The sequence below is a fragment of the Methanobrevibacter sp. genome, assembly GCF_030539665.1.
Lineage (GTDB): Archaea > Methanobacteriota > Methanobacteria > Methanobacteriales > Methanobacteriaceae > Methanocatella.
Window position 1 is genome coordinate 1 of the sequence record NZ_JAUNXR010000002.1, and the last position, 57,671, is coordinate 57,671.

A 57,671-nucleotide genomic window follows, 5' to 3' on the forward strand; every position below is an offset into this window, starting at 1 on the left:
CCAATAGCAGTAGCATCTGCCAGGATCAAACAGAATTGAATAGCAGAATAATACTTAAAATATTGAAGTACGCTAAAAAAATATAGACAGGTAATACACAAAATTTGAAAATCAAATTTCACCACATCTACAAAACCAACATCATACCTAAAAAAATTAGGTACTCATTCAAGAATATAATATAACAAAAGAAGTTGCAGTTAAACAACTATTTTTGAAATAAATATGATTTAATAAATTATTGCTACATGTGGAAAAGCAACCATCATTGCAAATTGTAATAAATACATTGTACTTAGGTCATCGCCAAAAAACACATAGCACATCTAATAGAGAGAGATATAATGTTAACAAATTCAATTAAAAAATATTGCAAAAATGATTAAAAAAATTAAAAATGAACGAGATTAACATATTTAAATTAAATAAAAATTTAAAATTAATATTATCATGAATAGAGAACATATATTCAAATAAAATAACGTTTTTGAAAATAATATTAACTGGCCGAACAACCGAAATTACAGTAATAAAAAAAATAGTTTTTGTATTAATAGTAAAAAATGGGATTAAATCAAATAGAATTATGAAACCGAAGAAACAGTAATATATAAAATTTTCTATTAAATTCAAATGCAAATTCCTTTATATATGCCTAATATAATATATTAATGGTGATAAAAAATGAAATTCGGTATTGAATTCGTACCAAATCAACCAATTAGTGAAATCGTAGAATTAGTAAAATTAGCAGAAGATGTAGGATTTGAATACGCTTGGATCACTGACCACTACAACAATAAAAACGTATACGAAACCTTAGCATTAATCGCTGAAGGAACTGAAACCATCAAAATGGGTCCTGGAGTAACCAACCCATACGTAAGAGCTCCTGCTATCTCAGCATCAGCTATTGCAACCATTGATGAACTCTCAGAAGGTAGAGCAACTTTCGGTATTGGTCCTGGTGACAAAGCTACTTTTGACGCATTAGGAATTCCATGGGAAAAACCTGTAACTACCATCAAAAACGCTATCGCAGAAATTAACACCTTAGTCGAAGGTGGAAAAACTGAAGGCGGAGCATCCTTAGGTGGAGTAAAAGCAGTACAAGAACACATCCCAATTTACATGGGTGCACAAGGTCCTAAAATGTTAGAAACCGCTGGAGAAATCGCAGACGGTGTATTAATCAACGCATCCAACCCTAAAGATTACGAAGCAGCATTACCTTTAATCAAAAAAGGAATCGACAACGCTGGAAAAGACATCGCAGACTTCGATGTAGGTGCATACACTGCAACTTCTATCGGAACTGACTCCGAAGCTGCTAAAAACTCAGCAAGAATCGTAGTTGCATTCATCGCAGCAGGTTCCCCACCTCCAGTAATAGAAAGACACGGATTACCTGAAGGAATCAACGAAAAAATCGGTGGTATGTTAGCTAAAGGTGACTTTGGTGGAGCTATCGGTGCTGTAACTGATGACTTACTCGAAGCATTCTCCGTATGTGGTACCCCTGATGAATTTGCTCCAAAAATTGAAGCATTAGCTGAAATGGGAGTAACCCAATACATCGTAGGTTCCCCTGTAGGAAAAGACGTAAAAGAATCCATTGGATTATTCGAAGACGTAATTGCAAGTTTCTAAGCAATTTACTTCTTTCTTTTTTTTCTTTTTTTAAAATAAATTTTACAATAATATTATACAACACTATTTTTAAACAAAATTTTTAATTATACTAACTGCTCAATATATTATTAATGGAAATTGAAAATTTAACAAAAGATATAAGACAAAGATCATTTGATAGGAAAAAAGATAAAACACCCGATCAAGTGGCTGCCAGTTGGTATAATGATGACCTTACATATGACGGTGTAAAAAAAACCTTATTTTTGATATTGCCAACACCTGGCTGTTCCTGGGCTCTTGGAGATGCCGGAGGATGTACAATGTGCAGTTATGTTTCAGACTGTACATTAGAAGCTATTGATAGTAATGACATCATTAGAATATTTAATGAGCATCTGGAGAGATTCCCTTTAGATGAGGAAGATGAAATAGCAGTGAAATTATTCGCTTCAGGTAGTTTCTTAAATCCCCACGAACTTCCAAAAGATGCCCGTGATGAAATTCTAAAAACCTTGGTTGAAATGGGCAATGTTAAAGAAATCATTGTTGAATCACGTCCGGAATATGTCAACGAAACATTTCTAGATGAAATAGCTGACATTATTGGAGATACATTATTTGAAGTCAGCATTGGTCTTGAAACCTCTAATGACGAAACCCGTCTGAATAAAATCAACAAGGGTTTTACAGCCAAAGATTTTGAAGAAGCGGTTAATTTGATTCATAAATTAAGAGATGAAAAGAATTATAATTTTAAAGCAAAGGCATATGTTTTTGTTAAGCCTATCTTTTTAAGCGAGAAGGAGGCAATTGATGAAGCAATAGCTACTGCAGAATATTGCGATGGCATTGATGTTGACAGATTGTCCTTTTGTCCTGCAACCATACATGGCGGGACGTTGATTGAAAGATTATGGAGACAAGGAGCATATCAACCGCCTTGGATTTGGAGTGCTGTTGAAATAATAAATACCGTTCGTGAAAATATGGATATTCCTGCACTTTTAGACACTTCAGGTTTTGGTTCTAGAAGAGGGCCTTATAATTGTAAAAAATGCAATAAGGAATTGAAACATTTGATTATTGATTCTAATCTAAATCAATCAATTATTGAATATGACTGTGAATGTAAGGATTCATGGTTGGCTGATGTGAACAATTCCAATATGAATTTTTCAAAAACCTTTAATAAACATATTCCACTATATTAATAATACAAAAAAGATGGGAGGGAAAATATAATGAGAAATAGATTTATAGGTTTGCTTGCGATTATCTTAGGACTTATCATTATTGCATTTCCAATGCTTGGAATAATAAGTACAAGTGCCTTATTTGGATTGTCTACACTTTTAATATCAATTATAGTGATAATGATTGGTGTTTCAATAATGGATTATAACAAATTCGGAGCGATTCTTGATTATTTCCTTGGAATCGTCATGCTGATTATTAGTTTAATAATTATATTCAATCCACATTATTTTGCATTCCTTGCAGCGATTATGCTGTATTTGGCTGGAATCTTTATAATGATTATAGGACTTGTAACACTTATCAACAACCGCCATGCAAGATACGGTTTTTACATTGGTGTTGCAGGAATCGTATTGGGAATTATTTACATTATAATTGGAACATATGTTTCAGATCCGTATGTTCTTGGAATTTTGATTGGAATCTGGTTATTGATAACCGGTATATTAAAACTTATAGATGGTTAACACCATCAACTTTTTTTAGGTGATTAAATGATTGCTATAAGTGCTGATTTTGATCCTGTCCATATAGGCCATGAAAAATTGATAAAAGAAGGTCGCAAAATAGCTGATGAAAAGGATACTGAATTGGCTGTTTACTTGAATAAGGGCTATAGTGCAAATCATGCTCCTTTTTTTCTTGATTATGAATCACGTCGGGAAATCGTTTTAGAATTGGGTGCTGACAAGGTAATTCCTTTTGAAGGTTTGCATCACCGCCTTATTTTGTCTTATAGCGTTACTATAAGACTTTCCAAAATGATTGACGATGGGGTCACTGATTACATTACTGCAGCGAATATTCCTCTTGAGGAAATAGCTAAAAAAGCCGACAAATTTGTTAAACAGGGGAATTTTGTTGGAATGCCAAAAAATTATCCCAACAGAAATGAAATTCGATGGTATGCCATAAATGAATTTTTAGGTTCCAAACTCGATTTCCATGTTATAAAAGAAGTTTCCAAGGGAGGGAAAGTCTCCGGACGTGCAATAAGACAATCAATCCTTGAGAATGACTTGAGATTAACAGGGAAAGTGCGTTCAGTAATTCCAAAGATCACCGCAGAGGTCTTGGAACGTGAAATTGCTCTGGGAAAGGTTCCTGGCCAGAGAAATTATGGTGAGATTTATAAAACATTGAACACTTCATCAAGGGGAAATCTTTCTAAAATTGCCTACCTTACAAGCAATGCGATTAATGAAATTATTAAAAAAAGGGTTTATAGAGATAGTGAAACTATTTGGGCTGCTTTTAGAAAGGCGAATTATGGTCCTGTAATGACTCGCCTAGCAATTAGCGCCATTGAGGAGGGGGTTACTAAAAAGGAAGTTATGGATTTGATGAAAGGCTATGAGGAAAAAGGCGTTATTCCCCCTAACCAGAATGTGGAGCATGTTATAAATCGTGCATGGTACGTTGCAAACAGTGATTTGGATTCCAGTAAGGCCAATGAGAAATTTAGATCAGGAAATATAAAAGTGGATGCTCCTTTGACCATTTATGCTGGCCTGAATCTTACAAAATTTGAAGCCAAAATAATGAAATCCGGTGAAAATGCAGATGTCTATGTTGATAAGAATGGAAAGGTGTCTGTCCAGATGAAGATTGACGGTAAAAAAATTAAGACAAATCTTAGATTGCCTTCAAACGAAGTGACATACATTAGATATATTCTTGATTCAAACTTCATTCCCCTTAAAGGAACCACTGAAAAAGTAAATAATAGCTATAAAATTAAATTAGAGATTGGATAATTTTTTAAGAGTTGCTTCACTCATCTCCATTGAGTGTCCTTTGAAATAATCCAATATTTCCAACATTTCTTCTTCTTTTCTTTTTGGATTGTTTTTTGTGTTTTTAATTCTGGATATTGCTAATTTTTTAAAGTTTTCACCTTCGCTAAGTGATATGGTATCCAAAAGCTCTTCTTCAAGATTTAATTTCTCTGCAATTTCCATGGTTTCTATTAAAGCTGCAGATACTGATTTTGTATAAATGCTTCTGAGCAATTTGAGTTTTGAAGCATCCCCAATATTGTCCGAGATTATTTCGATTGGCAGATAATTGCTTAGGAATTCTAACTGCCTTGACTTTTCTCCGGACAAGTATATTCTGAAGTCGTTGTTGATTCCCCCAATGATTGATGAGTCTACAAAATTATTTGTAACCTTTTTGATTTCCCCTACTGTTTTTGGTGAAATGTTGTTCAAATCCAAATATATGCCGTCACATAATCTCCCGTATTTTTCAGCTGTTTTAAGGGCGTTGCTTGGGGAATTTGCAGATATTAATATATCTGAGTTTATGGCCACTTGTTCAAAGTTGTCCAAAACTTCAGCATCGGATTTGTCTATATTGAAGATGGTGTTTCTAGACCTTCCCTCCTTTGAGGTCAATAATGTTTCATTCTTAAGAATCTCCGCCAATTTTCTGTTAACTTCGCCAAAACCAATAAACCCTATTTTCATAAAATAACTCCATTAGCCGTTAAAAACATGTATGCTGCTCCAACAATAAACAGAATGCCGCTTATTTTTCTTATATGCTCAGAGCCTTCAATAAAATTTTCAAGATTGATCTTAGATATTATAAAACTTAAAATCAATAATGACACTCCAAAACCTAAGCCATATAGAATAATATTGAAACTTATGTATAAAAAATTTGCAGTTGTAATAAGTACTGACACCAAAGAGATCAGGTATCCTCCATAACATGGAGCCCATGCAATGGAAGTTAGAATTCCTAAAGCAAAGGAGCCTAAAATACCGTCCGATGACATGTTCTTAAAACTTAAGTTGAAAGATTTGTTGAAAACGAATAGGAACCCCACGATTAACAGAACAATAGCTGCAAAAATTCTCAGATAAAACACATAGCTGTAAAACATTACAGTGAATAGTCCTGCTATAAATATTAAAGTTGTAAACACTGAAAACAATCCAATTACAAATGCGATTATTTCCTTATTGCCTTTGTTTTTAAGGGTAAATCCGAATAATATTGGTAGAACTGGAATTATGCATGGAGAAATTATTGATATGAAACCTGTTAAAAAAGAAATATAAGGAATAAAATCCATTGTTATTCCTCATCAAATATATTCAAGAAGTTCTGCTGGGCCGTAATAACCATTAAGTCTAGCTTTTTCTGTACCATTGCTATCTAAAAGAACTATAACTGGAGTTGCGACAGCATGATAAGCATTTGCCACATCAGGTTGTTTGTCAATATCGACAACTGCAGTTACATAATATTTGTTAATCTTTTCGATTACCTTTTCATCACTCAATGTATCTGACTTTAGCTTATCGCACCATGTACAGGTATCACTAGTGAAAAGTACAAAAACATCCTTATTTTGTGCATCTGCAATTTCTTCAGCTTCAGTTATATTATTAGTGGAATTAATGTTAGTTGATTCCATCTCAAGATTTTCACTACCCATTACCAATAAAAGAGCAGTTCCTACTATAGCTATAACAATTATAATAAGAGCTACTTTAATTCCTTTTTTCATAGTTAAATAATTAGTTTACTAGTATATAAATTATTTTAATGATTTTTGAGCAATACCATATCCTGCAAATCCACACCCATATCCTTGGATATTGCATGACACTTTGAGCATAATAAAAAGTACAATTCCTTATCCGAGGTGTCAATTTCAGTCAAACCCTCATAATTGCCCATTCCCTTGGAGATTATGAATTTGTGATCATTGAAAATCTTCCTGAAATCATCAGAAATTTCACTATCAACATATCCTACAGTTCCTGCACCAATTTCCACAATATCCCCATATTTGTCAAGCCCAACAGCCAATGCATCCTCCATGCAGGCATCATTTAAAATTGGTTCTGATTTGACGGCAATTGTAATGTCTAAACCATATGACTTGAGTTTTTCAAGAAGCAACTTGTCAAAAACAATTTCTCCTGTGTTGTCCACCAAATATAACAACTTATCATGTTTTTTAGCTGACTGTTCCAGACTTTCAACATGATTGATTTTCAACTGTTTTTGAAGGGCATTATTAATAAGCTCATCGATGTCCGTGTTTAATGTGAAGGCTCCAAAATCCAATATATTTCCTATGATAGCTATCTTAACATAATTTTCCAATGAGTCCTCTTCTTCAATTATCGTTTTGACCTGTGGCAGATATTTCAATGCTATCTTATTTCCTAAAACTTTTTCTTTTTTGTATGGGTCCTTGCATCCGGTTCTTTCTTTTATTATTTTATGAATTGTGGAACCTGTTTTATTGGAGTTTGTATTTGTTGAGAAATTACCTGCTAAAAAATTGAAAATTTCGTTGAAAATTTCTATTTTAAGTTCACTGTTATCAGTAGCCAAATCAAGAGCTTCTCCGGCCTGCCTTAAAAAGCATGGTCCGCATTCATGACTAATCTTCAATTTTTTATCCTCCGTAGATTATTTGGATTAATTGAATTTCATCATCATTCTTGATCTCTGTTTCTTCTATAACCAATTCGCCGTTTTGTTTGCATACTAATGATTGGCTGGATAATTCCAAATCATTTAATAAATCTTTAATTGTGTAATTTTCTGAAGACAATTCCCTTGACTCGTCGATGTCTTTATATTTTAAATTGAATTTCATTAAATAACCTCTAATTCCTTTAAAAATGTGCATTTTCTGCATAGTTCATTAGCTGAAGGTTCACCGCATACGCTGCACCTTCTTAGCTTGAATTCTTTTTTGAATTCATCCCCAATAGCTTCCTTTACCTTGTCGTATCCCCTTAAGGTAGAGTATTTTATTGTTGGGTGATTTTCAGACAGCTGATTGATTAGGTCTGAAACTTCTTTTCTAAAAGACTGTTGTGCGTATGGGCAACCTGCAAAATGAACTTCCAAATCCTTTGCAACAGCATATAAACCTATTTCACGTTCTGGAACTTCACGTAAAGGTTTGATTTTAACTGTGAATTCTTTTGCCTTTGATTCTGTTTTTGGTCCAAATTTGGAAATGTTGTCAGTGTTTCCTTCCAAATAGTTCATCATTATTCCCTGAACTTCATCATCTAAATTATGGCCCATAGCTATTTTTGTTGCCCCCATTTCACGTGCGGTCTTATTTATGATGTCTCTTCTGAAAACACCGCAATAGGTACATGACCCTCTATGATTGTCTCTTTCCATTATTTCGTCAAGAGTTATTCCATATTCGTCTTTAATGGCTACAACCTTATGTTCAATTCCTAACCTTTCAGCATGCCTAATAGCTATGTCAATACCGTCCTGACGATAGTTATCGATTCCCTCATCAACAGTTACTGCACATAGGTCGATAATATGCCTTCTCCTATAATCATCCAATATCTCTAAAAGAGTAACACTATCCTTTCCACCTGAAAGGGCCACTAAAACTTTATCTCCCTTTTCTAAAAGCTTTTCTTTTTTAATGGTTTTGCTAACCTTTTTTTCGACAGATTTGATGAAACAGTCCTTACATAAAAATTGTCCGGATTCTTCTTTTTTAATAATTACATGAGGATTACCGCATTTGGTACAATTCAATATTAATTCCTCCTTCATAACGATTCTACAAATTGAGCTAACTGATTTAATGTATTAACTTCATATACATGTGCACCTACATCTTCATAAAGAGAGACGCAGCTATCTACAACATCCCATTTATATCTATCTTCAGGATTCAATATAATAACTTTCTTTGATAGTTGAACCATTTCCTCTACAAATTGAACGCTGGCTTGCTTTCCATCCACTTTTGGTCCTGCCCAATCCCTACAATCGGTTAGCATTATCACATATGATTTGTTGTTTAGATCAGCCACTTTTATAAAATCTTCAAATGCAGTATACATGTTTGAGGTTCCGTGAACCATCATGTTCCTTATTCTCAAATCCTTTACTTTAACAAATGCATTTAACATTTGGTCTTCAGACAATGCTTCAGTGGTTTCTATTACCTTATTGTCAAATTCAAATGTTCTTGAATTTTTAAAAGCTGATTTGCAGGAGTACATAAGCATGAAAAACCAACTACTAATCCATTCGCATGATCCACTAATATCATTTAGAAAGAGATGTTGATTTTTACGATTTCTTGGTTTTGCCTTAATCAGATTGACAGGAGTTCCACCATACCTCATATTGGAGCGTATCGTCCTCCTCATATCTATTTTATTGGAATTGGCTTTTAGGTTTCTTCTGGAACGTTTATTAGCTATTTTTCTACCTAATCTTTGACAGATTTCAAGCATACGAGGATCAAAACGATTCAATTTAGTTAAATCAGTATTCATCAATTCCCCTTCACGTTCCAATTGATCAATTTCTTCAAGCAATGGCTTGCCTGCCAATTCCTTAAGCATCTTATTATTTAACTTTTCTTTTTTGAATGCTTTAGATCTATTGTCTGTCTTTTTAATAACATACTTATTTGATTTGGGGCCATCACCGGAGTACGCTTTTCCCCTATCCTCAATTACCTTTGACTCTTCAGAACCAAACTGCTTTTTGAAAATGCCGTCAAATATCCTATTGAATTTTGCCAAGTCATATTTATCCTTAATATAAATGGCCCTTAAAGCTGTTTTTAAAGTATTCTTACCAATATCTGGATTTTTATAGATATCTGCAGCATCTTTTGTGCTTCTAACACTAACAGGTATTCCTGCCTCTCTTAATTGATTGGACAATTCAATTATTTTGTCAACCATAATAATCATTTATTGAAAAATTCCTTAAGAACTCTTTTCTTATCGCTTTCTGTTTTGATAACAACACCAATACTATCTTCCAAAGCCTGTTCCATGCTTTCCTCTTTCAGATTCATTGCAGATTTAACCCAGTCAACAGTTCCCCTAACAGAAGGTTTTTTCATTAGATTAAGATTACGAATGTTTTGAACTAGATTAACAATCCTATTAACCTCTTCAGGATTTGCATTTGGCACTTTTGAAAGAACAATATCCATTTCACGGGAAGGTGTTGGATATGGGATATATAAGAACAAACATCTGTCCTTAGTTTCATCAAGAAGAGACCTCTGAGAATTAGATGTTAGAATAACAATCAAGTCGTTTTCCAAGTCAAAAGTTCCCAAGTCATTAACGGTTATTTGTTTTTCTCCTAAAGCCTGCAACAGAAAACTTTCAACTTCCTCATCAGCCTTATCTATTTCATCAATCAGCAATACTGATGGTTTATCGTTTAGAAATGCTTCAAGCAAAGGCCTTTTGATGAAATATTGGTCCTGGAATATTTCACCTTCACCCTCATGGTTTATACGGGCAGCTTCTAGATGCAGCAATTGCTTTTGGTAATTCCATTCACCAACAATCTGTTCAAATGTTATTCCTTCATAACATTGTATTCTAAAGAAATCCCTATCAAATGCCTTTGCAACAACTTTTGCAAGTTCTGTTTTTCCTACCCCCGGTGGGCCTTCAATTAACATTGGCTTACCTAAAATTAAAGATAAATATAATGTGGTTGAAATTTCATTATTTGAAACATAATTATTATCTATTAATATTTTATCAATGTCAGTAATTCTTAAACTTTCACTAGTCAATTAAAAACCTCCCAATGTTATTAATTGATATAACTACTAATATAAAATTAACTTTAAAGTTTAAATATTATATAATATTAACTAATTTATACTATTAAAGGAGGAATTGAGATGGAAAATAAAAAAATAATAGTATGCATACTGGCAGTGATTGCCGTGATTATAGTTGCGTATGTCGGATACATGTTCATGCAAAATGACAACAGCGACGACATCAGCACAACTGGAAAAAACATTTCAACAATAAATGAATCAGACCCTAATGGGACAAATAATGAAATAAGCACCAACTATGTCGACTATCAAAGTTATGAAAATGATTATGGAGGAAGTCAGGCATCCTCAAGCGGTTCAACAAGTTCCCCATAATCCCTTTTTTCTTTTTTTATTTTAAAACAGGTCAAAATCCTGAACATAATCCTTTCTTGTATTCATAGCTATTTCCGCTTTTTCGAGTTCTGCACCCAAATATGCGGCATGTTCAAGTTTTGTAACTAGATCCTTTTTAATAATTTCATCATAGATTTCTTTGGCTGTTTTTCCTTCAAATACCAAATCAGGAGCGTTTTTCTTGAAGTGAACTACGATAATCTTGCTATTTTCTACAGATGTGCCGTAATCGATCACTATCTTAAAGCTTCCTGCAACATCTCTGGAAAACTTAATGGGTTCCCCAGGAGTTATTAGCTCCAAATCTTCAATATCCGGAAGAGGTGTTTGTAATTTCTTATGCTTGTCCTTAAATTCAACCAGATTTATCCCCAAATCTTTTGGAATCGATCCCCTGTTCTTTGCCAAAAACATCATTTTACTGGCTACTGCCAATTCATGGACACTTCCTCTTGTTTTTCCACTTTCTTCAGGAGTGAACAATACGCTAACGCCCAATTCCATGCCTATTCCTGCAAGCAATACATTTACCCCTCCTGAATCTGCATCCATCAATTCTGTTACATTTCCGACACCGAAAAACATAGGGGCAGGATTTATCTTATGGAAATCATCACATGCAATTATGGATTCAACTATGCTGGAACTATTTACAGGATCCAAAATCATGTCTGCAATATATGTTAACCCTTCTGTCTTTTCAATTAACTCCTCCATCAATTCAACCCTTTCCTGAGGTGTTTTTGGGGTAATTCCTTTAGAAAAATTTGTTGGAAGCAATACTGCTGGAACATCATATTCCTTAAGGGTGTCAATAACTTTGCTGTAGTTTCCTAAATCAAGGCTCAGTACCAAGTCGATTCCATGTTCACAAGCTACCTTTATTTCTTTTGAATTTAATGTATCGATACTTAATGGTCTATCTCCTACAATTGGCCTTAGAGTTTCTATCAAATCAGGAATCCTGTCTGAATAATCCTCTCCTGCAGCCATTCCTATATCAATCATGTCGGCACCGGAATCTACGAAAAACTGGCATTTTTTTATTAGTTCTTCCTTGGATAAAAATGGAGCATTTGCAATTTCTGCAAGTACCCTCATTGGGAAATCCTCCCCTACAGGCAAATTTTTAACAAGAATGTTGTTTGGTTTTTTAAGAAGCTCTTCCCTCAATTTTTCATCGTTTTCAAAATCGTCTATGAATTTCAATGCTTCCTTTCTTTTTTCTTCTTCAATTAATTTATCTGCAGGTTTAGATGTAGATAGCTCAATTGATTCCAGTAAGTTTAAAACCATTGCCAAATCTGCACCATCAGTTGACCCTTTAAATGTAGGGATTTGCAATGCTTCTGTAATTTCGTCAGTGTCTTTTTTAATTAAACCAGGTACTAAAATTAGATCAATATTGTCCAACTCATTTTCAAAATTATTCCTTACTTCCTTTATGATTTGATTTGGAGTTAAAAATGCAGCTACTTGAGTATCTGCAACATGCACAATTACATCCTCATCAACATCGGACACTACATCACTAATCAAAGGATAAGCCAAATTCCCAGTTATAATTAAAACCTTCATTAAAAACACCTGTAAAAATAATATATAGAATATTTTACTTCTAATATATATTTATATTTATATTGTACTATTTTGCAAAATGAACAGAGTAATAGAACCAATCAAGAAATAGCCAAAATTCTGTCAATTAAATTAAAATTTTAATAAAAAAAATTAAAATAAAAATATCAAAACAGGCAATTTCCATAAAAATTGTACAAATAACAAAGATTTATATATTTTGTAATTTATAATGATTATACATGATAAACTATGGAGGAAACTAAATGATTGAGATTCGTTTTCACGGGCGTGGTGGACAAGGATCAGTAACAGCTGCTGAAATTTTGGCTAAAGCAGCATTTAAAGACGGAAAATATGTCCAAGCATTCCCATTTTTTGGAGTTGAACGTAGAGGAGCTCCAGTTATGGCTTTTACAAGAATTGACGATAAGCCAATTGATATAAGATATCAAATCTACAACCCTGACTATGTATTAGTTCTTGACGATGGATTAATGAGTGTAGTAGACGTTTTTTCAGGAGCAAAAGAAAATACCGAAGTAATTATTAATATTGCAACCGAATTTGAAAAAGAAATGAATGTGGCAATACACACAATTGATGCAACAGGAATTGCATTGGATAATTTAGGCCGTAATATTGTTAACACAATTATTTTAGGTTATTTTGCTAAAAAAACTCAAGTAGTAAGTATTGATTCACTAATTGAAGTGATAAAAGAAACATTCCCTGGAAAAGTTGGAGAATTAAATGCAAAAGCTACCAAAATAGCTTATGATATGGGATAAAATAATAAAGGTGGATTATAATGGCAGTATCTATCGGATGTGTAATAAAAACACCAGGAAGTAGTAGAAACAATAAAACAGGAAGTTGGAGAACATTCAAACCAATTCTTGATAAAGAAAAATGTATTAATTGTAATAATTGCGTAATATTTTGTCCTGATTCATCAGTAAACTTTGAACATGACATTGATTATGATTACTGCAAAGGCTGTGGAATTTGTGCAAATGAATGTCCAGTAGTTGCAATTGAAATGGTAAAAGAATAATAAAGAGGGAAAAATATGAAAAGAGAAGTTATGACAGCTAACAAAGCAGTAGCCGAAGCTGTTAAATTAGCTAAACCACAAGTAATTCCTGTTTATCCAATTACTCCACAAACAACTATTTCAGAATATTTAGCACAATTTGTCGCAGATGAAGAAATTGATGCAAAATACGTAAAAGTTGAATCAGAGCACAGTGCAATAAGTGCAGCTGTTGGAGCAAGTGGTGCAGGTGTAAGAGTATTTACAGCTACATCCTCACAAGGATTAATGTTAATGCATGAAATTTTATTTGCTGCTGCAGGTATGAGAACACCTATCGTATTAGCAGATGCAAACAGAGCAATTTCAGCACCATTGAACATTTGGAACGACCAGCAAGATTCAATCTCACAGAGAGATGCAGGCTGGTTGCAAATATATGTTGAAAATGCACAGGAAGCATTGGATACAACATTGATGGCATTTAAAATTTCTGAAAATCCAAAAGTATTGTTGCCTTCAATGGTATGTTTAGATGGATTTATTTTAACCCATACAGTAGAACCAGTTGAAATTCCAGAACAAGAAAAAGTAGATCAGTTCTTACCTCCATATAAACCTGAACATTCCTACTTAGACCCAAATGAACCAATGTCAGTTGGAACTTTAGCAGACCCTGATTATTATCTTGAAGCAAGATATGCGATGTCAGTAGCTATGAAAGAATCACTTCCAATAATCGAAGAAACCTGCAAAGAATTTGCAGAAATATTTGGAAGAGAATATGGATTGATTGACCCATACAAATGTGAAGATGCTGAAATCATATTTGTTGCTATGGGATCCATGTGTAGTACTATCAGAGTAATGGTTGATGAATTAAGAGAAAAAGGTGAAAAAGTAGGTTTACTTAAAATAAGAGCTTACAGACCATTCCCTGTAGAAGCTATTGATGAAGCAGTTAAAAACTGTGATAAACTAGCAGTACTCGATAAAAACATCAGCTTTGGAATTGGTGGAGCATTATTTGCTGACGTTAAAGCAAAAATACACAAGGACGCTTATGGATTTATCGTAGGATTAGGTGGAAGAGATATCACACCTGAAGCTATTATGGAAGTTTATGAAAAAACCAAAAACCCTGAAAGAGAGGTTACTTGGATAGGACTTAAGGAGGAATAAAAATGGAGATACCTAAAGAAGAATTATTAGCACCAGGTCACAGAGGTTGTGCTGGTTGTGGAGCTTCTATCGGAGTAAGATTAGCTCTAAAAGCATTAGGTAAAAATACTGTTGCAATTTCAGCAACCGGTTGTCTTGAAGTAATGACAACTCCTTATCCAGAAACTGCATGGGAAATCCCATGGATTCATGTTGCTTTTGAAAACGCAGGTGCTGTTGCATCAGGTGTAGAAAGCGCATTGAGAATACAAGGAAAAGATGATGTAAATGTTGTTGCATTCGGAGGAGACGGAGGAACTGTAGATATCGGTTTACAATCCCTTTCAGGTGCAATGGAAAGAGGACATAATTTTACATACATCTGTTACGATAACGAAGCTTATATGAACACCGGTATTCAAAGAAGTGGAGCAACCCCTTACGGAGCTACCACAACAACTTCACCAAAAGGAAAAGACAGTTTCGGTGAAGACAAACCTAAGAAAAACATGCCAATGATTATGGCTGCTCATGGAATACCATATGTAGCTACTGCTTCAATTGCATACCCTGAAGACTTTATGAAAAAAGTTAAAAAAGCAGCGGAAATTGATGGACCTGCATATATACATTTAAACCAGCCATGTACCACAGGTTGGGGTTATGATTCATCAAAAACCATTGAAATGGGTAGATTGGCTGTTGAAACTGGATCATGGATATTATATGAAATCGAAAATGGTGAATTTAATATCACATACAGACCAACAGAAAGAAAACCAGTAGCAGAATACTTAAAACCACAAAAAAGATTCAGACATCTTGATGATGAACATATTGAAAAAATACAAGAATTTGTTGATAAAGAATGTGCAGAATTAGGATTATAGGGAGGAAGTACATTGAAAAAAATTACTGTAAATAGAGAATTATGTGATGGTTGTCTTGATTGTCAACGTGCATGCGAATCTCTTCACGAATCCTCCAGAATAACAATCTTAGAGTACGATTCTTCATTCTACCCAATTGTATGTCAACAATGTGAAGGACAGCCTTGTTCACAAATCTGCCCTGTAGATGCAATGACCAATCTTGATGTAGATAGCGAAAAATGTATTTCCTGCGGTTTATGCAGTATGGTTTGTCCCTTTGGAGCGATTACCATCACTCCTGACACTGCTGAGAAATGTAATCGCTGTGCAGATAGAGAAGAAGGTCCTGCCTGTGTTCAAGCATGTTCAAAAAGAGCAATATCAATTGTTGATACCGATAAAATCAAACTTAACAAACAACAAGAATATATTGCAAAACTTGCTGGAAACAGCGAAAGTAAAGCTAATAAGAATAGCTTTGTAAATGTAATTACAGCTATGGGTAGATCTAAAAAAGTTTTAGAATAATGAGGTGTTAAAATGGATGATTTAATATTAACTCCTGAAGAATGCGTAGATTGTATGAAATGTGAACGTAACTGTCCACAAAATTCAATTCATGTAGTTGACAGTGTTCCATTATTCTGTATGCATTGTAATCCAGCTAAAGCTCCATGTTTACTTAAATGTCCTGAAGGAGCTATAGAAGCTCTTGGTGGAGCCATTGTTATCAACCAGGAAAAATGTATTGGTTGTGGAATATGTGAAAACGCATGTCCAATCGGAGCAATCAACATCGATGGAGCTGGAAATGTTCACAAATGTAACCTTTGCATCGATCAAGATGAAAAACAATGCGTAGCAAATTGTCCTACTGGAGCTTTAAAAGACGACGCAAAAGAACAAGTTAATGAAAAACAACAAAAGTTAGCTAAAGAATTTAATAAAGTTAAAGAGTTATTAAAATAGCTATCTTTTCTTTTTTTATTTTATTTCACGAAAAGTGATTTTTTAAATAATAATTTATTAAAAAAAGAAAGGAAAATTGATTTCCTAATAATATTTAACATATTTTGAAAGATCTTGAGTTTCACTACCAAGTATTATCCAATATCCATTACCGTTATCATAAGCTGTTATGTTTCCGTCAATATAACAAGTAATGTCATTAATTGTTTTTTCTTCTAATCCGTCTGAATTGGACATTGACTTATCAGAAATTGCCACAGTTATTATTTCCTCATCATCATTTTGATATATATTGATCTCTGTGGTATTGTCCTTACTCATCTTAAAATCAACAAATGTGAAGTTGTTTTTTGCAAATTCAGCATCTATATTGTCATACATCTTATCCATGGAACTTGTAGAAACTGCCAATGCACTGCTAGCAAAAATACCTGAAATAGCTACAACAATTCCAAAAAGTAAAGCATACTTGTAAACTAATTTTTTATTCAAAAATATTCCTCCAATAATATGTAGTTTAATATCTGTTTATTGAATTATTAAAATTTTAGCAATCCCAAAATATATATTATCATTTTAATAAACTCATTAATAATATAAAAAGGGAGAAGGGGGATTTATTTGATTACAAAAGATAAAATAAAGGAAACAGTATATGAACTATACAAGGATGCTGTTATTAATTTTCATGACGATATGAAATGCTCATTAGAACATGCTCTTAAAAATGAAGAAAATGAGTTGGCAATATTAAATATTGAAGCTATATTGAAAAATATTGAAATAGCTAAAGAAAAAGAAATTCCGATGTGTCAAGATACTGGTTTGCCTGTGGTTTTTGTTAAATTAGGTAATGTTGAAGTTGAAAACCTTAGGGAAGGAATCGAAGAGGGAATTAAAAAGGCAACAGAAGAGGTTCCCATTAGACCAAACATTGTGGATCCCATAACACGTGAAAACACAAATGTCAATGTTGGAGTTCTTATACCTCCTATTGATATCGAACTTATTGATGACGATTACTTGGAAATTACAATTTTGCCTAAGGGATTCGGTTCTGAAAACAACAACAAACTCAAAATGGCATTGCCTGCTGAAGGAATTGAAGGAATCAAAGACTTTGTTGTCGAAACAGTATTGTCCGCAAAAGGAAAACCATGCCCTCCAACTGTAGTGGGCGTAGGTGTTGGTGGAACTTCCGACATGGCATTGAAGCTAGGTAAAAAAGCTTTGATGGAAGAAATCGGTAAAAGAAATGAAGATCCTGTTTTAGCTAAATTGGAAGAAGAAATAATGGAAGAAATAAACAATTCCGGAATCGGACCGATGGGCCTTGGTGGAAAAACAACAACACTGGACGTAAAAATATTAAAGGCAGATACACACACCGCAGGACTCCCTATTGGAGTTTGTATCCAATGCTGGGCAAATAGATTTGCAACTGCAAAAATTTACGATGAATAAAAAAGGATAACATAAATTTATCCTTCTCTTTTTAAATTTTCATGCTAAAAACTCTTAAAAAAAGGAAAAGATATGAATTATCTAAAGGTACGTGGAGTTGTAGACCTTGGAATATTATTATGAAACTCAAGAGCAATATCCGCAATTTCTACAGATGTATTCCCTATTCCTTTAAATGCTTTAACTACCCTAAATAAATAAATAAAATAATTGGAACGTTCCTTTTCATCAAATGGATTTTCAGCCATACGAGTAGCTATCAAATTTATTGCCTTACTTTGAAGAATTTGCAGTGACTCTTCCATATCCATAATTTCGTCTTTTGAATCAGTTTTTCCATCTAAAAAAGCAATCATTGAAGAGCGAATCATTTTTTGAGATTTCTTATACATTTTAGTTAAATATTTAAGAATATCCTCCTCAATCTCATAAACATCATTAATAACGAACTTTGCAATATGACCGCAATAATCCCCAATTCTTTCCAATTCATATGCAACCTCATTATAAAGGACTGATTTTGAAAATTCGGAATTTTGATTTATGCTAGCGATTGTTTCAACAGAAGTCTTTACTTTTTCAACCATGTTGTTGGTAATAAAATCCATTTCAAGGGCCTCATTAGCCTTAACTTCATCATGTTCCAAAAGAGCGTTAAATGAACACTCCAACTGATTATGAACATGTTTTACCATATTTCTGACCATGTCATTTACAAATATGTTACCGGCACTATCTTCACGGGAAATATTGCCCCCGTAAGACTCCAAAAACTTTTCATAGCTTTTTAAATCAAGAATATATCCTCTTTTAACTGTTCCATCTTCAACAAGAGGCTTTAATAGCTGAGTAACATATCTTCTTGTGATGCCCAATTTTTCAGCTATCTCTTCCTGAGTAGATGGATTTTCATGTAAAATCAAATCTAAAATATCCTTTAGTGTCCTATCCCTTTTACTCATACCCGTACCTCTATTGAAAAACATTTACCAACTAATATCTTTTTCTTCTATTTTCATTGTTTAGAGGATTTCTCCTTGGTGCTGGAATTCTATCCTCATTAATATCTATGTTTGGACCTTTGCCTTTAAAATTATTGTTTTTAGGAGCCCTCATTCCTGATTGGTTTTGGGATTCCCCATAATAATTCCTTGGAGCGTTTGGTTTTCTCCCATGATACGAATTATCTTCATAGTTCCTGCGAATTCTATTATTTGGAATATAATCCTCTTCAAAGTCATTGTAATGATTAGTTCTTCTTGAAGGAACCTCCCTCAGTGAAAGATCATCCAAATCATCATATTGTAATTTGGAATTTCTAACTTTGAACCGTTTTACATCTTCTTTTCCAAAATTATCACCATTGGAATTTTTAAACTCCTTATGGATTACAGAAGCATTCTTAAGGATCAACAGAATAACTGCAACCAGAAGTAAAAATGCAAATACTTCAATTGAGAAATCAAAGTGGCGGAATATTCCATCATACAATTGTGAAAAGAATGTGTTTGAATCTACAAATCCTCTGGCCAAGAATATCAAACCTATGAATGCTACCAACAGACCATATGACTTTTTAACAATGTTTGGTCTGATAATAAACGGATAAACACCCATTACAACAAGTGCAAATCCTAATATCCTATATAAATTATTGTCAACAGCACCTTGAATTTTAAGATAAGCATTTAAGAAAGTTCCTGGAAGATACCCCCATTGAGATAAAAATGCCGCAAGCAACAATAGCTGAATAAAAGCAATAACTATCAATGGAAATACATAGGCTATTTCATATTCAAAATTGAAACTGAATGTTCTTTTAGTTCTTTGAGTTACAGGTTTTTCCAATATTTCTGATAAAACATTGTAAAGTACAGAAGAAAGCACTGAACCTAGAATAGTTCCTGTTACTCCTAAAAATGCTGTAGTAATAGCTACAAAAGCAGAAATACATGCAACTAATACTATCTTAGCATGATTCAAAATTTCACCTTCTAATAATTTATTGAAGAAAAAAATAGAAATAAAAATTTCTAATATTTATATATTAGAAATAAGTTTAATTTATAGTTTTAATTTTATACAAGATTCAAAGCATTTGGAATATTGCCTAAAATTTTATTACTGATACCCGGAACGGTAGAAGTAATAATTGATTGATCTGTGGATGCAGCTGCCTGTTTATCATTTTCAGCAGCAATAATAGTTGCATCTAAACAACTTTGCAAGTTTTCGACAGTGGTTCTTTGAATCCATGGATCAACATCGGAAATAACAATTTCGTCAACCTGCTTATCGATTTCGTTAGCTATTACCCATGAAATAAATCTTCCGCCCAACAACGCAACGGAGTTCCCATCAACACTATTGACAATATCCTCCAAAGTGTGTTTTATCACAAGTTCCTTGTACATTTTGGAACTGGTTAATGTTGCCCAATGAGCGTCACCAACAGTATAAGCGCCTATTTTTTTAGGATAAATGTTTTCAGGGCCTGCAATCTTAACAGCAGTGGTTAATGCCAAAAGTTCCTCTCTTTGAACAGGTACCCTGGTATGGGTTGCCTTGATTTCTTCGCTCATTATCTGAATAACTCTAGGAAGACCGAATTTTCCACGTCTTGCAGTTCCAGGTTCATATCCGCACATATATCCATGGTGATTTCCAGGGAACCCTGAAATAATCATATTTAGACCTGTACGTAGACCTGCCCTACATTCGGATTCATAAGCACCATTTGTAGCTACCACCTTACCCGGAGCTAAAATTCTAGCTGCTGCAATAGCCTTACAATATGCCTCAATTGTATTTTCCGCCCTGTTGAAAGGTCCTCCTTCAACTACAAAAATATCCGCACCAAGTTCTAATGATTTTTCAAAACCTGTGATTACTTCATCGTAACCATCACCAACGAACATTATTGATTCCAAACCTTTGCCGTATTTTTTAGCTAAGTTTGCCACATCCTTTGCTTCCCTTAAAGGTGCAGCATGACCTTCACCAGTTTGTTCACTAGTAACATTTACAGCAACTGAAGAGGATAATTTGACCCAATCTTCCTTATCAGGGGTTTCCAATTTTTCCTTATCGATTAGTCTTTCATGAATTCTTCCCCTTGGACATTCTGTAAATGCAGGTCCTTTGTTATAGCATTCCCCTCCACATCTTACAATGTTTTTTGGGAATTTCATAGGTCCGTTTTCACCAAAATGATCCAAGTCAAGAGGAACATCTACTGCATCATAAACCTTTTGCATTACTTCAATTCCTCTCATATCATAGTTTTCTCCGATATCAGAGAATGCATAAGCACATATGTGGATTGGAGCACCGATCATATTTGCTAGACGACAATTACCAAGCAAATCCTTTAATTCTAAATCTGAAGCACAGGTTCCTACAACAATTTCTGTTAAATCACAACCTAATGGGAATCTTTTAAATTGCATTCCAAGAGCCATTGTTTCTTCTAATGATAACTGAGATATTGCATCTACAACTTCGGTTACATCTTTTTTTGATTTTGAAATTTCAATAGCTGCATCGTCATCATAAACTGCCCTTTTTATTAAATCATACATCTAATCACCTAATTTAAAATTTAATTATAATATTAACTCATTAGCTTATAAATTTATTTGTATGAATAAAATAATTTATCATTTACTAACTTTATAACAGCGCGATAAGAATATTTTAAAGATTTCTAATTAAATTATCTAAAAATTTATATAGTAAAGAAAAATAGAATAGTAATATTACTACATTATTTAAAAATAGAAAATTATACTATTTTCATTATTGACATTAATATAGCCATATTAATTAACATTTTAAATAATTAGTATAGTTATTTTAAAAAAAATAACTCAAAAAAAAATATATATTTTTTAGGAGACATTAAAAATGAAAGTAGCAATTTTAGGAGCAGGATGTTACAGAACTCATGCTGCAAGTGGTATTACAAACTTCGCAAGAGCTTGTGAAGTAGCTGAACAAACTGGAAACCCAAAAATAGCAATGACTCACTCCACTATCGAAATGGGTGCAGAATTATTAAACCTCTGTGACGAAGTAAGTGAAGTAGTTGTAGCTGACCCAGTATTTGATAACGACTTTGTTGTAATTGACGAATTCGACCCAGAAGAAGTTATCAAAGCTCACAAAATGAACGAACCTGAAACTGTAATGCCAGCTATCAGAGAAGCTGTAAACAAAAAAGCTGAATCCACTCCAAAACCACCAAAAGGTGCTATTCACTTCGTACACCCAGAAGATTTAGGAATGAAAGTAACTACCGACGATGCTGAAGCAGTAGCTGACGCTGATTGGATCATGTCCTGGTTACCAGAAGGTGGTATGCAAAAAGCTATCATCGAAAAATTCGCTGACAACATCAACGAAGGTACCATCATTACTCACGCATGTACCATTCCAACCACTGACTTCAAAGCAATCTTCGATGACCTTGGAGTAGACGTAAACGTAAGTTCCTACCACCCAGGTGCAGTACCTGAAATGAAAGGACAAGTATACGTTGGTGAAGGATACGCAGATGTAGATTCCATCACTTTATTACAAAGATTAGGTGAACAAGCAAGAGGAGCAGCTTTCACATTACCTGCAAACTTATTAGGACCTGTATGTGATATGTGTTCAGCATTAACCGCAATTACCTACGCAGGTATCTTAGCATACAGAGACACTGTAACTCAAATTTTAGGTGCACCAGCTGGATTTGCACAAAACATGGCAAAAGAATCCTTAACTCAAATTACCGATCTCATGACCACCGCTGGTATTGACAAAATGGATGACGAATTAAACCCAGGTGCATTATTAGGTACCGCAGACTCAATGAACTTCGGTCCATTATCTGACATCGTACCAACCATTTTAGCAAACTTAGAAAAAAGATCTGAATAAGTAAGCTGAAATACAATAAGTTTGTTGATTTTAATTAATCAACATAAACTTATTTTTTAATAATTAATCCAAAGTTAGCTATTAAAAAATAAGTTTAACTGATTTTATAAAAACTCTAATTCTTTATAGATGGTGTTAACTTGATTGAAAATATTTTAAAAAAAGCAGAAAACGAAAAAAAATTAACTGATGATGAATTCTTAACATTATTTTCAATTGATGAGCCAGAAAACTTAAAAAAATTATATCAGACTGCAGTCAATATCAGGAACAATCATTCAAAAATAATTAAATTAACATCAACGGTCCACATTACCAACAAATGTCAGGTGCAACCTAGATGCAAATACTGTGGATTTGCTGTTAACACTTCCAGAGACGGATATTACAATGCTTTTTATAAAAGTGATGAGGAAATCTATAAAGCAGTCAAATCTATTGAAGAAGCACGTATCCCTCGTGTAAGCTGTTCTGGAGGCCATGGTTATAAAGGAAAGCAGGCAGTGCATGCTGCAGAAATTGTAAAAGGAGATACTGAACTGGAAATTCTTGTAAATGTTGGTGCTGACTTAACTGAGAAATCAATAAACAGATTAGCTGAATTAAATGCCGATACAGTTTGTTGTAATCTTGAAACTACAAATGAAGAGGTTTTCAACTATGTTAAACCTGGGGAAACTTTAGAAGATAGGGTAAATGTATGTGAAATGGTATCCGATGCAGGTATCGAATTGTCTTCAGGTTTGTTGTTAGGTCTTGGTGAATCAAACGAAGACCGCCTAGAACATTTAAGATTCCTTAATAATTTTAAAACATTAGGAGAAATTCCAATTATGGGCTTTAACCCATACAATGACACTCCAATGGAAAATCATCCTCCTTGTCCTTTGGATGATCAATTGAAAGTAGTCAGTATTGTAAGAATAATGTATCCTGAAATAAGAATTACTGTTCCGACACCTACAATCGGACCAAAAAATGTAGAATATTCTTTAAATGCAGGTGCAAGTAATTTAGCTACTGTAATAGCAGACAATTATCCATTGGAAGTAAAAGGAGTTGGTTCTCCAACTTACGGAAACTTGAGTGAAGTTGTTTCCGTTATTGAAAGTTTAGGACTTTATCCACAATACCTATAATCTTTTTTTAAAGTGGTGAAAATGGCATTCGAAAAGATAATTAAAAATGCTTATGAAGAATCAGAAAACGGTACTCGAAAAGGAGATACGTTTGAAGAGTTAGCGGCAATACAAAATTATATTAAAAATGCTGAAAAAATTTATATTCCAAATAAAAATGGAATTAAAGTCGATGTTTTAAATAGGGTTTTGAATGAATATGGACTTCCTAATGCAGAAATACTTCAAATTAACACAAATGCTGCTGATGCCCATAGGATTCCTGCTTTAGGAAAAGCTTACATGGCCCTGGATCAAAGTGAAGCAGATTTAATAATTGCTAGAGGCCGTCTTGGAGTGCCTGGATCAGGATCACTCCTGTTATTTATGGACAATAAAGGAAGAATCCTAACTGCAGGAACTTCCCCATCACATGTTGTTCATGGAAAAAGCTTAGAGGAAGCTGTTGAAAGCGAAGCGAATGAAGCTTTGATAAAAATTGGTTTTAAAAAGGTTAAATAATGACAGTCAATGATTTTGATACTGGAATAACTGATGAAGTATTTACAATTAAATCAACTATTAAGCTATTGGATATTTTTGATGAAATAATAGAAAAAAAGTCTGCAGTTTGTTATGACTGGGCGATTCAATTTGAAAAAACCGACAAGGTTGTTGTAATTGGAACTTATTTTACTGGAATTGGAATTGTCAAAAAACTTTCCAAATATTTTGATGAAGTTTTACTAGTTGATATATATCCACACTTAGAAGAGTTTATAGATTCGCCAATAGGTGAAAGCATAAGCCAGGAAGATAAAAGCAAAATTAAGTTTTCAAGTGATCTAAGCCTAATATATAGTGGAGATATTGTTATTGACACTACTGGTTTTGGAGGAATAAACGAAGAACAGTCTGCAAAGTTTGATGTTAAAGGTTTTCTCATAGAAGATCCTGTAGCTGAAGATAACGACAGGCTGTTAGAAAATAAGAATAACATTCACGAACGTTTAAGCCTTGTAAAAAGTCCTAAAAAAGCCATACTTAAAACCAAAGGTCTTGATACAAAAACATCAGGAACAATGACTTTAACCATCGGTGTTTTGACAAGCTCCATAAATAAAGCGTTATCTATTGAAGGTGTTCTTTATGCAGCTTGTGAAATGGGCTTTTTTGAAGAGCTTATTTTTAAAAAGAAAGACATCGTTGGATTTTTCCAAGCAGTAAGCAAAGAAGCTATGAAAATATCAACAATAAACCTGTTCGAATGTGATGAAATACTAAAAGAAGAGATAAGTGCTATCAATTCAGAAATTATAATTCAAGATTAAAATGTTGTTAAAAGAACTTGAAACCCTGATTACATCACAAGTTTCTCCAAAATTAGCCATTCCAAATGATTTTATTGGATTTATGGACGATTACGATACAAGCCAGAATATTGAAAACATTAAAATATTCATGGACATATACCCAAAATATGACAATGATCTTGAAAAAACTCTTATTTTAACACACCATAAACCTCTTTTTACTCCAAAAACACCAACTTATGTTTTGCATTCAAATTGGGATGTCATAAATGGCGGGTCAAATGATGCATTGGCAAAATCCCTGGATCTAAAAGTGGTTGACGTTTTTGATAAAAACTTGGGAATTGGCAGAATTTGCGAACCTGAAGATAAAAATAGCTTTTTAGATAATTTGAAGTCACGATTTAAGGAAATAAGAATGGTTGGAGAATTGAACAAATTAAACAGGATTGGAATAATATCTGGCTTCGGACTTAAAAATCCGAATTATGTTAGATTGGCTAAAGATAGAAATGTCGATACTTTGATATCCGGCGACTTGACTCAAGAAACTGCAGTTCTTGCAATTAATGAAGGAATATCCTTAATTGATTTGGGCCACCACAACAGTGAAGTTCCAGGATTATTGAAACTTAAAGAACTTTTTAAAGATTGTAACTTGAATGTAGAAGTGGTAAACCAACCTCCATGGGAAAGTTTATAATATATGATAATTTATATTATAATATTTATATAAGGTGTTATATTAGGTGAAACTATGATTGATGAAATGGAAAGTAAAATGATTCCAAAAGGCAGAATAGATTTAATTGGGTTCGGAAGACTCGGTTTAAGAACTGGAATTAATTTAATACAAGTCCACAGAGGAGGACCAGTAGAAATTGGGGCATTTGACGGTCAGAAAATTTCAGGATCCGACATAATTTTTACATTGATGGGAGCTAAAGAAGGAGATTATAAAACAGACTTCTTTAAACAAATTTGTACACATGATAAAGATTATAGAAAAATAATCAGCATTCCGGAATATGTAAATGAAGATAACTTAGATTTAATAAAAGGAGATGTCGTGGTTATTGAAATTGCAGGAGGAAATACAATCCCCACCGCAGCAAGCATAATAAAACACGTTCATTCCTATGGTGGAAAAACAATAGGAACCGCAGGAATATTTGGAATTGGTGACACAGAAGTTACAGCAAAGGACATATCAGAGTTTGATGATTCAAATCCTGCAGTAAACGAGCTTAGAGCAGCTGGAATAACTGAAAACCATACAATTGTAACTACCAATAAATTCATTAGAGACATGGAACCTGTAACTCCTTATATGCTAGACAAGGTTGCAGAAAAAATTACAGAAATCTCTTTAAGAGAGCTAAACGATATTTATGATTAAGATAGCTACTGCAGAGTGTTTTACTCATGGAAAGATAGGGCGTGAAATCCATGCCCTTGCCCAAGATTACGAAGGTAACTTTGGACGAGATTACATCGAAAATCCATTAGAATACGGAGATTTCGATTATAAAACACTTAGCGTTAATTGTAGTCTATTTATTCCAACAATTGAAGCTGTTCAGACAATTTTACAAGTCGAGAATCCTCCAGAACCAAAAGAGCTTATCAAAGGAATAAAAGTTTACAATGAAAAGCAGGATTTGGAGGTTTCCAAAATAATGGCTGAAGCCGTGAAAAAATTAACCGGATGTGACATTGCCATCGGAACCACTGCAGGAATAGGTCGTGGTGGAATAACAATAATCAGCGACGATTTTGAAATTTCAACAACAAGCGACATTAATGCTGATTTAAGAGAAAATAATAGTGAAAATCTTTTTTTACGACAGGAGTCTGGAATTGACAAAACATTGAAAATCCTTCTATTGGCTTTAAATGAAAAATTTTCAGAAATTGAAAAAATAGAAAATACGAAACTAATTTTAAAATAAGTTAAAAAACGAGAGCCTTAGGGGGGATTCGAACCCCCGACTTCTACCTTACCAAGGTAGCGCTCTACCAGCTGAGCCACTAAGGCAAAATCGAGAAATAATTATAAAATAGTGCAGGGGAAGGGATTCGAACCCTCGAAGGCCTATACCAGAGGATCTTAAGTCCTCCCCCTTTGGCCGCTCGGGCACCCCTGCAAAAATAACAACAATATAATGTTGATTTTTATCTTATTTAAATATATCGGTTTAAATGGGAAAATATAAAAAACTACATAAATATTATAAACAATTAAACATAAATGTTAATATCATACTATAAAAAAATATTAATTGGTGAGGAAATTTGATTAAAATAGATTCTGAAGAATGTGCCGTTTGTAAAGATTGTATTGACGTATGTCCGGAAGAAGCAATAGAACAAAAAGTGTATAATATTGTCATTCATGCAGACAAATGTACACAATGCGAAGAATGCATTGACGTATGTTCTGTTGGTGCTATATACAATGATGACGATGAATAAGGTTTGAAAAAATGAAAAAACCAAAATTTACATTTATTGATTATTTAATTATAATTATTGTAATTGTAGCTATTTTATTTGCATTTATGCATATAACATCCGATAATCAAAATGAGACAGAATCCTCTTCATACGATTCGTCCACCTTAAATAAAATTGTTGAGAAATATCTTGGATATTATAACAAAGGAGAAATCGTCCATACAACCGTCGATGGTACAAACTCCAAAAACAATGAACATATTTCAGTTAAAGGAGAAATAATCTGGATGGATGATGAGCGAGGAAACTATGTTAAGGCCTTAGTAAAATCCGGGAATGAAACCTATTTGTGCGGATTATACAAGGATATTCCTGCAGCAGACATCTACATTGAAAAAATGTCCCTTGAAGTGGATGGATCAAAGTATTCAAATCTTACTGAATTTACAATAAAAGCTAAAAACATTAGTTCAACAATGGATTTGAATAAAGGATTGGAAAATTATTCCAATTATGAAATCTCAACAGGCATTGCTGTTGATAACTTGGATAGCTTGAAATTCCAACAATTAAATAATGTGGAGTTTGAAAACGGCAGAGTCCCATTTAAGTTGACAGATATTGGAATATTCCAAAAATTAATGGTTGTTAGAGCTTCACCAGATGACATAACAACTGCAGACAATATTTTGGGAAATATAAACGGTGAAACCGAAAATATATTTCTTAGAGTTTATAACTGTACAGCAAATGAGCAGAAATTCATTGAAGATAACTTTGATGTAGTGAATGTTAAAACCTATTAAATGGTAAAAATATGAGTTTAATATATTCAAAATTAACTGCAGTGTTAAATAAAATCACTTACGAATTTCGCAGGTCTTTTATTTTTACCACTATTTTTTCTATTTTAACTTTCATTGAAAAACAATGGGTAAATAGCTATTTTAAAAGTTTTTATCCATCCGAAAACTTTTTGGATTTTTTAAATAAAAATAAAATAATTAGAAATTATCTTTTCTCCCCATTAATCATTCTTTTTGTTTTTGCAATATTTCTGATTTTATCTTTAAACAGGCTTACGGATAGCCTAATCATGACTTTAATAATAGCTTTCGTATTCTTTTTTGTGGGAGCTGTTGTTTTACCTCGTTTTTTTATTAGGAACTCTTCTAAAAAACCGGCATTGTCATTTAATGCAAAAGACATGTACAGCATTGGTTTTTGTTTAATCATATTGTCAATAGTGTTTTTCTTCATAAGCATTGCATCTGTTGGTGGAATTCCACTTTTAAAACCTTCAATCAGATATCTATTAAAACCTGCATTTACCATGCCCGTATTTTTAATCATTCCTGGAATTTGCATTGTAGGAAGCGTTTATCTCCAATATTATAAAGAAAATAAGATTAGCAGATCCCAGATAAGATTTAGATTGTTGGTATTGATTCTTATTAGCGGTGCATTGTTATTGGGTTTGGGTTATAGAACCCCTTTGCTTGCCGCTCTCCTCATCATGATAATAATGGGATATTATGGAAAGGTTTTGTCACCTTGGGAAGTTGTAATCGGAGCATTGATTGGTGTAGGAGCAATTATTGGAATCGGCTATTTCAGGTCAGTTAGTGAATATACTATAACTGCCACAAGCCCATTCTATGCATTGCAATCCAGAGCCGATTTTACATTGCATGTTCTTGATTTGCTGAATTACATTAGTGGGGACTTTGGATTGACAAAAGGATCATTGTTAGCAAGCTCAATTCCCGGAAGTGAATTAGGACCTCGTATGATGATTGGAAAGTTAATTTCATGGAGAACAGAGGTTACTGTAACACCGACATTGATTGGGCAGATGGTGGTTGACTTTGGACGTGTTGGAGTTGCTGTTGAAATGTGCATTCTCGGATTTATCTTGGGAATCGGATTTAAGATAATGAGAATGACCGACAATTATTTTTACATTGGCCTATACAGCCTGCTGTTAACATATTCAATACTTGGAGTGGAAACTGGAATTCTAGATATACAAGTATTGGGATATTTTGCAATAGCTATCCTAGTATATGCAATATATATTGTAAAAAATATTAAAAATGAGGAAAAAATATAGGTTAAAAAAAACCTATACCCGTGTTTCAATATTAAACCGAACGTTTAATATTCCTAATTTTTGGAGATTAACTCTAATTTATTAAACCAGAATTGTAGAAACTAATTTAATAATTGAGATTTCATATTTGACTAATAATATAAAGAGGAGATAAATTTTTAGGCTTGCCTAAATTTCATCACCAATTATACTATTAATCTTTATCATATATAAAGGTTTAGGTATGCCTAAATTTCTAAGATATTTTCAGACACAGTTTCCAACTTATCTTTAATATCAGAAACGTCAACATTAGGAAACGCATCAATAATAGCCAAATCTACATGGGGAACAGATAAAGTTTCAATAGGTTCATTATAAATTTCATAACTATCTTCAGATATATTATTCAGTTTTAAATTAGTTTTAAGATTGATTATTGCTTGAGGATTGATATCATTGAATATTACTTTTTTAAATCCATATTTTAATAAAAATATGCCAATCGCTCCAGATCCGCACATCCCATCTATTGCCAGATCAGTACCAATACCAGTATTTTCCAGATAGTTATAAAGCTTCAAAAGTTTACTTTCGGTTGTAGATGCAACTTCAATATGGGAATTTCTTTGATCCTTGCTGATAACAATTTTTTCAGGAATCAAAGTTCTTAAAACGTCAATCCTGTCACTTTTTCCTGCAAGCAATTTAAATTCAACCAAATCAGCATCCTTACTCAAAATTCCTATGGTTTCAGAACCGCTTCCCTTTAAGACTCCCTTTACTTCAGGAATTTCTTCAAATAATCGCTTTGCTACTGATTGGTTAAAATCAGGATGAATCAAAATCAATGCATCCTCATTAATAAATTGAGGATTTAAAGAGCTATAACAAAATGCAGGCATTGGAATTGGAGAATTTCTGCGGAGAGTTGCTTTTTCAGAAACAATATTCTCCTCAATCATGATCTTTAATATATTGGCCATTACAACATCCAACGGACGTTTACCGCAAACGCATTTTAAAAAATCACCATTCAAATTATCATAATCCTCATAATCAACAATTGGAGTGAATTTTTTAATTTGAATGTCCTGACAATTCTCACATTGATTTAAATTATCAATACTTTCCTGGACTTTATCTTTCATAATTATTAATAGAATTTAATGTTAATTAAATATTGCACCGTCTTTGTAAAAATCAGCTAAAAAACAATAAAAATTATATTAAACACTTCTATCAATCTAAAAAATAATATAAAAGTTTTAGGTTAAATTATGAATGAAACAAATACAAATAATCGATTTAAAATCAATAAGCAAGTTGTGCCACAATATAATGTAAGCCAGCAAAAATACAACGATAAGGAAAAAGTTCTTTTAAACGAACTTCGTGATAATTTAGTCGATATAGCAATATCATCTGGTGAAAATTTTCAGTTAAATAAAACAAAGTTGTTAAAAGACATTAAAGACTTTATATTTTTAAGACTTAATGTCGAAAGTATGAAAATAAAAATAGATGAAAGCTATTTAAATGAACTTTCAAGAAGGTTCCTGCAGGACCTTTTCGGCTATGGAAAAATAGATCCCTTAATAAGAGATGATGACCTGGAAGAAATAATGATAATCGGTACCAACAAGCCTGTCTTTGTATACCATAGAAAATATGGAATGATGAAAACGAATGTCATCTACAGAAACGAAAAAGAAATAGTTGACCTGATTGACTCGATAGCAAGACAAATCAACAGGAGAATAGATCAAGAAACACCAATCCTCGACGGAAGATTGGCAGACGGCTCTAGAGTAAATGCTACAATCCCACCAGTATCTGCAGACGGGCCTTCAGTAACAATCCGTAAATTTAAGCAAGACCCGCTGACAATAATAGATTTGATAAACTCAAAAACAATATCCTCAGAATTAGCCGCCTTTTTATGGGTCTGTCTCGACGGACTTGGAGTAAAGTCTGCAAATGCAATAATATCTGGAGGAACAAGCTCAGGGAAGACAACAACATTAAATGCATTGTCCACTTTCATAAATCCAAAAGAAAGAATAATTACAATTGAAGACACATTGGAACTTCAGATATATCACGAACATGTAATCAGAATGGAAACAAGACCTCCGAATATCGAAAATAGCGGAGAACTGACCATGGATGACCTTGTCAAGAATTCCTTAAGGCAGCGCCCAGATAAAATAATAGTTGGGGAAGTAAGAGGAAAGGAAGCCATAACTCTCTTTACAGCATTGAATACAGGACATTCAGGAATAGGAACGCTCCATGCAAATGATGCTCGGGAAACAATAACAAGGTTAACCAACAAGCCAATGGACGTTCCAAAAATTATGGTCTCAGCAATTGACTTTATAATAATGCAAAATAGAATATACCAGCCAAATGGAGTTTCATATAGGCGAATAAGTGAAGTAGCAGAAATTGCAGGGGTTGAAGAAGGCACAATACAGTTAAACAAATTATTCCGCTGGAACCCTCAAAATGATGAAATAGAAAACGTAGGAATTGCAAGCAAAACCATTGCAAACATCGCCAAGACAAGTGGAAAAAACATACAGCACATATATGATGAAATAAACACCAGAAAAATAATTTTAAATAAAATGGCATCATTAAACATTCGTAAAATAGAGGATGTGAATTCGATAATCAACAGTTACTATACTGACAAATATTCTGTTTTCGAACATTTGGAAATGTAAGGAGGAGATACAATATTCGATGAAATATTTATATCAATTGGAAATTTTGCATTGATATTTTGCAGGAAGCTAAAAGATTTGAAGACCGAGAACAAAGTTGACAGCTACATATCCAACATTCGAAAACAGGAAAATGAAGAACTATTATTAAAACAGATAATGCTGAATGACGAGAAAAAATCAGACAACATCGAAAAAATAAGAGCATACGTAATCAACCACATAAATTTCAAAATAATTTCAATAGCTTCATTATCGATAGTGGTAAGCGGACTTCTCCTTGGAATGGAGATTTCAGTGATTATGTTCATAACAATATTTTCAATGCTGGGATTGATTTTGCATTATCCTAAACTAAATCAAAAAAGACAATACAACGATTTGAATATCGAGCTTCCCTATGCCTTAAGACACATGAGCACTGAATTAAAATCAGGTAAGGGATTGTATGACACACTAACAACAATAGCAAATTCGAATTACGGTTCATTGTCAAAAGAATTTGAAAGGGTTTTGGAAGAGATAAAATATGGAAACAACAATGAAAAGGCCCTAATAAATATGGCTGACCGAATCAATTCGGAAGGGCTTACCAGAGCCATTCAACAAATAATAACAACACTAAGAATAGGAGGAAATCTAGCCAATAGCCTAAATATAATTGCTGAAGATATCTCCTTTGATATGCAGATCAAACTAAAAGAGTATTCTCAAAAATTAAACGGTTTTATATTAATATATACATTCATAGCTATTTTAGGACCAGTAATCTTATTAATAATGTTAATGGCTGCTTCAACAGTAATGGGCGACATTGTACCTGGAAATCTCATACTGATATTATATGTCTTCTTTTTCCCATTGGTTGTGATATTCCTAGGAGTAATAATACAAAAACTAGAACCTAAAATTTAAAAAAAAAGTAATAAATGGATTATCCAAATAAATTGGAAAATCCTTTTGATGCTAATAAACCAACAAAGTCTCCTGCTGGTTCCATTACAATATTTCCTTTTGAGTATTGGTCAATTGCTGCTTGAACCATTTTTGCTTTCACATTAGGATTGTCTGCAGATTTAGCAATAGCTTTAACTAATTCCAATACTGCATCCCCTCTACTTTCACCGTTTCCATATTGATCTTCACGAATAATATCAATACCACTTACATTTACTTTTTCACCATTTACGGTGACTGTTCCAGCAGAGCTTAAAATTGCATCCAATGCTTGTGTATTAATTGCAACAACCGCATCGATAGGCTGTGTCATATTCATATTATGCTGTACAATTTCTTTTGCAAGTTCCATTGATCTTTTATTATCCTTTTCCCAAAATGAATCGTGAAGTAATAATTTTGATCCCGCACCTAAAGCTTGACCCTCCGCAGGTTCGGCTTCTGTAGGGTGAGTCATACCTCCTGGATAGATAGCTGTGTAATTAACCAAAGAACCATTATCCAAATATACTAAAAATGCCATATCACAAGCCCCCATTCCAGGACGAACTTCACTTTCATCAATAGCACAAACCAAAATGGTCCTATTACCTTCATCCAATGTAGTATTATTACCTAAATAGAAAATTTGACCAATAATGGCAACAACACCAATAAGTATCACAATAATAATTGCAATAAGAAGTTTGTTTCTTCTTTTCATAAAAACCTCCACTTATATTCAACATGGAATAAAAATTTATTAATATAAACTATACTTTTTATAATACTTAAATATTGTTAAATACCTATTTAATTAAACATCTGAAAATAAATTGCAATAGCTGGAATGATTAATACACCCATCAAATGAGACTTTCCAACACCCAAATAATGTGGTAAAAGCCCCATAGCAGTTGACGTGATTAATAAAAGAGTTATGAAAAATATTGGACCCTTATAATAAAATACAAAAATATACAAAATTACAATTTGCAAAACAATAACGGCAATTGAAAGTTTCCTGTAATCAATTCCGCCCATTAATTTTGAAAATGAGTCACCTAATTTCAAGCATATCACTAAAGAAATTGAAACGGATATCAGGGAAGCGAAAATAAAAATTAAAAGATGGTTGATGGAAAATTCAGCAACCAGATAAGACATGTAAACTGCAATTCCACTCCTTGGATTTCCAATCAGATAAATAGCTATTAAAGAGAATAAGCAATCGGAAGTGTTTAAACCTGCATTTGCAAGTAAGAAATTGGTGGTGTCATCATCCTCCCCCTTGCTGCCACTTGCACTTTGAGCTATAATACTTCCCTGTGCAGGGCCGAAACCCGGAAGAAATCCTAATATGGCCCCTGCAGTTCCCCCTGCAAAAATGCTTTTCAGTTTGGAAAAATCAAGATTGAATTCGTAATCTTCATTTTGAGGAGGAATTGTGGAATTGTCATTTAAACTAAAAAGTATTGTACTTATTCCGAAAAGGCCTGAAAACATGCACATCATGGATATTCCTGATTGAATAGGTGTTTGAAATACAATCCAACCAAGCAAACCTGAAAGTATGAAAAGAAGAGAAGACCATAGAAACTTTTTGAATGTGTTTGTAAGCTTATAGATCAAATAAACTGACACTACTGAAAGAAGAATCCATGTATATGGCTTGGAAATATTCATTAAAAATGGTAAAACAATCGCAAATACAGGGAGCATTATTATAACCACGATGATTGCTCCAAAACCACCAATGGAAACTATTCTAATGGTTTCCTTGGCCCTACCCTCCAAAACCATCCTATGACCCGGAAGTATGGAAACTGCAGTACCTTCCTCAGGAACTCCTAAAAGCATAGAGGGCACAAATTCTATTAAAGCATGAGCTATTGACATCCCAACCATCAATACGCAAAGAAATTCCGGAGATACGAAAAGCAGAAGAAAGGTTGATGATGCAAATAAGATTGCTCCTGCAGTGTTAACATGGATTCCTGGAACCATTCCTGTCATGGTCCCTATCAAAATTCCTAAAAAACAAGCTATAACTAATTCTAACATAGCCATTTGTTAATTAAGATAAAATATAAAGTTTGTTTAAAGAAAAATAAGAAATTGAAATGAGCATATTAAATTAGAGCTTCTCACCACAATTAGTACAGAACAATTCATCTCCCTTAATCTGTTTTCCACATTTAGGACAGTTTAATGAACTGAAATTTCCATCAACAGGAGTTCCACAACCTGTGCAAAACTTATCAGTGTTCTTTAAAGTTTTACCACATTTTGAGCAAGTATTGCTACTTATTTCCAGTTGTTCCTTTAGATTAGAGCCACATTCAATGCAGAAACTTGAATCTTCGTCATTTGAAAAACCGCACTTCGGACAAATCTTTGAAGGTTTGGGAACCTTAACGTTTTCCAGACTGTTGCCGCAGTAAATGCAGAAATTATTACTATCATCGACCAGATTGCCGCATTTTGGACATTTGACTTTATCTGAAGGTATCTGAACAACATCATCATTTTGAAAGGAGCCATCTCCCAAAACAGGAGTATTGTAAAAATCCTTACCGTTTTCAATTTCAATTATCAGCTCTTCCATTTTTGCTATCCTTTTGGAGTCTGCAGGATGAGTTGAAAAGAAATCATGCTCATTCCTATTTTGATTGCTTACCCTTGACCAAAAGTCAGGAACGCCTTCAATATCATAACCTGCCCAATGCATTATCATCATTCCCAATCTATCTGCTTCGAATTCATGATCGCGACCGAATGGTTTCAATACTAATAATTCAGAACCTATATCTGCAACATTAGTTACTGCCCGAGTAAGAGCCGCAGCTTCCCCAAAGCCAAATAAACTCAAACCTATTGAACCGATTCGTGCAGCTGTCGTAATGCCATTTTTAGCCTTTCTTGCACTGACCTGTGTTCTTGAATGATCCAGCAATGCATGAGCCATTTCATGCCCCAATATTAAAGCCAAGTCATTCTCATCGTTAGCTGGGCCAAACATTCCGCTGTACATTACAATTTTCCCTCCAGGCATGCACCATGCATTTACTGTAGGGTCATTAACCAAATGAAATTCCCATTCATAATAATCTTTAGTGTAATCTGACCTGCCAATGTTATTCAAAAATCTTTCAACCGCTTCGATTAAATTATTAGCAATTTCAGCAACCAACAATCCCTCTTCAGTATTATCAATTAACTCGGAATTGTTAATAATCCTATAATATTCATTATAATGAGTATCCAAAAATTTGTCATCATTAACAAAATCCAAATGTTTCTTATTGGTGAAGGGATTTATGGCGCTCCTCTCATTCCTTGCCATGATAAACCTCAGAAATATTTATTAATAATAATTTGTGTTTATTTGATATTTATATTATCCTAAAAACTTTTCACGATTATAAAATAATGATTTCAAAGCCAATTTCTCAAGCAAATCTTTCAATTCATCAATGTCCATATCCAGATCTTCACAAATCATTTCCTGCCATTCATTTTCTTTTTGTTGTAAAAATTCGGCAGTGTCGATTCCCTTTTGTGTCAGGGTGATTTTATAAGCTCTCTTATTGTTTTCATCAACTTCCCTTTTGATTAAACCGTTTTTCTCAAACTCTTTGAAAGCCCTGGAAACACCACTGCGATTCATTAAGCAAACCTTAGCTATGTCCGATTGATTGAAATTGCCATTTTCATAAATATACATCAGCATATAGTATTGGCCCAAACTAATGTCTGTCTGTTTTAAAAATTGATTTAAATAATAATCATGAGTTTTTAGAAGTGTTATAAAATGACATAATATAAATGGACTGTCCTCAACTATCTCCCTATAATCAATCACGATAAAACCTCTTTTTATAATCTTGCTTATAAAATAATTAGTAAAAAAAGTATATAAATGTTGCAAATGCAACATTTAATAGAAGTGCAAAATACACATCATAAGAACGCCTGCGGCAAAAAGGATTATTCCTGTAAAGACAAGATTGTCCATTTTATCCGTTTCTGGTTTTGGACTGTTAAATGCAAGTGGAACCAACGGCATTAACGGCAAAAAGTACCTTGCCTGCATTCCGCGAACCTTGCCTATGCCTACAGAACACCAGATCAAATAGATTAAGAAGAACATTCCGAAATAAAACAATATGAAAAATATAATCAATGCCTCTTTCTTATGCTTAGACAATTGTATTCTGGTAGGATAATAAATTGAAAACAATATAAAGAACACGAAATAACAGATATTGTACAATTGAAGTCCTTTAAAAGCACTAGTTCTATATTCGTAGAAATAATAACCATTTACGATGAAATTGTACAAACCTTCAAAGGCTTCCCCAAATATTTCTAAAATTCTCAAAGGATTGTTGATTAAAAACATTGTTTGACCAACAATAGAAACGGTCGGTTTTGTAGAAACCGCAGACGGTGTTTGAGTAAACATAACATTCCCTTTAAAGATAATGGCTGAAACAGCAAACAATAACAACAGATATGCTGCAAGCATTACCCAAGGATGCTTATAGCTCAAATTTTTCTTTGGAAGCAACAATATTATTAATGCAAAAATGATAAAAGGTGGTTTTATAAGCCCAATCAACAAACAACAGATGAAGAACATCAAAAGATCCTTGCTTCCAACCTTATTTTTATACATGTAAATGAAATATGCTGTTGCCAAAATTATGAATGCAAATATGAATGCATCATAGTTGGATGAGCTTAAGATCGGAATGATCAGCGGAGTAAGAGATACGAAAAACAATTGCATTTTATAGACAGGTGTCTTCTTAATGGCAAATGAAACAATTGCAGCATAGAAAACAACATTGAAAATTCTTGAAAGCCAAACGGCCCAGATAACACCTAAATCTAAAATTTTAGCCAACAACACTCCAATAGCTGAGAAAACATATGTGTAAAATGGAGTTGTTGTTACCCTTAAAACATAATTTTCAGGCACTGAAGAAATAGGCGCCCAAGCCCTAGGGTTGTTTAGAAGAAGAGAACCTATGCCGCGCACATGAAACTTATATAAATCGAATATGTAATACAATAGCTTATAATGAAATCCGTTTATGAAAACAGAACTCTTACTGCTGTCCATAACAAATAAGTTACCTCCAGCAACATGCAAAACACGAGCGAAATGAATATATTCATCCGGAATTGAAAATGGGGGCGCTATAAATGTCATCAAAACTCCAATAAACATGATTACGGCAAAAGCCACTTTATGAAGAGAATTCTTATTTTTAACAGAAAACAGAATAAGAAAACTGCCAAGAATAGCTATGCAAACAAAGGAAAAAATTTCAAAGTTTGGAAAATCTATGTTTCTTGGAGAAAGCATTGGAATAATAAAAACAAATAGGGCAACAATATACAATAAAACAAATCTCTTATTATCTAAAAGAAGCCCATAATATTCATTCAACAATCTATCCATATTCTATATATTGCTTTTAACAATTTATAAATGTTAAATAGGAAACTTTTGATGAGGATTCCATAAATGGCTAAAACTTAAGAATGAATTGTTAAAGTTATAAAATTGAATCATCCAGAAGGATTCCCTCGTTTAACTTTTTGGCTGATGTGAAGGCATCGTAAATTGAATACAGCCACATTATAACAACAATAATCCAACCAACAATAAAAAGAATCAATATGACACCAATTATCCAAATAACAAAAATTATCAAACCTTTTTTAGGTTGATTATTGTAAACCTGACCTATCCCCGGAACAATAGCTGAAAATATTGCCGATTTTATGGGATTAACCTTTTCCACAACAATAACCTCTTTGTTTTCATCCAGATCAGCACCACACATGTCGCAAAATTTAGCCGAACTGTCAACAGAACTGCCGCAGCTAGAACATTTATTAAACTTCACCATGCCATCGGACCCATTCTCAATTTTAGTTTCCACAGTTGGGGCTTCTTTATGAACAAGTTTAGTCCCACATTGACTGCAGAATTTTCCCATACCTTCAGTTCCACAATTAGAGCATTTGACCATTCTATTTTTCTCCAAATTTCTTTATTTAATAATTATGTGAAAAGCCACTAATAAAAATTGTTCAATTATTGTTATTATATTATAACAATAAGGCTATTAATAATTTAAATAGTATAATCAAAATTAATATTATGGATGATAAAACATTAATATTAACAGAATTTATTAAACAATCACCTAACAGAACAAAGGTATTAAAATCTATAGGAAATGATGTTTTAAAACCAACAGACATAACCAACAAAACCAATATCCATATAAACAATGTAAGCAGGTCATTAAAGCAAATGAAAGAGAAAAATATTGTTTATCTTTTAAACCCTAATTCTAAAAAAGGTAGGTTATATAAACTTACTGAAGACGGTGTGAACGTCTTGAAAAATTTAAAATAAAAAAAAAGTAAGAAGATTACATTAATCTTCTGGTATCTGTTATTTCTATACTAGCTACGTTGTCTAAGTTACCCATAGCTTCTTCAGTAGATTCTGTTCCACCTTCACCGTCTTCAATGATGAATACTAAATCTAAAGCTACTAAACCAAATGCAATAGGTTCTTCTTTGATTTCATGGAACTCAGCGTCATCAGGCATTGCTGCTTCAATTGCTGCTTTAAGAGCATCTAAATCTACTTCTGGACTTTCCGGCATGATTCTTAATGTTGCTACTACTTCTCCCATTGTCATCTCTCCTTTAAAATTATCTATGGACCTTCAAAACCACATTCACATTTGTAAGCGTGACCAAAGGTACGGCATTTTTCACATCTTGCGATTTTAGCACCACAAATAGGACATTCGAATTCTACGAAAGGTCCTGTTAATGGAATTTCTTGTTTACATGAAATACAGTCTACTTCTTTCATATTATTATTCTCCTTTTATTTCAGTATAATCAAAATCGAAAGCACCTTCATCACCAATAAGGCTCAATACTCTTTCCGGATACTTCCCATTTACTATATAACAATCAGTCCCAAATTCTAATAGCAGTGAAGGTAACATTAAATCAATTGATGTCTCATCAAAAGTTAGCAAAGTTTTTGCATCAATCATGTCAATGAATTTAGCACCTTTCACAGAAGGTTCTTGGGTATATATACCATTTACATTTGTTACTATTAAAAGTTTTGCATTTAGAAGGTGTGAGACATAAGCTGCTATGGAATCTGAAGTGACTTCCCATGAACTTTCAAAGGGATCTTCTTCTTTTAAAATTCCAGAAGTTATCAAGATTGGTGTCAGGCCATTTTCCATTAAGTCATAGGCATCTTTTAAAGTTGTAGCTATTTCGGCAGTGTCCACCTTATCAGCAACAATTTTGGATACTATATCCATACAATCAATAGCTGTCCAATGAGCAGTTTCATCAGACAAATTCAATTCTTCATCATATTTACGAACTAGATTAGCAAATTCTCCCCCTCCCAAAATAACAAGAGAGTTGGTTCCATTTAACTGCCTAATCAATTCTATTGCATGATTAGGGAATAAGCTTCCCCCAACCTTAATTACATTTTCTATAATAATTCCACCTCCAACAAATAATAACTATTTGACAAACCATCAAATAATTAAAAGTAGTTATCACCAAATAAGTTTAAATTTACAAAAGCTTCAAATCCCCAGTGATTTTGTCAATTATTTCATCTTCATCAGGACCAATAGCTAAAACGGTAGTGGTTGATGTAGGTATCTGAGTCTTTCCAGCATCAACTACCAAATAATGAGGAACCTTGTTAATGATGGCCAATTTTTTAAGCTCCAAGAGTTCCTCCAAAGAACCTACCTTACAAGTTACTTTTGCCATTCCTGAACGTTCCCACTCCTTAACCTTGATTGGATTAGCTCTTTTATAGGCTCCCAAACATCCATGACAGCACTGAGCAGCTATCTTTCCTTTTCCCATCTTTAAATCAGATCTTACAACCATAACTTGTTTCATAAAACACCTACAATTATCAGTAATAATAGATTTCTACAACAGATATATTAAATATATTCCACAAATATAATAAATTAACTAGTTATTATTTTTTATAAGGAGATAAGATGAGTCGTATTTCTATATTAGATAAAGATAAATGTCAACCAAAGAAGTGTGATTATCTTTGTATCCATTACTGTCCAGGAGTTAGGATGGAAGAAGATACAATAGTGGTTGATGAAGATACCAAAAAACCCTTAATTTCAGAACAGTTATGCCAAGGTTGCGGTATTTGTACGAACAGATGTCCGTTTGATGCCGTGACAATTATTAACTTACCAGAAGCGATTGGAGAACCTATCCACAGATTTGGTCAAAACCAGTTCGAACTGTTTGGTCTTCCAAGCCTGACTGAAGGACAGGTTTTAGGTCTTTTAGGACAGAACGGTATTGGAAAAAGTACAATCATGAGAATACTTTCTGGAGATTTAATTCCGAACTTTGGAAACTTTGACGAAAAGCCTGAAAACTGGGATGATGTAATAGAACATTACAAAGGTTCAGCTCTTCAAAACTACTTCAAAGCACTTTCCGAAGGTAAAATAAAGACCGTACTTAAACCACAAATGGTAGATCAACTTCCAAAGGTTGTAAAAGGAAAAGTAAGGGATTTGCTTACAAATGTGGATGAAAGAAACAAATTTGACTATGTTTGTAAAGAATTGGATCTTGAAAATGTTCTTGACAGGAAAATGGAGAACCTGTCTGGAGGAGAACTTCAAAGGGTAGCTATTGCAGCAACCGTATTAAGAGAAGGGGATTTCTACTACTTTGACGAACCGACCTCATGGTTGGATGTGTCTCAAAGACTCAATGCAGTGAAAGTAATCAGATCACTTGCAGAAGACGGCAAATCAGTACTTGTAATCGAACACGATTTAGCTACACTTGATGCATTGTCCGACAATATCCACATATTATATGGTGAACCTGGAGGATACGGTGTTGTTTCAGGAAGAAAAGGAGTAAGGCTTGGAATTAATGCATACATAAATGGATTTTTAGCAGAGGAAAACATTAGAATCAGGAAAAATCCTATTGAATTTACAATAAGGCCCCCAACTGAAGAGGAAGATGGTGATGCCCTTGCAAGCTACAGTGACCTTGATAAAGACTATAAGGAGTTTAAATTGACTGTAGATGCAGGTGAAATATATCATGACGAAATAGTGACTGCATTCGGTTCAAACGGTATTGGAAAAACAACATTTGCTAAAATACTGGCTGGAGTAAGCGAACCTACAACCGGAGAGATTGATGAGGAAGTAATAATAGCTTACAAGCCACAATACATTGTTACAAACTTTGAAGGAACAGTTCAGGACTTTTTATACATGCATGCTCCAAGCTACGGATCCAAAATCTTTGACAGCGAGATAATGAAGCCATTGCAATTAAACGATTTGCTTGAAAAGGAAGTTAAAACATTATCCGGAGGAGAACTTCAAAGATTGGCAATAGCTGCAACACTTTCAAAAGATGCTCAAATTTATCTGTTCGACGAACCAACAGCATTCCTAGATGTTGAGCAAAGGTTAGTGGCAGCACGTGTTATCCGTAAAATTATCGAAAGTAGAAACGCAGCATCATTGATTGTTGATCACGATATTGTATTTATCGACTATATCTCCGACAGGGCAATGGTATTTGACGGAACACCAGGTATTGAAGGCCATGCATCAAAACCGACTGACTTAAGAACATCTATGAACAAATTCTTAGGAAATCTTAATGTAACCTTCAGAAGAGATAAAGAAACAAAAAGGCCAAGAGTCAACAAGCTTGACAGTTATCTTGACCGTGAACAAAAAGAGTTAGGAGAATATTATTATCTTACAGATTGATTATAAATCTTTTAATTCTTTTAAAATTACTTCTTTTAATTTTTTAACAGCCAGTTCCCCATCTTCATCCAATCTAGCTGCATCGTTAGGATTTAAATCAAATTCTTTTACTATTTTTTCAGCAGGAATATTCTTTACAACATCAATTCCCTTCTCTTCCAAAATTACGGAAGTACAATCATCTTCACAGCCACTAATGGATACAACATTCGCATCATTTAAAATTGGGCTGCATTGGTTTGGTTGTGCAGAGTATTCAGTAATACAAGCCGCTACAATATTGTCCTCATCCAAAGCCAATTCAACTGTTGCCGCCCTTACAACTAAACCTAAAGGACTTAATCCACTACAAGAAACTAAAGCTATTTTTTCACTCATACCCACTACCTCTTTTTTTTCAATTTTTTAAAATATTTTTCTTTAATTTTATCATAACCTTTTTTATAAAATGGACATTTAAGCATACAAACACTACAACCCTCATGATGGGCCAGACATACCTTTTTAATAACTTTTTCATTTTCATCATAAGCGTCATGAGGACACTTCTTAATACAATTTCCACAATCCTTACAATAATCCTCCACCCAAAGCATTTCATTTTCATCCTTGAAAGGAAGATTGTCAATAGAAGTTGCTATTTGGAAAAATCCACTAGCCAATCCCTCTTTAAACAGACACATATTGCTTCTGAGAATAGCGCAATCATTAGATTGCATTGCAATTGCCCTTAAGCTTATCCTATCATCTAAAGGATGCAATATATTAGCCTCATAACCAGAACTTCTTAAAAAATCAGCCAATCTGTAAATATCCCTACCGATATCCTGAAATTCGTCATCCAACAATATTGCTTTTTCTTTTGATTGCTTCATTTTAAGAATATCGTCAGAAATAATATAAATGAGAGTGATAACATTGTCAAAATCAATATCCCACTCTTTTTTAAATTCTTCTGAAAGTTTAGAGTACCTAATACCATCTACCCCAAAATCATGAGCCAAATCTTCAAATGACTTAAAGTCCTTAACACTTATTTCCCTTTTAGGATTTTTAGGATTTGCTACCTCATAGGCATCAGGAATTGGTTTATGGTATCTAAATCTCATATCTCTCTAATTTTTTCTTAAAGCTTCAATGGCTTTCGGGAATTCTTCACAGAAAACTTCAATTTCGTTTGTTGGAATTGAATAACTTACACGCAAATATTTGTCTCCAAATAGTTTACTGGTGTATTCCCCTTCCCTTGTGAATATTTCTCTTTCAAGTAAGTACTCAGACAATTCCTTTGGATTGATTCCCGCTTCTGAAACATCAATAACCATCATGTTAGCGTCGGAAGGATATACTGGTAAGAATATGCCATCTATCTTATCTACAGTCTCTTTAATCAATTTCTGATTATGGAATGTTATTTCACGGACTTCATCCATCCATTCGTCTTTGGTTTGAAGACCTTTGATAGCTCCATATTGGGCGATTATATTAACTCCCAAATCATTTACCACAACATTTTTAATAGCTTCAATTATATAATCTGTTGAAATAACTGCACCAATCCTAACACCAGCCATTCCAAATATTTTGGAGAAGCTGTAAACGGTTAAAGTATTTTCCGGAGCATAATCAGCAACCAAGAAATGTTCACGAGCAAAATCTTTGTATGTTACGTCATGCAAAAGATAGATATCGTTTTCAATAGCTATTTGGGCAAATTCCTTGATTTCATCTTCTGTATAGCAAACACCCAATGGATTAAGTGGATCGATTAATATAATCATTTTAGTGTTTTCGTCAAGATTTTCACGTACAAGCTGAGGAGTCAATTTATAATCATTTTCCTCATTATAAATTGGAACGTACTTTACTTCATCGGCAAATCTATCTGCAAAAGTTCCAATAATCAAATAACCAGGATCACAAGTAATTACATTGTCTTCAGGTTCCAATAAAGCATGCATACAAAGGTAAAGGGACTCTGTTGCACCTGCAGTCAAAAATACCTCAAAATCTTCGAATCCTAAATCGTTTAATATTAATTTTTTAAGTTCTGAAAAACCTTCTGGAGGAGGATATTTACAATATTCCTTTTCTAAAACACAAGAAGCCATAGCATCAGCTATAACATCACCGACCAAATGGTTTGTATTTTGACCCATCCAAATCATGTCTTTATCCATGAATACTGCTTCAAAGAAATCATTAGCTGAGTCATAACCTTTAGGGGGTTTCCTCTCAATTTTTTCATATCTTTTTATAGGCTTCATGCCTATTTTCTTTCCATCCATTTTTATCACATAAAAAAGTTAATTTTATATTAAATTATATTTATTTAATTCCTTATTAATAAATTAATTGAACAATATTTAAATGAATTATTAATTTATTATTAATATAAAACAATCAAATAATTCCTTTTGAAGTAATTTTAAACTTGGCTGTTTTGCCTTCGGCCACATTCCTATGCCTTTTGATGGTGGCCATTCTCTCATGCAAATCATTGCATTTCTCTAACTGGATCATGGTTTTACTCCAATACTGTAGAATATCCCCACCTACAGGATTGATGCTCTTTTTACCATCATCATTAAAGGAATAAATCTGGTTGGTTAAAAATACTGCAATGTTGAACTTTCTAGCGATTTTTGATAAAATCCCCATCTGCTTACCTAACTCCTTATTTAACATGGAATATGGAGTGTCCTCCACACGATAAAGCGCAACTGCAGAATCAAGAATTATCAAATCAACACCCTCATGATTTCTAGCTATCCATAGGTTCAATGTCTTTAAGGAATCTATTTGCTCTGTAAAATTAGTAGGTTCCAAAACAAAAATGTTTTTTGTTATTTCGGAAAAATCAGATTGGGCAATCTGTTTAATTCTGTCTAAAGATATTCCGCCTTCAGTGTCAATATAAATGGCCTTCTTACCATTTCTAGCCACATTGACTGCAAGAGATAATGCAATGTTACTTTTACCTGAACTTGGAGGTCCGAAAACCTGAGTTATAGTACCCTTTTCAACCCCTCCCTCTAAAAGAACATCCAGTCTAGAGTTTGTTGGAATCTTACCATCATTATCAAAACTAGCTAAAGGCTTCATATATATCATTATGTAATTTAAAGATTATAAAAATTAACGTTTAGTGAAAACAGGTTTATCCGATGTTAAATCTACAATGGTTGAAGGATTATTGTTTTCAAGCTCCCCAACGTCAATAACTAAATCCACATCAACATCCAATTGTTTTAAAATATCTTCAGGATTATTCAAGGTTTCTTCATTAGTTAAATTCGCACTTGTAGTAATGATTGGGAATAAATTAGCCAGCTGACAAGCAATATTATAATCAGGAACCCTGACACCAACCTTGGTAAGGCCACCAGTAACTGTTCTTGGAACTACAGTTGTTTTGTTCAAAATAAATGTGTATGGCCCAGGCAAATATTTGTCGATGATCTTTTTATCCTCAACATCGACTTTAGCCACAATATCAATGGCCTTTTTTGAAGAAATTAAAATTGACAATGGCTTTAGGGGAGATCTGTTTTTAATCTGAAAAATCTTTTTAACAGCATTTCTATTGAAAATATTCGCTCCCAATCCGTAAACGGTATCAGTAGGATATAAGATAACCCCGCCATTAGCCATTACTTCAATAGCTTCCCCTATTATTGATTTATCGAAATTTTTTGTATCGGTCTTTAATATTTTCATGAAACTACCTAAAAATTATATATGAATAACTTCTTTATATATACTTATGCTTGAGAGTCTACGACCTTTTTTAACAAGAATTTTAAATCCAATCGCTGAAAAAATCAATATAAATCCAAATATCGTCACTTTGGTTTCTCCATTCATTGCGTTGCTTTCAGCCATTGCCTATGGAGAGAAAATAATACTTTTAGGTGCGACATTCATTCTTTTAAGCGGATTTTTAGATGTTGTGGATGGTGCAGTAGCTCGTTTTCATGGAAGAACCTCCAAATTCGGAGCTTTTCTTGATTCAACAATTGACAGAATAGCTGATGGAATAATCTATATTGGAATAATCTTCGGAGGCTATTGCGACTGGTTTATAGGAATTCTTGCAATACATTCTGCATTGACAATCAGCTATGTAAAAGCAAGAGCAGAATCACAAGGAGTAGAATGTAATGTTGGTATTGCAGAGCGTGCAGTTAGACTGATTATCCTAATGATTGGATCTGTTGTAGGATATCTAACGGCGCCAATCTATTTCACATACATAATCATATTTTTAGTGATCATATCATACATTACAGTTGTTCAAAGAGTTTATCATGTATGGAGGCAGTTGAAATGAGTAATCTAGAAAGTCCGGAAAAAATAGCCATAGACATTGCAAAATTAGAGAGAAACTTGAATCAGGTAGCCGACATTACCTTTGAAAATGAAGAAAAGGAAGTTTATGATAGGGCAGTAGACTATATGAATGATTCCAAGTATTATTTGGAAAAAGAGGATTATAGAACTGCATTCGGCTGTATCGAATATAGCCATGGGCTTTTAGATGCCCTTCGTATGATTCATGGATTGATTTAAAAAAAGAAAAGAGACTAGTGAATTTTGATTTCACTGTCCAAAAGAGAATCATCAGCGTCGGCCTTGATCTTGCCGTCCAACACTTCAATGACCCTATCAGCCAATCTGGCAACATCCATATCATGAGTAACCATAATCAAAGTTACATTCTCTTCCTTATGGAGCTTGTTTAGCTGTTTTAAAATCTTGTTACTTGTTTTTGAATCCAATGACCCTGTTGGTTCGTCAGCCAAAATAATGGATGGTTCATTAGCCAAGGCACGTGCAATAGCAACCCTTTGACGCTCACCACCGGACAACTGATTAGGAAGCATTTTAGCCTTATCCCCCAGTCCGACAATATCCAATAAGTGAAGAGCCCTTTCACGCATCTTTTTTGAGCCCCATTTCTTGGTAAACATAGGAATCTCAACATTCTCAACAACTGACAAGTTTGGAATCAAATTATGAAGCTGGAAAACAAAGCCTATCTTGTCAGCTCTAAACTCGTTTAATTTCTTATTGGATTCCAAATTATAGCCAGCAACAGAAATTGAACCTGAATCTGGAGTATCAAGAGCACCCAACATGTTAAGAAGAGTGGATTTTCCAGAACCTGAAGGTCCGATAATAGATACAAACTCTCCTTCCTCGATTGTAAGATTAATGCCGTTTAAAGCCTTGATATTTCCGTCTTCATAAGTTTTAACCAAATCTTTAATTTCAACAATATTGCTCATAGATAACACCTACTCATACCTCAAAGCTTCAGTCGGAGGCAATTTCATTGCTTTCATAGCAGGGAATATTCCACCAATTATTCCGACTGCAATGGCTATGATGAATGCCTGTGCAAATGTCTGTAATGTGAATATAGGAGTTATGCCAATCATTGGCCCTGCAATTGTAACAGCAACATATCCTATAATGGATCCTAGAATAGCTGATAAAATAGTAATAACAAGAGATTCACCTACAATCATTAGTAAAATTCTTTTATTGGACCATCCTACTGCTTTTAAAACTCCAATTTCACGAGTTCTTTCAAATACTGACATCAGCATTGTATTGATAATGCCCAAACCACCAACAACGATAGCTAAAAGAGAAATCGCAAGAGATGCTGACTTTAACATATTCAACATGTCAGCCATTTGATTCATTTCCATGACAGAAGACACTGTTGTAATATTTTCACCATATTTTTCATCTATCCTGTCTGCAACTTCTTTAGGGTCAGATTCCTTATCCACCACAACATAAACGTTACTTATGCTGCCCTCATCACCAGAAATCTCACCGACTTTTGAAATTGATGTGAAAGCACCCCCGTCACTTCCCTGATCACCTGATTCAAAGGTTCCCACTATTTCAAATTTTTCTCCATTAACAGAAACGGAATCCCCTATTGACAGATTCTTATTTTCAGCAAAAATTTTACCAACGACTATTTCAGATGAATTTTCCTTGAATATTCTTCCACTGGTTATTTCCATTTCTGCAGCATCGGTTGCATTTGCATTTATTCCTATCAACGTAAACATTGGATTTCCATCAACGTTTGTAAGAGTTACATAAATAGGAAATGTGCTGTTTACTCCTTCTACTGATGCTATTATGCTGGTCCAGTTGGAACTGATCGTATTGGTTCCGTAGGCAGTGTTACCTGAATCTTTTCCAGTTACGGTAAAGTCGGCTCCACCTGCATGAATTGTGTCTTCAAAGGTACCAACAAGTCCATCAGTAATACCTCCAAGTGCTACGATTGTAGTTATTCCAATACAAATTCCCACAATAGCTAGAATAGCGCTTGTTTTCCTCCTGAAAGGATTTTTAAGAATTAACTTTAAAAACGACATTTAAATTTCACCATTTTTTATAAAAACACGCAATATATAAAAATTATATGATATAAAATTTAAATGTTTTGAAAAAAAGAAAAAAAGAGACTAGTGAATTTTGATTTCACTGTCCAAAAGAGAATCATCAGCGTCAGTCTTAATCTTGCCGTCCAACACTTCAATGACCCTATCAGCCAATCTAGCAACATCCATATCATGAGTAACCATAATCAAAGTTACGTTTTCCTTTTTATGAAGTTCATTGAGCTGTTTTAAAATCTTGTTACTTGTTTTTGAATCAAGAGAACCTGTGGGCTCATCAGCCAGAATGATTGAAGGCTCGTTAGCCAATGCACGTGCAATAGCTACCCTTTGACGCTCACCACCAGACAACTGGTTTGGCTTCATTTTGGCCTTATCCTCCAGTCCAACAATATCCAACAAGTGAAGAGCCCTTTCACGCATCTTTTTTGAGCCCCATTTCTTGGTAAACATAGGAATCTCAACATTCTCAACAACTGACAGGTTTGGAATCAAATTATGAAGCTGGAAAATGAAACCTATCTTGTCTCCCCTGAACTCATTTAATTTCTTGTTGGAAGTTAAATCGAAGCCGGCAACGTTAATGTATCCACTGTCAGGAACATCCAAAGCACCCAACATGTTTAAAAGAGTGGACTTGCCGGAACCTGAAGGCCCAATGATAGATACGAACTCACCATCCTCAATAGTGAGGTGGATGCCGTTTAAAGCTTTGATATTTCCCTTTTCATATGTTTTAACCAAATCTTTAATCTCAACAATATTGCTCATATATATCACCTACTCATACCTCAAAGCTTCTGTCGGAGGCAAGCGGACAGCCTTGATAGCTGGATAGACCCCTCCGATTATACCGACGATTATAGCAATTGAAAATGCCTCGACAATTGTTTGTGGTGTAAATATTGCACTCATTCCACCGAGAATGTTAAGGCTCATGAAGATTTCAACACCAATGATACCGACAATGGTACCTACAATGGCTGCAGCAACTGTCAATACTATTGACTCTGCAATAATCATCATCAAAATCTTTTTATTGGACCAACCTACAGCCTTCAAAACACCAATTTCACGAGTTCTTTCAAGAACAGACATGAGCATAGTGTTAATGATTCCAACACCACCGATTACAATAGCCAACAATGAAATACCGAATGAAACACCATGAAGCATATCAATCAAGTCTTTAGCCATCCCCAAGTCAGAAAGTGAGGAAATGACGGTTATGTTATCGTCATATTTATCCTCCAATGCATCTCCAACCTCTTCAGGCTCCATTTTAGGATCTACCTTAACAAAAATGGAAGATATGTTTCCCTCATCATCCATTAAATCCTGCATGTTGTCCAAAGTCATGAAATAACTCATATCCTGATTGGAATTACCTGATTCGAAAATTCCAACAACCTTGAATGTTTCATCTCCGATTGTTATCTCATCCCCGACAGTCACATTGTTTGTTTCGGCAGTTACCTTACCTGCAATGATTTCCTTAGCATCGCTATCGGCGAAGATGTGGCCTTTTATTATATTCAATTCTGCAAACTTAACATCACTAGGATTTATTCCAACCAATGACATTATCTTGTTATCGTGTGGAATTGTACTTGAATATACTCCAACCGCTTCAGTGACTCCCTTTTCTTTTTTAATTTTATCAACCCAGCTTTCATTTAGTTTCGTAGTTCCAAACATGGAGGATTGATCAGAAACGGAAGTGGAACTGGAACCTGTAATTGTAATGTCAGTACCTCCTGAATGAAGAGTATCCTCCGCACTAGCTATTAAACCATCAGTAATTCCACCAAGAGCAACAATAGTAGCAATGCCAATACCAATACCGACAATTGCCAGAAATGCCCTGGTCCTATTCCTAAATGGATTTTTTAAAATTAACGATAAAAATGACATGACTAATAATATGTGAATATATTTATATAAATGTAATTATGTGTTAAAAAGAGCCAATAACGTATCAATAAGCATATTACATGCTGTTTGTTAAAAGAATTAAAAGAAATCAAATAGCAATAAATCGGCATTTGCCAATCTTAAAAAAATAAGAGATTAAAAAAATGTTAATTATTCAAGACCGTCATTCAAGCCGTTGTTATTCTTATCCATCCAGGAATACTCCTCAGGATACTTTTCATACAATTTCTGATTTGCATAATCTGACCCTGGGCTTGACTGATAGTATGGATTTTTTGCACAGCTTCTGCAAACTTTACCTTGAGTATAATCATCATTTGCTTCTGATGCTGATAGTGCTGCCCCACAAATGGCACAGTAGCCATATGCCCCACTATTCTTGCTTGAAGAACCTGAACTTATGTCTTCAGTTACATTTGTAATGTTCTCTGTAACGTTGGTCGTATTGTTGGCAACATTTGCGTTTTTAGATTCTGCATTGCCAGTTAAGATTACAAAAGAAGCGCATAAAGCCATAGCAATAACTATCACGGATATCAAAATAGCAATGCCTGTTTTTTTATTCATTATATCTTAAAAAAAAAGTTAAAAAGAATAATTAGTTAAAATTATTCCATATCTTCAAATCTTTCTTCGAGTTTTTCCATTACACCAGGCAATGAAGTGTATTCCATTTCTTCAGCAGGTAATCTGTGAGGTTCAAATGGACCATGTCTTCTGATGTAACTTGCAATTAAAGCTGCTTCTTCTCTGGTAGGGTCGAAAGCAGGGTCATCGAACAAGTCTACAGGACCAATTAATTGACCATCAGCAACTTGGAAACCTAAACCAATTACTCTTGGAGGTCCGTCGAATCTGATCGGGTTTGCATCTTCTTCAGATACAGGCATTAAAGGACCGTTGTGAGATCCCCTCATCCATCCACTTACCATGTGAGGGAATGCAAATGGTTCAACTACTTCACCGTTAGCTGGGAATCCTGATTGTGCTCTTACAATAGCTGCAGGGTCATCTTTACCTACATATTCTCCAGCCATTAAGTTTAATCTTTCAGTACTTATTGCAGCTGCAATTTCACCGTTTTTCTTCCATACTCTTTTAATTACGTATCTTCCAGTAGAACCAATTAAAGCAAGTAAATCATACATTTCTTCAGGACAGTCTAAAATAACTTTTCTGTGTTCGATTACATCAAATACTTCGAATTTGAAACCATCGTGTAAACTTGGGTCAATAACAAGACCTGCAGTGTTAAATGGATCTGCAAACATTTTGAAAATAGGCATGTTAAATGCACCAGGTTCGGTTTTATCACAGCAGAATACCAATACAGGATCACTTGGTCTTTCTTTGAATTCCATTTCAGCTACACCAGGACCCATACCTTTAATGTTTCCTGAGAAGGTATCAGATAATAAATCTTGACCTGCACCATATAACTTTAATTCACGTGCTCTTTCAGTAGCTTTCATAAAAGCGTTATAAGCTGTTTCGTGTACTTCTTGATTTTCTTCACCATTTTGGTGAGCCATTATCAAATCAATGTCGTCTCCACAACGGCTTATATAATAATCAGTTAAAATACCAGATTCTAAAGCATCGTTTAATACATCGTCACAAATATCCATTAACTCAGGATGAGCAACACAGTGTCCAGAAACACTTCCAATATCTGCTTTGATTACACTAATAGTTGTTTTCATTTTCAAAACACCTCAAAATTATTAGATTTCACTTGTAAGTGAATTATAAGCATTAACTATTGTAAAAATTTAAGATATAACTTAAAAATTTACTAGTTACTATACATTATTTATTTTTGATTTGTATAGTATTTAATTATTATGTTTTAAAAGAATAATAAAAAAGAATTAAAATAAAATTATTCTTTAGAAATATTATTGAAAGCCTCTTCTACTGCCTCCTTTTGATTCATTGAATCTTTTGCTTCGTTTACCCTTTCAATATCCGCCTTGGTTTCAGGATACCTAGGAGCTGCATCGCAACCCCCATCGTCGACTTTGGATATCTCAAAGGTACCTATCTTTTCAGCTATCTTTTGAATTTCTGATTTGTCCAAACCAATCAAAGGACTCAATATAGGATATTCAGAGTCATTTCTAGTGGCCAATATGTTGGCAAGTGTCTGGGAAGCCACCTGGCCTACACTGCTACCATCAACAAGAGCCAAAGCCCCTGTTTTTTCTGCAAGCTTTGAAGCAACCTGATACATTCCTGATTTACATAGAACACAGGTCATTTTCTCAGGAGCATCATCTTTACATTTCTTTAAGTAATCTCCAAACTTAACAATTCTTTTCTGTATTGGAACGCCAGCAGCATATACATTCAATGCATCAACCAAATCATCGAATTTTTCACGTGACTTTGGTTTGGTATAAGGTTCTGCATCAAAATGAAGGGCGATAACCTCACATCCCCTTTTCATCATCATATAAGTAGCTACAGGGGAATCTATTCCGCTTGATAACAATGATATTACCTTACCTTGAGTTCCTAAAGGCAAACCTCCAGGCCCTTCAACCTTTTCATGATAAATGAATGTTTCATTATCCCTTATTTCAACGTATATTGTTAATTCCGGATTTGTCAGGTCAACGGGACAACCCACCTTACGCACCACCACGGCTCCACAATGACCAGCCATTTCCTGAGATGTGAAGTCATGATTTCCAACACGCCTGCATTTGATTGCAAATGTTGTTTCGGAGGTTAGAATTCCCCCTTCCAATAAAACATCAACATATTTTTCAAGTGTAGAATCAATATCCTCAGTATTGGTGTATGTTGTAACGGCAGGAGAATATGAAACAATACCGAATATCTTATTTAATTTATTGAGTGTTTCTTCCATGTTTTTCGGATAAACATAGATTCTTCCCTGGCTCCTCTCAACTTCACAATCGCTGGCCGCCTTTATGTTCTTTACCAGCTTTCTTTCAAATCTTGATCTTACCTTCGGACTTTTAAGACCGATTTCCCCATATCTGACAATTATTAAAGTATAATCCACATAATCACCTAATTCAACAAATTTAAATGTTTAGCAACCACTTTCAGTGTGGAACCTTGGAGCAATACTGACATACAGGTGATAACCATAACCGTATTTAGCAATGTCATCGCATCAGGTATTTGTGCAACGAGCGGATAGAATGCAAATACGATAGGGATTGCACCTTTAACACCAGCCCATGAAATAAATGTCTTTGCCCTCATATTCAGCTTAAACGGAGCCAATGTGATTAGAACGGCAATCGGCCTTGCGACAAATATCAAAACGATTGATATTATTAATGCAGGGACGAAAACTGTCAGCAATTCTGAAGGATCTGTGAATGCCCCTAACAATATGAACATTATAATCTGCATAACCCAAGCAAATCCGTCGAAAAATGACAGCTGCAACTCTTTATATTTGATTTTACAGTTACCTATAATGATTCCAGCTATATATACTGCCAAGAATCCGTTTCCGCCAAAGTATTCTGTTATCGCATAGGATAAAATTGCTGCAGACACCAGCAAAACAGGATATAAACCTTCAATAGGCAATTTTAACCTTGCAAGAAATATTGAAAGTCCTTTTCCTAAAAGAGCACCTCCAATAAATCCTACAACCAAGGATACTATGAACTGTATAACAATTTGCACCATTGAAGTTTGAGGGTGCAATATCAAGTGGATGATTGAAATTACAATAATATAAGCCATCGGATCGTTTGTACCACTCTCCAGTTCCAGAATATTGTCCAAATCGTACTTGATTTTCATGTTCTGAGTCCTGAAAATGGAAAATACGGCAGCAGCATCTGTAGATGAAACTGTAGCTCCCAAAAGCAAGGACAACATCAAATCCATATTGAAAATATAATGTACGGACAATCCAACCACAATAAAGGTTATGAAAACCCCAACTGTAGACAATGAAATTCCTTCCTTCAAAACGGGCTTTATATGACCGAAACTAGTATCCAAACCACCAGAAAACATGATTGTTATAAGAGCAAAGATACTAATCGATTGAACCAAGTTATAATTACTAATCGAATTCTGAACAAAACGTCCAGTATCCAAAAAAATTCCTAAAAATAAAAATACAACAAGTATTGGAACTCCAATCTTTGAAGTGAACCTAGTGAACAGCACACTTGCAAAAAGAACCAAACCTGCTAATAATAATAAAAAATGTATATCCATCATTATACCAAGCATATATATTAATGATATTATTTATATTTGGTATGATATATAATTTTTTGCAAAAAAAAATAAAAAAGGAAAACGATTAGATTAAGCCAATAGCTGTCTCTAATGCTTCTTCCATTTTCTCCTTATTCGGACCTGCACCTTGTGCCAATGTCAAGCGGCCACCACCGCCACCACCAAGAAGTCCAGCTGCCTCCTTGATAATATCGTTTATTTTGATTCCATCATCAATAGCTTTTTGAGATGCAGCACCAACAATCTTACCGTCATTATTTCCAATGACTGCAACATCTGCCTTGTCATTGTCGGTGAAATCAGTGGCAATCTTTTGAAGTTCCTTGAAATCGGCATCGATTAGTTGTTTGATGACTCTCAAACCGTTGATCTCATCAACATCATCACTTAATGAATTCATCTTGAGAGATGCGATTTCTGATTTTAGCTTATCGATTTCGTTTTTCTGAGCCTTCCATTCACTGAAGAACCTGTCACAGGTTTTAGGCAACTGTTCAGCCTCAACCTTGAATATTTCGGAACTTTTTGATAGAAGATCGTTTTCATGCTGTATGGAGTTGACTGCAGCAATACCTGCTGAGAAATCAATTCTTTCAACACCATCCTGAACCCTTTCGGTCTTGTTGATCTTAATAGGTCCTATATCACCAGTTCTTGGAATATGAGTACCTGCACATGCCTGAACATCAATTCCAGGAACCTTAACAACACGAATTACTCTTCCAGGAACTATACCTCCCTGATAGAGTCTGAATCCGTAAAGCTGCTCTGCCTCATCCCTTGAATGGAACTGAATATCCAGCTCAATATTGTCCATTACAAATTCATTAGCTATTCTTTCAATTTCATTGATTTCTGATTGTGAAATTCTCTTATAATGAGACAAGTCAATCCTTGAACGTTGGATTCCTTTTTGTGCACCTGCTTGCCAAATATGATCTCCAAGAACTTCTTTTGCAGCAGCTACGATTAAGTGAGTGGCTGTGTGATGGCGTGCAAGAGTTATTCTCCTATCCCAATCAATAACCCCATTGATTTTCTTACCAATCAAGTCATTCAAGACATCTTCGGAGAAATCGTCATTGTCTGCAACGACATGGTGAAGAACCACATTGTTTACCTTTTCTGCATAGTCGATTTCATATTCCACATCATCATAAGATATTTTACCTATATCTGAAGGTTGACCTCCCCCTTCAGGATAGAATGTGGTTTTATCAAAGACCAAAGCCAATTTACCGTCTTTTTCAATAACATCCAAAACTTCAGCTTCAAATTCTTGTTGTTCGAAGTCTTGATAGAACAGCAATTCGGTTTCCGGACAATCAAAGTTAAACAAGTCTTTTTTAGCAACCTTGTCTTTTTCATGTTCATTTGCAACAAGTGTAAAGAAATTATCAGGAACATTAACTGTGAAGTTCATTGATTTTCCAATCTCTTCAACTGTTTCTGGAGGAATTCCATTTGCATCGTAAACCTCAATAAGTTTTTCCAAAGGCATTTCTTCCACATTGTCTTTTTTAAGCTTTTTAATTAGTCTGGAAACTATACTTCTTCCTTTTTTAATAGTGGTTTGATACCTTTCCTCTTCTAGAGATATGATGTTCATGATATGATCTTTAGATTCTTCAATTTCAGGATAAAACTTGGTTAAAAATTCCAGCTGA

At 34.0% G+C, this 57,671-nt stretch carries 66 protein-coding genes and 2 tRNA genes (1 of these 68 running past the window's edge); 28 read left to right on the forward strand and 40 right to left on the reverse strand.

Features of this window, described 5'->3' with window-relative positions; translation table 11 throughout:
• The first annotated feature begins 684 nt into the window (after window positions 1–684).
• The 4 genes from mer (at window position 685) to Q4P18_RS02475 (ending at window position 4,649) form a co-directional block, all read left to right on the forward strand.
• A complete protein-coding gene (gene mer, locus Q4P18_RS02460) occupies window positions 685–1,650 on the forward strand; it encodes a 5,10-methylenetetrahydromethanopterin reductase (protein ID WP_303335171.1) in 966 nt (321 codons plus the stop codon).
• 113 nt (window positions 1,651–1,763) lie between these two features.
• Window positions 1,764–2,846 (forward strand): archaeosine biosynthesis radical SAM protein RaSEA, encoded by a 1,083-nt coding sequence (locus tag Q4P18_RS02465; protein WP_303335174.1) that lies wholly within the window; start codon window positions 1,764–1,766, stop codon window positions 2,844–2,846.
• Window positions 2,847–2,876: 30 nt separating this feature from the next.
• On the forward strand, window positions 2,877–3,359 hold the full coding sequence (locus Q4P18_RS02470) for a DUF308 domain-containing protein (protein WP_303335176.1): 483 nt from the start codon (window positions 2,877–2,879) through the stop codon (window positions 3,357–3,359).
• A gap of 27 nt (window positions 3,360–3,386) precedes the next feature.
• Window positions 3,387–4,649 (forward strand): cytidyltransferase, encoded by a 1,263-nt coding sequence (locus Q4P18_RS02475; protein ID WP_303335178.1) that lies wholly within the window; start codon window positions 3,387–3,389, stop codon window positions 4,647–4,649.
• On the opposite strand, the gene Q4P18_RS02480 is transcribed toward Q4P18_RS02475, so the two are convergent.
• From Q4P18_RS02480 to Q4P18_RS02515, 8 genes are read right to left on the reverse strand one after another with little or no spacing between them, the layout of a single operon-like run.
• Window positions 4,635–5,363, reverse strand: coding sequence for an NAD(P)-dependent oxidoreductase (locus Q4P18_RS02480; protein WP_303335180.1), 729 nt, complete (start codon window positions 5,361–5,363; stop codon window positions 4,635–4,637). The genes Q4P18_RS02475 and Q4P18_RS02480 overlap by 15 nt on opposite strands.
• The gene (locus tag Q4P18_RS02485) at window positions 5,360–5,977 is read right to left on the reverse strand and encodes a cytochrome c biogenesis CcdA family protein (RefSeq protein ID WP_303335182.1); all 618 of its coding nucleotides are present in this window, start codon (window positions 5,975–5,977) and stop codon (window positions 5,360–5,362) included. The genes Q4P18_RS02480 and Q4P18_RS02485 overlap by 4 nt, the downstream gene beginning before the upstream one ends.
• Before the next feature lie 12 nt (window positions 5,978–5,989).
• Window positions 5,990–6,415 carry a thioredoxin family protein gene (locus tag Q4P18_RS02490; RefSeq protein WP_303335184.1) on the reverse strand — a complete coding sequence of 142 codons (426 nt, stop codon included), beginning with the start codon at window positions 6,413–6,415 and terminating at the stop codon, window positions 5,990–5,992.
• Between the two features lie 35 nt (window positions 6,416–6,450).
• Window positions 6,451–7,314, reverse strand: coding sequence for a DUF89 domain-containing protein (locus Q4P18_RS02495; protein WP_303335186.1), 864 nt, complete (start codon window positions 7,312–7,314; stop codon window positions 6,451–6,453).
• 4 nt (window positions 7,315–7,318) lie between these two features.
• On the reverse strand, window positions 7,319–7,522 hold the full coding sequence (locus Q4P18_RS02500) for a MoaD/ThiS family protein (protein WP_303335189.1): 204 nt from the start codon (window positions 7,520–7,522) through the stop codon (window positions 7,319–7,321).
• A complete protein-coding gene (locus Q4P18_RS02505) occupies window positions 7,522–8,442 on the reverse strand; it encodes a TIGR00269 family protein (protein ID WP_303335903.1) in 921 nt (306 codons plus the stop codon). Before Q4P18_RS02505 ends, Q4P18_RS02500 begins: the two co-directional genes overlap by 1 nt.
• Before the next feature lie 14 nt (window positions 8,443–8,456).
• Window positions 8,457–9,611, reverse strand: coding sequence for a VWA domain-containing protein (locus tag Q4P18_RS02510; RefSeq protein WP_303335192.1), 1,155 nt, complete (start codon window positions 9,609–9,611; stop codon window positions 8,457–8,459).
• A gap of 5 nt (window positions 9,612–9,616) precedes the next feature.
• Complete coding sequence (locus tag Q4P18_RS02515; protein WP_303335194.1) at window positions 9,617–10,468, reverse strand: MoxR family ATPase; 852 nt, start codon at window positions 10,466–10,468, stop codon at window positions 9,617–9,619.
• A 156-nt stretch (window positions 10,469–10,624) separates the two neighbouring features.
• Here Q4P18_RS02515 and Q4P18_RS02520 point away from each other — a divergent pair, with 156 nt between their 5' ends.
• A complete protein-coding gene (locus tag Q4P18_RS02520; RefSeq protein ID WP_303335196.1) occupies window positions 10,625–10,837 on the forward strand; it encodes a hypothetical protein in 213 nt (70 codons plus the stop codon).
• A gap of 21 nt (window positions 10,838–10,858) precedes the next feature.
• Here Q4P18_RS02520 and Q4P18_RS02525 read toward each other — a convergent pair whose 3' ends face one another.
• Complete coding sequence (locus tag Q4P18_RS02525; RefSeq protein ID WP_303335197.1) at window positions 10,859–12,436, reverse strand: dihydropteroate synthase-like protein; 1,578 nt, start codon at window positions 12,434–12,436, stop codon at window positions 10,859–10,861.
• Between the two features lie 266 nt (window positions 12,437–12,702).
• Here Q4P18_RS02525 and Q4P18_RS02530 point away from each other — a divergent pair, with 266 nt between their 5' ends.
• The 6 genes from Q4P18_RS02530 to Q4P18_RS02555 are packed head-to-tail and all read left to right on the forward strand — an operon-like array spanning window position 12,703 to window position 16,474.
• On the forward strand, window positions 12,703–13,227 hold the full coding sequence (locus Q4P18_RS02530; protein WP_303335198.1) for a pyruvate ferredoxin oxidoreductase subunit gamma: 525 nt from the start codon (window positions 12,703–12,705) through the stop codon (window positions 13,225–13,227).
• A 20-nt stretch (window positions 13,228–13,247) separates the two neighbouring features.
• On the forward strand, window positions 13,248–13,493 hold the full coding sequence (porD, locus tag Q4P18_RS02535; protein ID WP_303335199.1) for a pyruvate synthase subunit PorD: 246 nt from the start codon (window positions 13,248–13,250) through the stop codon (window positions 13,491–13,493).
• Window positions 13,494–13,508: 15 nt separating this feature from the next.
• Window positions 13,509–14,654, forward strand: coding sequence for a pyruvate synthase subunit PorA (gene porA, locus Q4P18_RS02540; protein ID WP_303335200.1), 1,146 nt, complete (start codon window positions 13,509–13,511; stop codon window positions 14,652–14,654).
• Window positions 14,655–14,656: 2 nt separating this feature from the next.
• Window positions 14,657–15,523, forward strand: coding sequence for a pyruvate synthase subunit PorB (porB, locus tag Q4P18_RS02545; RefSeq protein WP_303335201.1), 867 nt, complete (start codon window positions 14,657–14,659; stop codon window positions 15,521–15,523).
• 12 nt (window positions 15,524–15,535) lie between these two features.
• Complete coding sequence (locus Q4P18_RS02550; protein ID WP_303335202.1) at window positions 15,536–16,033, forward strand: 4Fe-4S dicluster domain-containing protein; 498 nt, start codon at window positions 15,536–15,538, stop codon at window positions 16,031–16,033.
• Window positions 16,034–16,045: 12 nt separating this feature from the next.
• Complete coding sequence (locus Q4P18_RS02555; RefSeq protein WP_303335203.1) at window positions 16,046–16,474, forward strand: 4Fe-4S dicluster domain-containing protein; 429 nt, start codon at window positions 16,046–16,048, stop codon at window positions 16,472–16,474.
• Between the two features lie 84 nt (window positions 16,475–16,558).
• Here Q4P18_RS02555 and Q4P18_RS02560 read toward each other — a convergent pair whose 3' ends face one another.
• Window positions 16,559–16,966 (reverse strand): hypothetical protein, encoded by a 408-nt coding sequence (locus Q4P18_RS02560; RefSeq protein ID WP_303335204.1) that lies wholly within the window; start codon window positions 16,964–16,966, stop codon window positions 16,559–16,561.
• A gap of 129 nt (window positions 16,967–17,095) precedes the next feature.
• Here Q4P18_RS02560 and Q4P18_RS02565 point away from each other — a divergent pair, with 129 nt between their 5' ends.
• Window positions 17,096–17,938 carry a fumarate hydratase gene (locus tag Q4P18_RS02565; protein WP_303335205.1) on the forward strand — a complete coding sequence of 281 codons (843 nt, stop codon included), beginning with the start codon at window positions 17,096–17,098 and terminating at the stop codon, window positions 17,936–17,938.
• A 77-nt stretch (window positions 17,939–18,015) separates the two neighbouring features.
• On the opposite strand, the gene Q4P18_RS02570 is transcribed toward Q4P18_RS02565, so the two are convergent.
• The 3 genes from Q4P18_RS02570 to hmdC all read right to left on the reverse strand — a co-directional run bounded on the left by Q4P18_RS02570 (window position 18,016) and on the right by hmdC (window position 21,519).
• The gene (locus Q4P18_RS02570; protein WP_303335206.1) at window positions 18,016–18,900 is read right to left on the reverse strand and encodes a PhoU domain-containing protein; all 885 of its coding nucleotides are present in this window, start codon (window positions 18,898–18,900) and stop codon (window positions 18,016–18,018) included.
• A 31-nt stretch (window positions 18,901–18,931) separates the two neighbouring features.
• Window positions 18,932–19,921 carry a hypothetical protein gene (locus tag Q4P18_RS02575; RefSeq protein WP_303335208.1) on the reverse strand — a complete coding sequence of 330 codons (990 nt, stop codon included), beginning with the start codon at window positions 19,919–19,921 and terminating at the stop codon, window positions 18,932–18,934.
• A 95-nt stretch (window positions 19,922–20,016) separates the two neighbouring features.
• A complete protein-coding gene (hmdC, locus tag Q4P18_RS02580; protein ID WP_303335210.1) occupies window positions 20,017–21,519 on the reverse strand; it encodes a 5,10-methenyltetrahydromethanopterin hydrogenase cofactor biosynthesis protein HmdC in 1,503 nt (500 codons plus the stop codon).
• A gap of 325 nt (window positions 21,520–21,844) precedes the next feature.
• On the opposite strand from hmdC, the gene hmd reads away from it, so the two are divergent.
• The 7 genes from hmd to Q4P18_RS02615 all read left to right on the forward strand — a co-directional run bounded on the left by hmd (window position 21,845) and on the right by Q4P18_RS02615 (window position 27,247).
• The gene (hmd, locus tag Q4P18_RS02585; protein WP_303335212.1) at window positions 21,845–22,864 is read left to right on the forward strand and encodes a 5,10-methenyltetrahydromethanopterin hydrogenase; all 1,020 of its coding nucleotides are present in this window, start codon (window positions 21,845–21,847) and stop codon (window positions 22,862–22,864) included.
• A gap of 140 nt (window positions 22,865–23,004) precedes the next feature.
• Window positions 23,005–24,003 (forward strand): 5,10-methenyltetrahydromethanopterin hydrogenase cofactor biosynthesis protein HmdB, encoded by a 999-nt coding sequence (gene hmdB / locus Q4P18_RS02590; protein WP_303335214.1) that lies wholly within the window; start codon window positions 23,005–23,007, stop codon window positions 24,001–24,003.
• A 21-nt stretch (window positions 24,004–24,024) separates the two neighbouring features.
• On the forward strand, window positions 24,025–24,504 hold the full coding sequence (locus tag Q4P18_RS02595; protein WP_303335217.1) for a DUF3236 domain-containing protein: 480 nt from the start codon (window positions 24,025–24,027) through the stop codon (window positions 24,502–24,504).
• Window positions 24,504–25,313, forward strand: a complete 810-nt coding sequence (locus Q4P18_RS02600; protein WP_303335219.1) for an SAM-dependent methyltransferase HcgC family protein — start codon at window positions 24,504–24,506, stop codon at window positions 25,311–25,313. The genes Q4P18_RS02595 and Q4P18_RS02600 overlap by 1 nt, the downstream gene beginning before the upstream one ends.
• A 1-nt stretch (window position 25,314) precedes the next feature.
• Window positions 25,315–25,998: a Nif3-like dinuclear metal center hexameric protein gene (locus tag Q4P18_RS02605; protein WP_303335221.1), complete on the forward strand. Its 684-nt coding sequence runs from the start codon at window positions 25,315–25,317 to the stop codon at window positions 25,996–25,998.
• 54 nt (window positions 25,999–26,052) lie between these two features.
• Complete coding sequence (locus Q4P18_RS02610; RefSeq protein WP_303335224.1) at window positions 26,053–26,694, forward strand: hypothetical protein; 642 nt, start codon at window positions 26,053–26,055, stop codon at window positions 26,692–26,694.
• The gene (locus Q4P18_RS02615) at window positions 26,687–27,247 is read left to right on the forward strand and encodes a UPF0254 family protein (protein ID WP_303335226.1); all 561 of its coding nucleotides are present in this window, start codon (window positions 26,687–26,689) and stop codon (window positions 27,245–27,247) included. The genes Q4P18_RS02610 and Q4P18_RS02615 overlap by 8 nt, the downstream gene beginning before the upstream one ends.
• Window positions 27,248–27,260: 13 nt before the next feature.
• On the opposite strand, the gene Q4P18_RS02620 is transcribed toward Q4P18_RS02615, so the two are convergent.
• Window positions 27,261–27,333, reverse strand: a tRNA-Thr gene (locus Q4P18_RS02620).
• A gap of 26 nt (window positions 27,334–27,359) precedes the next feature.
• A tRNA-Leu gene (locus Q4P18_RS02625) sits at window positions 27,360–27,442 on the reverse strand.
• 151 nt (window positions 27,443–27,593) lie between these two features.
• Between Q4P18_RS02625 and Q4P18_RS02630 the strand changes: the two genes are divergently transcribed.
• Genes Q4P18_RS02630 through Q4P18_RS02640 form a run of 3 tightly spaced genes read left to right on the forward strand, consistent with a single transcriptional unit; the run spans window position 27,594 to window position 29,865 of the window.
• The gene (locus Q4P18_RS02630) at window positions 27,594–27,770 is read left to right on the forward strand and encodes a 4Fe-4S binding protein (protein ID WP_368660183.1); all 177 of its coding nucleotides are present in this window, start codon (window positions 27,594–27,596) and stop codon (window positions 27,768–27,770) included.
• Window positions 27,771–27,781: 11 nt separating this feature from the next.
• Entirely contained in the window at window positions 27,782–28,558 is a 777-nt protein-coding gene (locus Q4P18_RS02635) for an adhesin (protein ID WP_303335231.1), read from the forward strand.
• A gap of 11 nt (window positions 28,559–28,569) precedes the next feature.
• Window positions 28,570–29,865, forward strand: coding sequence for an oligosaccharide repeat unit polymerase family protein (locus Q4P18_RS02640; RefSeq protein ID WP_303335233.1), 1,296 nt, complete (start codon window positions 28,570–28,572; stop codon window positions 29,863–29,865).
• Window positions 29,866–30,092: 227 nt separating this feature from the next.
• Here Q4P18_RS02640 and Q4P18_RS02645 read toward each other — a convergent pair whose 3' ends face one another.
• A complete protein-coding gene (locus Q4P18_RS02645; protein WP_303335234.1) occupies window positions 30,093–30,995 on the reverse strand; it encodes a 50S ribosomal protein L11 methyltransferase in 903 nt (300 codons plus the stop codon).
• 129 nt (window positions 30,996–31,124) lie between these two features.
• Here Q4P18_RS02645 and Q4P18_RS02650 point away from each other — a divergent pair, with 129 nt between their 5' ends.
• Together Q4P18_RS02650 and Q4P18_RS02655 are read left to right on the forward strand one after the other, a co-directional pair.
• Window positions 31,125–32,576: a CpaF family protein gene (locus Q4P18_RS02650; RefSeq protein ID WP_303335236.1), complete on the forward strand. Its 1,452-nt coding sequence runs from the start codon at window positions 31,125–31,127 to the stop codon at window positions 32,574–32,576.
• 51 nt (window positions 32,577–32,627) lie between these two features.
• Window positions 32,628–33,491, forward strand: coding sequence for a type II secretion system F family protein (locus tag Q4P18_RS02655; RefSeq protein WP_303335238.1), 864 nt, complete (start codon window positions 32,628–32,630; stop codon window positions 33,489–33,491).
• A gap of 19 nt (window positions 33,492–33,510) precedes the next feature.
• Here the strand turns inward: Q4P18_RS02655 and Q4P18_RS02660 are convergent, their stop codons facing one another.
• From Q4P18_RS02660 to Q4P18_RS02685, 6 genes are all read right to left on the reverse strand, one after another.
• Entirely contained in the window at window positions 33,511–34,236 is a 726-nt protein-coding gene (locus Q4P18_RS02660; RefSeq protein ID WP_303335241.1) for a DUF4012 domain-containing protein, read from the reverse strand.
• Window positions 34,237–34,325: 89 nt separating this feature from the next.
• On the reverse strand, window positions 34,326–35,576 hold the full coding sequence (locus Q4P18_RS02665; protein WP_303335243.1) for a tripartite tricarboxylate transporter permease: 1,251 nt from the start codon (window positions 35,574–35,576) through the stop codon (window positions 34,326–34,328).
• A gap of 73 nt (window positions 35,577–35,649) precedes the next feature.
• Window positions 35,650–36,858 (reverse strand): M48 family metallopeptidase, encoded by a 1,209-nt coding sequence (locus Q4P18_RS02670; RefSeq protein WP_303335246.1) that lies wholly within the window; start codon window positions 36,856–36,858, stop codon window positions 35,650–35,652.
• Between the two features lie 54 nt (window positions 36,859–36,912).
• A complete protein-coding gene (locus Q4P18_RS02675) occupies window positions 36,913–37,377 on the reverse strand; it encodes a MarR family winged helix-turn-helix transcriptional regulator (protein ID WP_303335248.1) in 465 nt (154 codons plus the stop codon).
• Window positions 37,378–37,452: 75 nt separating this feature from the next.
• Complete coding sequence (locus tag Q4P18_RS02680; protein WP_303335251.1) at window positions 37,453–38,973, reverse strand: DUF2142 domain-containing protein; 1,521 nt, start codon at window positions 38,971–38,973, stop codon at window positions 37,453–37,455.
• 109 nt (window positions 38,974–39,082) lie between these two features.
• Entirely contained in the window at window positions 39,083–39,562 is a 480-nt protein-coding gene (locus tag Q4P18_RS02685) for a zinc-ribbon domain-containing protein (RefSeq protein ID WP_303335253.1), read from the reverse strand.
• A gap of 131 nt (window positions 39,563–39,693) precedes the next feature.
• Here Q4P18_RS02685 and Q4P18_RS02690 point away from each other — a divergent pair, with 131 nt between their 5' ends.
• Window positions 39,694–39,954: a winged helix-turn-helix domain-containing protein gene (locus Q4P18_RS02690; RefSeq protein WP_303335256.1), complete on the forward strand. Its 261-nt coding sequence runs from the start codon at window positions 39,694–39,696 to the stop codon at window positions 39,952–39,954.
• Between the two features lie 16 nt (window positions 39,955–39,970).
• Here Q4P18_RS02690 and Q4P18_RS02695 read toward each other — a convergent pair whose 3' ends face one another.
• From Q4P18_RS02695 to pth2, 4 genes are all read right to left on the reverse strand, one after another.
• Window positions 39,971–40,240, reverse strand: a complete 270-nt coding sequence (locus Q4P18_RS02695) for an elongation factor 1-beta (protein ID WP_303335259.1) — start codon at window positions 40,238–40,240, stop codon at window positions 39,971–39,973.
• A gap of 23 nt (window positions 40,241–40,263) precedes the next feature.
• Window positions 40,264–40,425, reverse strand: a complete 162-nt coding sequence (locus Q4P18_RS02700) for a zinc finger domain-containing protein (RefSeq protein WP_178648920.1) — start codon at window positions 40,423–40,425, stop codon at window positions 40,264–40,266.
• 4 nt (window positions 40,426–40,429) lie between these two features.
• The gene (locus tag Q4P18_RS02705; RefSeq protein WP_368660184.1) at window positions 40,430–41,083 is read right to left on the reverse strand and encodes a delta 1-pyrroline-5-carboxylate synthetase; all 654 of its coding nucleotides are present in this window, start codon (window positions 41,081–41,083) and stop codon (window positions 40,430–40,432) included.
• An 82-nt stretch (window positions 41,084–41,165) separates the two neighbouring features.
• Complete coding sequence (gene pth2, locus Q4P18_RS02710; RefSeq protein WP_303335264.1) at window positions 41,166–41,504, reverse strand: aminoacyl-tRNA hydrolase; 339 nt, start codon at window positions 41,502–41,504, stop codon at window positions 41,166–41,168.
• 107 nt (window positions 41,505–41,611) lie between these two features.
• Between pth2 and Q4P18_RS02715 the strand changes: the two genes are divergently transcribed.
• Complete coding sequence (locus Q4P18_RS02715) at window positions 41,612–43,390, forward strand: ribosome biogenesis/translation initiation ATPase RLI (RefSeq protein ID WP_303335267.1); 1,779 nt, start codon at window positions 41,612–41,614, stop codon at window positions 43,388–43,390.
• Here the strand turns inward: Q4P18_RS02715 and Q4P18_RS02720 are convergent, their stop codons facing one another.
• From Q4P18_RS02720 to Q4P18_RS02740, 5 genes are all read right to left on the reverse strand, one after another.
• Entirely contained in the window at window positions 43,391–43,768 is a 378-nt protein-coding gene (locus Q4P18_RS02720; protein ID WP_303335269.1) for a putative zinc-binding protein, read from the reverse strand.
• Between the two features lie 5 nt (window positions 43,769–43,773).
• Complete coding sequence (locus tag Q4P18_RS02725; protein WP_303335272.1) at window positions 43,774–44,499, reverse strand: 4Fe-4S binding protein; 726 nt, start codon at window positions 44,497–44,499, stop codon at window positions 43,774–43,776.
• Between the two features lie 6 nt (window positions 44,500–44,505).
• Window positions 44,506–45,678 carry a pyridoxal phosphate-dependent aminotransferase gene (locus tag Q4P18_RS02730; protein WP_303335274.1) on the reverse strand — a complete coding sequence of 391 codons (1,173 nt, stop codon included), beginning with the start codon at window positions 45,676–45,678 and terminating at the stop codon, window positions 44,506–44,508.
• A gap of 115 nt (window positions 45,679–45,793) precedes the next feature.
• Window positions 45,794–46,495, reverse strand: a complete 702-nt coding sequence (gene radB, locus Q4P18_RS02735) for a DNA repair and recombination protein RadB (protein WP_303335275.1) — start codon at window positions 46,493–46,495, stop codon at window positions 45,794–45,796.
• Between the two features lie 33 nt (window positions 46,496–46,528).
• Window positions 46,529–47,110 (reverse strand): L-threonylcarbamoyladenylate synthase, encoded by a 582-nt coding sequence (locus Q4P18_RS02740; protein WP_303335277.1) that lies wholly within the window; start codon window positions 47,108–47,110, stop codon window positions 46,529–46,531.
• Between the two features lie 46 nt (window positions 47,111–47,156).
• Here Q4P18_RS02740 and pgsA point away from each other — a divergent pair, with 46 nt between their 5' ends.
• Both pgsA and Q4P18_RS02750 read left to right on the forward strand, forming a co-directional pair.
• On the forward strand, window positions 47,157–47,723 hold the full coding sequence (gene pgsA / locus Q4P18_RS02745) for an archaetidylinositol phosphate synthase (RefSeq protein ID WP_303335279.1): 567 nt from the start codon (window positions 47,157–47,159) through the stop codon (window positions 47,721–47,723).
• Window positions 47,720–47,962, forward strand: a complete 243-nt coding sequence (locus tag Q4P18_RS02750; protein WP_303335281.1) for a DUF357 domain-containing protein — start codon at window positions 47,720–47,722, stop codon at window positions 47,960–47,962. The genes pgsA and Q4P18_RS02750 overlap by 4 nt, the downstream gene beginning before the upstream one ends.
• A 14-nt stretch (window positions 47,963–47,976) precedes the next feature.
• Here the strand turns inward: Q4P18_RS02750 and Q4P18_RS02755 are convergent, their stop codons facing one another.
• The 9 genes from Q4P18_RS02755 to alaS all read right to left on the reverse strand — a co-directional run.
• Entirely contained in the window at window positions 47,977–48,681 is a 705-nt protein-coding gene (locus tag Q4P18_RS02755) for an ABC transporter ATP-binding protein (protein WP_303335283.1), read from the reverse strand.
• 9 nt (window positions 48,682–48,690) lie between these two features.
• On the reverse strand, window positions 48,691–49,800 hold the full coding sequence (locus tag Q4P18_RS02760) for an ABC transporter permease (RefSeq protein WP_303335285.1): 1,110 nt from the start codon (window positions 49,798–49,800) through the stop codon (window positions 48,691–48,693).
• Between the two features lie 90 nt (window positions 49,801–49,890).
• Window positions 49,891–50,595, reverse strand: coding sequence for an ABC transporter ATP-binding protein (locus Q4P18_RS02765; RefSeq protein WP_303335288.1), 705 nt, complete (start codon window positions 50,593–50,595; stop codon window positions 49,891–49,893).
• Between the two features lie 9 nt (window positions 50,596–50,604).
• A complete protein-coding gene (locus Q4P18_RS02770) occupies window positions 50,605–51,738 on the reverse strand; it encodes an ABC transporter permease (protein ID WP_303335290.1) in 1,134 nt (377 codons plus the stop codon).
• Between the two features lie 171 nt (window positions 51,739–51,909).
• Window positions 51,910–52,326, reverse strand: coding sequence for a hypothetical protein (locus Q4P18_RS02775; RefSeq protein ID WP_303335293.1), 417 nt, complete (start codon window positions 52,324–52,326; stop codon window positions 51,910–51,912).
• A gap of 41 nt (window positions 52,327–52,367) precedes the next feature.
• Window positions 52,368–53,462, reverse strand: a complete 1,095-nt coding sequence (fbp, locus tag Q4P18_RS02780) for a fructose-1,6-bisphosphate aldolase/phosphatase (RefSeq protein ID WP_303335295.1) — start codon at window positions 53,460–53,462, stop codon at window positions 52,368–52,370.
• Window positions 53,463–53,641: 179 nt separating this feature from the next.
• Window positions 53,642–54,793 (reverse strand): tRNA uracil 4-sulfurtransferase ThiI, encoded by a 1,152-nt coding sequence (gene thiI / locus Q4P18_RS02785; RefSeq protein ID WP_303335298.1) that lies wholly within the window; start codon window positions 54,791–54,793, stop codon window positions 53,642–53,644.
• A gap of 8 nt (window positions 54,794–54,801) precedes the next feature.
• A complete protein-coding gene (locus tag Q4P18_RS02790) occupies window positions 54,802–55,980 on the reverse strand; it encodes a potassium/proton antiporter (RefSeq protein ID WP_303335300.1) in 1,179 nt (392 codons plus the stop codon).
• A gap of 88 nt (window positions 55,981–56,068) precedes the next feature.
• Window positions 56,069–57,671: the 3' portion of an alanine--tRNA ligase gene (alaS, locus tag Q4P18_RS02795; RefSeq protein ID WP_303335302.1), read on the reverse strand. It continues 1,112 nt past the right edge of the window; 1,603 of the gene's 2,715 nt are visible here — the last part of the coding sequence; the start codon falls outside the window, past its right edge; its stop codon occupies window positions 56,069–56,071.

Excerpts from the sequence above, each read along its gene's own strand:
- Q4P18_RS02635 (WP_303335231.1), top strand. The coding sequence starts at position 27,782 with ATGAAAAAACCAAAATTTACATTTATTGATTATTTAATTATAATTATT.
- Q4P18_RS02530 (WP_303335198.1), top strand. The coding sequence starts at position 12,703 with ATGATTGAGATTCGTTTTCACGGGCGTGGTGGACAAGGATCAGTAACA.
- fbp (WP_303335295.1), bottom strand. The coding sequence starts at position 53,462 with ATGAAAACAACTATTAGTGTAATCAAAGCAGATATTGGAAGTGTTTCT.
- porD (WP_303335199.1), top strand. The coding sequence starts at position 13,248 with ATGGCAGTATCTATCGGATGTGTAATAAAAACACCAGGAAGTAGTAGA.
- Q4P18_RS02570 (WP_303335206.1), bottom strand. The coding sequence starts at position 18,900 with ATGAGTAAAAGGGATAGGACACTAAAGGATATTTTAGATTTGATTTTA.
- Q4P18_RS02670 (WP_303335246.1), bottom strand. The coding sequence starts at position 36,858 with ATGGCAAGGAATGAGAGGAGCGCCATAAATCCCTTCACCAATAAGAAA.
- Q4P18_RS02720 (WP_303335269.1), bottom strand. The coding sequence starts at position 43,768 with ATGAGTGAAAAAATAGCTTTAGTTTCTTGTAGTGGATTAAGTCCTTTA.
- pth2 (WP_303335264.1), bottom strand. The coding sequence starts at position 41,504 with ATGAAACAAGTTATGGTTGTAAGATCTGATTTAAAGATGGGAAAAGGA.
- Q4P18_RS02700 (WP_178648920.1), bottom strand. The coding sequence starts at position 40,425 with ATGAAAGAAGTAGACTGTATTTCATGTAAACAAGAAATTCCATTAACA.
- Q4P18_RS02770 (WP_303335290.1), bottom strand. The coding sequence starts at position 51,738 with ATGTCATTTTTATCGTTAATTTTAAAAAATCCATTTAGGAATAGGACC.
- Q4P18_RS02610 (WP_303335224.1), top strand. The coding sequence starts at position 26,053 with ATGATTGATGAAATGGAAAGTAAAATGATTCCAAAAGGCAGAATAGAT.
- hmd (WP_303335212.1), top strand. The coding sequence starts at position 21,845 with ATGAAAGTAGCAATTTTAGGAGCAGGATGTTACAGAACTCATGCTGCA.
- Q4P18_RS02510 (WP_303335192.1), bottom strand. The coding sequence starts at position 9,611 with ATGGTTGACAAAATAATTGAATTGTCCAATCAATTAAGAGAGGCAGGA.
- pgsA (WP_303335279.1), top strand. The coding sequence starts at position 47,157 with ATGCTTGAGAGTCTACGACCTTTTTTAACAAGAATTTTAAATCCAATC.
- Q4P18_RS02465 (WP_303335174.1), top strand. The coding sequence starts at position 1,764 with ATGGAAATTGAAAATTTAACAAAAGATATAAGACAAAGATCATTTGAT.
- Q4P18_RS02475 (WP_303335178.1), top strand. The coding sequence starts at position 3,387 with ATGATTGCTATAAGTGCTGATTTTGATCCTGTCCATATAGGCCATGAA.
- Q4P18_RS02685 (WP_303335253.1), bottom strand. The coding sequence starts at position 39,562 with ATGGTCAAATGCTCTAATTGTGGAACTGAAGGTATGGGAAAATTCTGC.
- Q4P18_RS02730 (WP_303335274.1), bottom strand. The coding sequence starts at position 45,678 with ATGGATGGAAAGAAAATAGGCATGAAGCCTATAAAAAGATATGAAAAA.
- Q4P18_RS02765 (WP_303335288.1), bottom strand. The coding sequence starts at position 50,595 with ATGAGCAATATTGTTGAGATTAAAGATTTGGTTAAAACATATGAAAAG.
- Q4P18_RS02645 (WP_303335234.1), bottom strand. The coding sequence starts at position 30,995 with ATGAAAGATAAAGTCCAGGAAAGTATTGATAATTTAAATCAATGTGAG.
- mer (WP_303335171.1), top strand. The coding sequence starts at position 685 with ATGAAATTCGGTATTGAATTCGTACCAAATCAACCAATTAGTGAAATC.
- Q4P18_RS02755 (WP_303335283.1), bottom strand. The coding sequence starts at position 48,681 with ATGAGCAATATTGTTGAAATTAAAGATTTGGTTAAAACTTATGAAGAC.
- Q4P18_RS02555 (WP_303335203.1), top strand. The coding sequence starts at position 16,046 with ATGGATGATTTAATATTAACTCCTGAAGAATGCGTAGATTGTATGAAA.
- Q4P18_RS02605 (WP_303335221.1), top strand. The coding sequence starts at position 25,315 with ATGTTGTTAAAAGAACTTGAAACCCTGATTACATCACAAGTTTCTCCA.
- radB (WP_303335275.1), bottom strand. The coding sequence starts at position 46,495 with ATGAAGCCTTTAGCTAGTTTTGATAATGATGGTAAGATTCCAACAAAC.
- Q4P18_RS02725 (WP_303335272.1), bottom strand. The coding sequence starts at position 44,499 with ATGAGATTTAGATACCATAAACCAATTCCTGATGCCTATGAGGTAGCA.
- Q4P18_RS02640 (WP_303335233.1), top strand. The coding sequence starts at position 28,570 with ATGAGTTTAATATATTCAAAATTAACTGCAGTGTTAAATAAAATCACT.
- hmdC (WP_303335210.1), bottom strand. The coding sequence starts at position 21,519 with ATGTATGATTTAATAAAAAGGGCAGTTTATGATGACGATGCAGCTATT.
- Q4P18_RS02615 (WP_303335226.1), top strand. The coding sequence starts at position 26,687 with ATGATTAAGATAGCTACTGCAGAGTGTTTTACTCATGGAAAGATAGGG.
- Q4P18_RS02790 (WP_303335300.1), bottom strand. The coding sequence starts at position 55,980 with ATGGATATACATTTTTTATTATTATTAGCAGGTTTGGTTCTTTTTGCA.
- Q4P18_RS02480 (WP_303335180.1), bottom strand. The coding sequence starts at position 5,363 with ATGAAAATAGGGTTTATTGGTTTTGGCGAAGTTAACAGAAAATTGGCG.
- Q4P18_RS02525 (WP_303335197.1), bottom strand. The coding sequence starts at position 12,436 with ATGAAGGTTTTAATTATAACTGGGAATTTGGCTTATCCTTTGATTAGT.
- Q4P18_RS02650 (WP_303335236.1), top strand. The coding sequence starts at position 31,125 with ATGAATGAAACAAATACAAATAATCGATTTAAAATCAATAAGCAAGTT.
- Q4P18_RS02715 (WP_303335267.1), top strand. The coding sequence starts at position 41,612 with ATGAGTCGTATTTCTATATTAGATAAAGATAAATGTCAACCAAAGAAG.
- Q4P18_RS02740 (WP_303335277.1), bottom strand. The coding sequence starts at position 47,110 with ATGAAAATATTAAAGACCGATACAAAAAATTTCGATAAATCAATAATA.
- Q4P18_RS02490 (WP_303335184.1), bottom strand. The coding sequence starts at position 6,415 with ATGAAAAAAGGAATTAAAGTAGCTCTTATTATAATTGTTATAGCTATA.
- Q4P18_RS02690 (WP_303335256.1), top strand. The coding sequence starts at position 39,694 with ATGGATGATAAAACATTAATATTAACAGAATTTATTAAACAATCACCT.
- Q4P18_RS02665 (WP_303335243.1), bottom strand. The coding sequence starts at position 35,576 with ATGTTAGAATTAGTTATAGCTTGTTTTTTAGGAATTTTGATAGGGACC.
- Q4P18_RS02470 (WP_303335176.1), top strand. The coding sequence starts at position 2,877 with ATGAGAAATAGATTTATAGGTTTGCTTGCGATTATCTTAGGACTTATC.
- Q4P18_RS02750 (WP_303335281.1), top strand. The coding sequence starts at position 47,720 with ATGAGTAATCTAGAAAGTCCGGAAAAAATAGCCATAGACATTGCAAAA.
- Q4P18_RS02600 (WP_303335219.1), top strand. The coding sequence starts at position 24,504 with ATGACAGTCAATGATTTTGATACTGGAATAACTGATGAAGTATTTACA.
- Q4P18_RS02660 (WP_303335241.1), bottom strand. The coding sequence starts at position 34,236 with ATGAAAAGAAGAAACAAACTTCTTATTGCAATTATTATTGTGATACTT.
- Q4P18_RS02485 (WP_303335182.1), bottom strand. The coding sequence starts at position 5,977 with ATGGATTTTATTCCTTATATTTCTTTTTTAACAGGTTTCATATCAATA.
- Q4P18_RS02500 (WP_303335189.1), bottom strand. The coding sequence starts at position 7,522 with ATGAAATTCAATTTAAAATATAAAGACATCGACGAGTCAAGGGAATTG.
- Q4P18_RS02775 (WP_303335293.1), bottom strand. The coding sequence starts at position 52,326 with ATGAATAAAAAAACAGGCATTGCTATTTTGATATCCGTGATAGTTATT.
- Q4P18_RS02695 (WP_303335259.1), bottom strand. The coding sequence starts at position 40,240 with ATGGGAGAAGTAGTAGCAACATTAAGAATCATGCCGGAAAGTCCAGAA.
- Q4P18_RS02595 (WP_303335217.1), top strand. The coding sequence starts at position 24,025 with ATGGCATTCGAAAAGATAATTAAAAATGCTTATGAAGAATCAGAAAAC.
- porA (WP_303335200.1), top strand. The coding sequence starts at position 13,509 with ATGAAAAGAGAAGTTATGACAGCTAACAAAGCAGTAGCCGAAGCTGTT.
- porB (WP_303335201.1), top strand. The coding sequence starts at position 14,657 with ATGGAGATACCTAAAGAAGAATTATTAGCACCAGGTCACAGAGGTTGT.
- Q4P18_RS02760 (WP_303335285.1), bottom strand. The coding sequence starts at position 49,800 with ATGTCGTTTTTAAAGTTAATTCTTAAAAATCCTTTCAGGAGGAAAACA.